This window comes from Moorella humiferrea (genome assembly GCF_039233145.1).
Classification (GTDB): Bacteria; Bacillota; DSM-521; order Neomoorellales; family Neomoorellaceae; genus Neomoorella; species Neomoorella humiferrea.
This window is the reverse complement of sequence record NZ_CP136419.1, coordinates 1869977-1924954: the sequence shown is the minus strand read 5'-3', so window position 1 is coordinate 1924954 and position 54978 is coordinate 1869977. Positions and strand designations below refer to the sequence as shown.

62 protein-coding genes, 8 tRNA genes and 2 riboswitches (2 of these 72 only partly in view) are annotated in these 54978 nt (G+C 53.3%); of the genes, 57 read left to right on the top strand and 13 right to left on the bottom strand.

Features of this window, described 5'->3' with window-relative positions; translation table 11 throughout:
- The 13 genes from malQ to MHFGQ_RS10010 form a co-directional block, all read left to right on the top strand.
- A protein-coding gene (malQ, locus tag MHFGQ_RS10070) for a 4-alpha-glucanotransferase (RefSeq protein ID WP_106006440.1) crosses the window boundary here: on the top strand, window positions 1-1523 show its 3' portion. The gene continues 523 nt to the left of window position 1, outside the view; only the last 1523 of its 2046 coding nucleotides appear in the window; the start codon falls outside the window, past its left edge; the stop codon is at window positions 1521-1523.
- A 149-nt stretch (window positions 1524-1672) separates the two neighbouring features.
- Complete coding sequence (locus MHFGQ_RS10065; RefSeq protein WP_106006441.1) at window positions 1673-2293, top strand: FmdE family protein; 621 nt, start codon at window positions 1673-1675, stop codon at window positions 2291-2293.
- Window positions 2293-3417 carry an iron ABC transporter substrate-binding protein gene (locus MHFGQ_RS10060; RefSeq protein WP_106006442.1) on the top strand — a complete coding sequence of 375 codons (1125 nt, stop codon included), beginning with the start codon at window positions 2293-2295 and terminating at the stop codon, window positions 3415-3417. The genes MHFGQ_RS10065 and MHFGQ_RS10060 overlap by 1 nt, the downstream gene beginning before the upstream one ends.
- 29 nt (window positions 3418-3446) lie before the next feature.
- Window positions 3447-4490, top strand: a complete 1044-nt coding sequence (locus MHFGQ_RS10055) for a FecCD family ABC transporter permease (protein WP_106006443.1) — start codon at window positions 3447-3449, stop codon at window positions 4488-4490.
- The gene (locus MHFGQ_RS10050) at window positions 4487-5245 is read left to right on the top strand and encodes an ABC transporter ATP-binding protein (protein WP_106006444.1); all 759 of its coding nucleotides are present in this window, start codon (window positions 4487-4489) and stop codon (window positions 5243-5245) included. The genes MHFGQ_RS10055 and MHFGQ_RS10050 overlap by 4 nt, the downstream gene beginning before the upstream one ends.
- Before the next feature lie 116 nt (window positions 5246-5361).
- On the top strand, window positions 5362-5760 hold the full coding sequence (locus MHFGQ_RS10045; RefSeq protein WP_106006445.1) for a DUF5320 domain-containing protein: 399 nt from the start codon (window positions 5362-5364) through the stop codon (window positions 5758-5760).
- Between the two features lie 124 nt (window positions 5761-5884).
- On the top strand, window positions 5885-6265 hold the full coding sequence (locus MHFGQ_RS10040) for a NifB/NifX family molybdenum-iron cluster-binding protein (protein ID WP_106006446.1): 381 nt from the start codon (window positions 5885-5887) through the stop codon (window positions 6263-6265).
- The gene (locus MHFGQ_RS10035) at window positions 6266-6628 is read left to right on the top strand and encodes a NifB/NifX family molybdenum-iron cluster-binding protein (RefSeq protein ID WP_211292945.1); all 363 of its coding nucleotides are present in this window, start codon (window positions 6266-6268) and stop codon (window positions 6626-6628) included.
- A gap of 19 nt (window positions 6629-6647) precedes the next feature.
- Entirely contained in the window at window positions 6648-6818 is a 171-nt protein-coding gene (locus MHFGQ_RS10030) for a 4Fe-4S binding protein (protein WP_106006447.1), read from the top strand.
- Window positions 6819-6833: 15 nt separating this feature from the next.
- Window positions 6834-7700 (top strand): ATP-binding protein, encoded by an 867-nt coding sequence (locus MHFGQ_RS10025; protein ID WP_106006448.1) that lies wholly within the window; start codon window positions 6834-6836, stop codon window positions 7698-7700.
- Window positions 7678-8598 (top strand): ATP-binding protein, encoded by a 921-nt coding sequence (locus MHFGQ_RS10020; protein ID WP_106006505.1) that lies wholly within the window; start codon window positions 7678-7680, stop codon window positions 8596-8598. The genes MHFGQ_RS10025 and MHFGQ_RS10020 overlap by 23 nt, the downstream gene beginning before the upstream one ends.
- A 107-nt stretch (window positions 8599-8705) precedes the next feature.
- Window positions 8706-8826, top strand: a riboswitch (cobalamin riboswitch).
- A gap of 429 nt (window positions 8827-9255) precedes the next feature.
- Window positions 9256-9801: a Uma2 family endonuclease gene (locus MHFGQ_RS10015; RefSeq protein WP_106006449.1), complete on the top strand. Its 546-nt coding sequence runs from the start codon at window positions 9256-9258 to the stop codon at window positions 9799-9801.
- A 121-nt stretch (window positions 9802-9922) separates the two neighbouring features.
- Entirely contained in the window at window positions 9923-10363 is a 441-nt protein-coding gene (locus MHFGQ_RS10010; RefSeq protein ID WP_106006450.1) for a DUF134 domain-containing protein, read from the top strand.
- 13 nt (window positions 10364-10376) lie between these two features.
- Here the strand turns inward: MHFGQ_RS10010 and MHFGQ_RS10005 are convergent, their stop codons facing one another.
- From MHFGQ_RS10005 to MHFGQ_RS09995, 3 genes are all read right to left on the bottom strand, one after another.
- Window positions 10377-11348, bottom strand: a complete 972-nt coding sequence (locus MHFGQ_RS10005; protein WP_106006451.1) for a polysaccharide deacetylase family protein — start codon at window positions 11346-11348, stop codon at window positions 10377-10379.
- 31 nt (window positions 11349-11379) lie between these two features.
- Complete coding sequence (locus MHFGQ_RS10000; protein WP_106006452.1) at window positions 11380-12324, bottom strand: DMT family transporter; 945 nt, start codon at window positions 12322-12324, stop codon at window positions 11380-11382.
- A gap of 76 nt (window positions 12325-12400) precedes the next feature.
- Window positions 12401-12487, bottom strand: a tRNA-Leu gene (locus tag MHFGQ_RS09995).
- Between the two features lie 105 nt (window positions 12488-12592).
- Here MHFGQ_RS09995 and MHFGQ_RS09990 point away from each other — a divergent pair.
- The 10 genes from MHFGQ_RS09990 (at window position 12593) to MHFGQ_RS09945 (ending at window position 21883) form a co-directional block, all read left to right on the top strand.
- Entirely contained in the window at window positions 12593-13210 is a 618-nt protein-coding gene (locus tag MHFGQ_RS09990) for an RNA polymerase sigma factor (protein ID WP_106006453.1), read from the top strand.
- Window positions 13207-13914, top strand: a complete 708-nt coding sequence (locus tag MHFGQ_RS09985) for an anti-sigma factor family protein (RefSeq protein ID WP_106006454.1) — start codon at window positions 13207-13209, stop codon at window positions 13912-13914. Before MHFGQ_RS09990 ends, MHFGQ_RS09985 begins: the two co-directional genes overlap by 4 nt.
- Window positions 13915-14001: 87 nt before the next feature.
- Window positions 14002-16677 carry a DNA polymerase I gene (gene polA / locus MHFGQ_RS09980; RefSeq protein ID WP_106006455.1) on the top strand — a complete coding sequence of 892 codons (2676 nt, stop codon included), beginning with the start codon at window positions 14002-14004 and terminating at the stop codon, window positions 16675-16677.
- Window positions 16661-17485 (top strand): DNA-formamidopyrimidine glycosylase, encoded by an 825-nt coding sequence (gene mutM, locus MHFGQ_RS09975; RefSeq protein WP_106006456.1) that lies wholly within the window; start codon window positions 16661-16663, stop codon window positions 17483-17485. Before polA ends, mutM begins: the two co-directional genes overlap by 17 nt.
- Window positions 17486-17564: 79 nt before the next feature.
- Complete coding sequence (ytaF, locus tag MHFGQ_RS09970) at window positions 17565-18179, top strand: sporulation membrane protein YtaF (RefSeq protein ID WP_106006457.1); 615 nt, start codon at window positions 17565-17567, stop codon at window positions 18177-18179.
- Window positions 18180-18190: 11 nt separating this feature from the next.
- Window positions 18191-18802, top strand: coding sequence for a dephospho-CoA kinase (gene coaE / locus MHFGQ_RS09965; protein WP_106006458.1), 612 nt, complete (start codon window positions 18191-18193; stop codon window positions 18800-18802).
- 16 nt (window positions 18803-18818) lie between these two features.
- On the top strand, window positions 18819-19370 hold the full coding sequence (locus MHFGQ_RS09960; RefSeq protein ID WP_245907912.1) for a lytic transglycosylase domain-containing protein: 552 nt from the start codon (window positions 18819-18821) through the stop codon (window positions 19368-19370).
- Between the two features lie 83 nt (window positions 19371-19453).
- Entirely contained in the window at window positions 19454-20488 is a 1035-nt protein-coding gene (locus MHFGQ_RS09955; protein WP_170066409.1) for a nicotinate phosphoribosyltransferase, read from the top strand.
- Between the two features lie 65 nt (window positions 20489-20553).
- Window positions 20554-20638, top strand: a tRNA-Leu gene (locus MHFGQ_RS09950).
- Between the two features lie 120 nt (window positions 20639-20758).
- Window positions 20759-21883 carry an amidase domain-containing protein gene (locus tag MHFGQ_RS09945; RefSeq protein WP_106006460.1) on the top strand — a complete coding sequence of 375 codons (1125 nt, stop codon included), beginning with the start codon at window positions 20759-20761 and terminating at the stop codon, window positions 21881-21883.
- Between the two features lie 10 nt (window positions 21884-21893).
- On the opposite strand, the gene MHFGQ_RS09940 is transcribed toward MHFGQ_RS09945, so the two are convergent.
- Window positions 21894-22466, bottom strand: a complete 573-nt coding sequence (locus tag MHFGQ_RS09940) for a nitroreductase family protein (RefSeq protein WP_106006507.1) — start codon at window positions 22464-22466, stop codon at window positions 21894-21896.
- A gap of 155 nt (window positions 22467-22621) precedes the next feature.
- On the opposite strand from MHFGQ_RS09940, the gene MHFGQ_RS09935 reads away from it, so the two are divergent.
- Complete coding sequence (locus tag MHFGQ_RS09935; protein ID WP_106006461.1) at window positions 22622-22897, top strand: DUF3243 domain-containing protein; 276 nt, start codon at window positions 22622-22624, stop codon at window positions 22895-22897.
- A gap of 50 nt (window positions 22898-22947) precedes the next feature.
- Here the strand turns inward: MHFGQ_RS09935 and MHFGQ_RS09930 are convergent, their stop codons facing one another.
- Window positions 22948-23136 carry a ferredoxin gene (locus MHFGQ_RS09930; protein ID WP_106006462.1) on the bottom strand — a complete coding sequence of 63 codons (189 nt, stop codon included), beginning with the start codon at window positions 23134-23136 and terminating at the stop codon, window positions 22948-22950.
- A 64-nt stretch (window positions 23137-23200) separates the two neighbouring features.
- Window positions 23201-24622 carry a glycosyltransferase family 2 protein gene (locus MHFGQ_RS09925; RefSeq protein ID WP_106006463.1) on the bottom strand — a complete coding sequence of 474 codons (1422 nt, stop codon included), beginning with the start codon at window positions 24620-24622 and terminating at the stop codon, window positions 23201-23203.
- A gap of 237 nt (window positions 24623-24859) precedes the next feature.
- Between MHFGQ_RS09925 and MHFGQ_RS09920 the strand changes: the two genes are divergently transcribed.
- The gene (locus tag MHFGQ_RS09920; RefSeq protein WP_106006464.1) at window positions 24860-25540 is read left to right on the top strand and encodes a cytochrome c biogenesis CcdA family protein; all 681 of its coding nucleotides are present in this window, start codon (window positions 24860-24862) and stop codon (window positions 25538-25540) included.
- A complete protein-coding gene (locus MHFGQ_RS09915; RefSeq protein ID WP_106006465.1) occupies window positions 25533-26039 on the top strand; it encodes a peroxiredoxin family protein in 507 nt (168 codons plus the stop codon). The genes MHFGQ_RS09920 and MHFGQ_RS09915 overlap by 8 nt, the downstream gene beginning before the upstream one ends.
- A 42-nt stretch (window positions 26040-26081) precedes the next feature.
- On the opposite strand, the gene MHFGQ_RS09910 is transcribed toward MHFGQ_RS09915, so the two are convergent.
- Window positions 26082-26477 (bottom strand): YckD family protein, encoded by a 396-nt coding sequence (locus MHFGQ_RS09910; RefSeq protein ID WP_106006466.1) that lies wholly within the window; start codon window positions 26475-26477, stop codon window positions 26082-26084.
- 165 nt (window positions 26478-26642) lie between these two features.
- Here MHFGQ_RS09910 and MHFGQ_RS09905 point away from each other — a divergent pair, with 165 nt between their 5' ends.
- Complete coding sequence (locus MHFGQ_RS09905; RefSeq protein WP_106006467.1) at window positions 26643-27401, top strand: helix-turn-helix domain-containing protein; 759 nt, start codon at window positions 26643-26645, stop codon at window positions 27399-27401.
- On the opposite strand, the gene MHFGQ_RS09900 is transcribed toward MHFGQ_RS09905, so the two are convergent.
- Window positions 27402-28355 carry an L-lactate dehydrogenase gene (locus tag MHFGQ_RS09900; protein ID WP_106006468.1) on the bottom strand — a complete coding sequence of 318 codons (954 nt, stop codon included), beginning with the start codon at window positions 28353-28355 and terminating at the stop codon, window positions 27402-27404. It abuts the gene before it with no gap.
- 67 nt (window positions 28356-28422) lie between these two features.
- Here MHFGQ_RS09900 and MHFGQ_RS09895 point away from each other — a divergent pair, with 67 nt between their 5' ends.
- From MHFGQ_RS09895 to MHFGQ_RS09795, 21 genes are all read left to right on the top strand, one after another.
- On the top strand, window positions 28423-29349 hold the full coding sequence (locus tag MHFGQ_RS09895) for a selenium metabolism-associated LysR family transcriptional regulator (protein WP_106006469.1): 927 nt from the start codon (window positions 28423-28425) through the stop codon (window positions 29347-29349).
- Window positions 29350-29360: 11 nt separating this feature from the next.
- Window positions 29361-29501, top strand: a riboswitch (molybdenum cofactor riboswitch).
- Window positions 29502-29569: 68 nt separating this feature from the next.
- A complete protein-coding gene (gene modA, locus MHFGQ_RS09890; protein WP_211292946.1) occupies window positions 29570-30445 on the top strand; it encodes a molybdate ABC transporter substrate-binding protein in 876 nt (291 codons plus the stop codon).
- A 12-nt stretch (window positions 30446-30457) separates the two neighbouring features.
- Window positions 30458-31261 (top strand): ABC transporter permease, encoded by an 804-nt coding sequence (locus MHFGQ_RS09885; RefSeq protein ID WP_106006470.1) that lies wholly within the window; start codon window positions 30458-30460, stop codon window positions 31259-31261.
- Window positions 31258-32370, top strand: coding sequence for an ABC transporter ATP-binding protein (locus tag MHFGQ_RS09880; protein ID WP_170066405.1), 1113 nt, complete (start codon window positions 31258-31260; stop codon window positions 32368-32370). The genes MHFGQ_RS09885 and MHFGQ_RS09880 overlap by 4 nt, the downstream gene beginning before the upstream one ends.
- 30 nt (window positions 32371-32400) lie before the next feature.
- On the top strand, window positions 32401-33009 hold the full coding sequence (mobA, locus tag MHFGQ_RS09875) for a molybdenum cofactor guanylyltransferase (RefSeq protein WP_245907913.1): 609 nt from the start codon (window positions 32401-32403) through the stop codon (window positions 33007-33009).
- 6 nt (window positions 33010-33015) lie between these two features.
- The gene (locus MHFGQ_RS09870; RefSeq protein WP_106006472.1) at window positions 33016-34239 is read left to right on the top strand and encodes a molybdopterin molybdotransferase MoeA; all 1224 of its coding nucleotides are present in this window, start codon (window positions 33016-33018) and stop codon (window positions 34237-34239) included.
- A 36-nt stretch (window positions 34240-34275) separates the two neighbouring features.
- On the top strand, window positions 34276-34791 hold the full coding sequence (gene mobB, locus MHFGQ_RS09865) for a molybdopterin-guanine dinucleotide biosynthesis protein B (protein ID WP_106006510.1): 516 nt from the start codon (window positions 34276-34278) through the stop codon (window positions 34789-34791).
- Window positions 34788-35492 carry a phosphate signaling complex protein PhoU gene (gene phoU / locus MHFGQ_RS09860; protein WP_106006473.1) on the top strand — a complete coding sequence of 235 codons (705 nt, stop codon included), beginning with the start codon at window positions 34788-34790 and terminating at the stop codon, window positions 35490-35492. The genes mobB and phoU overlap by 4 nt, the downstream gene beginning before the upstream one ends.
- A gap of 23 nt (window positions 35493-35515) precedes the next feature.
- Window positions 35516-37123: a Na/Pi cotransporter family protein gene (locus tag MHFGQ_RS09855; protein ID WP_106006474.1), complete on the top strand. Its 1608-nt coding sequence runs from the start codon at window positions 35516-35518 to the stop codon at window positions 37121-37123.
- Window positions 37124-37196: 73 nt separating this feature from the next.
- Window positions 37197-38054, top strand: a complete 858-nt coding sequence (gene speE, locus MHFGQ_RS09850; protein WP_106006475.1) for a polyamine aminopropyltransferase — start codon at window positions 37197-37199, stop codon at window positions 38052-38054.
- Window positions 38044-38904 (top strand): agmatinase, encoded by an 861-nt coding sequence (speB, locus tag MHFGQ_RS09845; protein WP_277997051.1) that lies wholly within the window; start codon window positions 38044-38046, stop codon window positions 38902-38904. The genes speE and speB overlap by 11 nt, the downstream gene beginning before the upstream one ends.
- Window positions 38905-38935: 31 nt before the next feature.
- On the top strand, window positions 38936-39733 hold the full coding sequence (locus MHFGQ_RS09840) for an SPL family radical SAM protein (protein ID WP_106006477.1): 798 nt from the start codon (window positions 38936-38938) through the stop codon (window positions 39731-39733).
- A gap of 48 nt (window positions 39734-39781) precedes the next feature.
- Window positions 39782-39856, top strand: a tRNA-Val gene (locus MHFGQ_RS09835).
- Between the two features lie 5 nt (window positions 39857-39861).
- A tRNA-Asp gene (locus MHFGQ_RS09830) sits at window positions 39862-39938 on the top strand.
- Window positions 39939-39943: 5 nt separating this feature from the next.
- A tRNA-Phe gene (locus MHFGQ_RS09825) sits at window positions 39944-40019 on the top strand.
- 73 nt (window positions 40020-40092) lie between these two features.
- Window positions 40093-41244 (top strand): M24 family metallopeptidase, encoded by a 1152-nt coding sequence (locus MHFGQ_RS09820; RefSeq protein WP_106006478.1) that lies wholly within the window; start codon window positions 40093-40095, stop codon window positions 41242-41244.
- A 67-nt stretch (window positions 41245-41311) separates the two neighbouring features.
- On the top strand, window positions 41312-42118 hold the full coding sequence (locus tag MHFGQ_RS09815) for a hypothetical protein (RefSeq protein WP_106006479.1): 807 nt from the start codon (window positions 41312-41314) through the stop codon (window positions 42116-42118).
- Window positions 42119-42149: 31 nt separating this feature from the next.
- Window positions 42150-42824 carry a potassium channel family protein gene (locus MHFGQ_RS09810; protein WP_106006480.1) on the top strand — a complete coding sequence of 225 codons (675 nt, stop codon included), beginning with the start codon at window positions 42150-42152 and terminating at the stop codon, window positions 42822-42824.
- A 39-nt stretch (window positions 42825-42863) separates the two neighbouring features.
- Window positions 42864-42938: transfer RNA gene (locus MHFGQ_RS09805), tRNA-Gly, on the top strand.
- Window positions 42939-42949: 11 nt separating this feature from the next.
- Window positions 42950-43025, top strand: a tRNA-Cys gene (locus tag MHFGQ_RS09800).
- Window positions 43026-43041: 16 nt separating this feature from the next.
- Window positions 43042-43130 (top strand) — tRNA-Leu (locus MHFGQ_RS09795).
- 56 nt (window positions 43131-43186) lie between these two features.
- Here MHFGQ_RS09795 and MHFGQ_RS09790 read toward each other — a convergent pair.
- The 3 genes from MHFGQ_RS09790 to MHFGQ_RS09780 all read right to left on the bottom strand — a co-directional run bounded on the left by MHFGQ_RS09790 (window position 43187) and on the right by MHFGQ_RS09780 (window position 46389).
- The gene (locus tag MHFGQ_RS09790; protein WP_211292947.1) at window positions 43187-43894 is read right to left on the bottom strand and encodes a DNA methyltransferase; all 708 of its coding nucleotides are present in this window, start codon (window positions 43892-43894) and stop codon (window positions 43187-43189) included.
- Between the two features lie 430 nt (window positions 43895-44324).
- Window positions 44325-45797, bottom strand: coding sequence for a transposase (locus MHFGQ_RS09785; protein ID WP_245907915.1), 1473 nt, complete (start codon window positions 45795-45797; stop codon window positions 44325-44327).
- Window positions 45769-46389, bottom strand: coding sequence for an IS607 family transposase (locus MHFGQ_RS09780; RefSeq protein WP_211292948.1), 621 nt, complete (start codon window positions 46387-46389; stop codon window positions 45769-45771). The genes MHFGQ_RS09785 and MHFGQ_RS09780 overlap by 29 nt, the downstream gene beginning before the upstream one ends.
- Window positions 46390-46461: 72 nt before the next feature.
- On the opposite strand from MHFGQ_RS09780, the gene MHFGQ_RS09775 reads away from it, so the two are divergent.
- Window positions 46462-47163 carry a Mu transposase domain-containing protein gene (locus tag MHFGQ_RS09775; protein ID WP_170066406.1) on the top strand — a complete coding sequence of 234 codons (702 nt, stop codon included), beginning with the start codon at window positions 46462-46464 and terminating at the stop codon, window positions 47161-47163.
- Between the two features lie 5 nt (window positions 47164-47168).
- Window positions 47169-47945 (top strand): IS21-like element helper ATPase IstB, encoded by a 777-nt coding sequence (gene istB / locus MHFGQ_RS09770; RefSeq protein WP_106006484.1) that lies wholly within the window; start codon window positions 47169-47171, stop codon window positions 47943-47945.
- Window positions 47946-48094: 149 nt separating this feature from the next.
- Here istB and MHFGQ_RS09765 read toward each other — a convergent pair whose 3' ends face one another.
- Window positions 48095-48325: a DUF1657 domain-containing protein gene (locus tag MHFGQ_RS09765; protein ID WP_106006485.1), complete on the bottom strand. Its 231-nt coding sequence runs from the start codon at window positions 48323-48325 to the stop codon at window positions 48095-48097.
- Between the two features lie 231 nt (window positions 48326-48556).
- Between MHFGQ_RS09765 and MHFGQ_RS09760 the strand changes: the two genes are divergently transcribed.
- The 6 genes from MHFGQ_RS09760 to nadE all read left to right on the top strand — a co-directional run bounded on the left by MHFGQ_RS09760 (window position 48557) and on the right by nadE (window position 53376).
- Window positions 48557-49924 (top strand): radical SAM protein, encoded by a 1368-nt coding sequence (locus MHFGQ_RS09760; protein ID WP_106006486.1) that lies wholly within the window; start codon window positions 48557-48559, stop codon window positions 49922-49924.
- Between the two features lie 120 nt (window positions 49925-50044).
- A complete protein-coding gene (locus MHFGQ_RS09755) occupies window positions 50045-51397 on the top strand; it encodes an aminotransferase class III-fold pyridoxal phosphate-dependent enzyme (protein ID WP_170066410.1) in 1353 nt (450 codons plus the stop codon).
- 119 nt (window positions 51398-51516) lie between these two features.
- Window positions 51517-51699, top strand: a complete 183-nt coding sequence (locus tag MHFGQ_RS09750) for a glutaredoxin family protein (RefSeq protein ID WP_106006488.1) — start codon at window positions 51517-51519, stop codon at window positions 51697-51699.
- 112 nt (window positions 51700-51811) lie between these two features.
- Complete coding sequence (locus MHFGQ_RS09745) at window positions 51812-52012, top strand: spore coat protein (RefSeq protein WP_170066407.1); 201 nt, start codon at window positions 51812-51814, stop codon at window positions 52010-52012.
- 13 nt (window positions 52013-52025) lie between these two features.
- A complete protein-coding gene (locus MHFGQ_RS09740; protein ID WP_106006489.1) occupies window positions 52026-52367 on the top strand; it encodes a spore coat protein in 342 nt (113 codons plus the stop codon).
- Window positions 52368-52647: 280 nt separating this feature from the next.
- Complete coding sequence (nadE, locus tag MHFGQ_RS09735; RefSeq protein WP_106006490.1) at window positions 52648-53376, top strand: NAD(+) synthase; 729 nt, start codon at window positions 52648-52650, stop codon at window positions 53374-53376.
- Here the strand turns inward: nadE and MHFGQ_RS09730 are convergent.
- Entirely contained in the window at window positions 53373-54146 is a 774-nt protein-coding gene (locus tag MHFGQ_RS09730; protein ID WP_425463826.1) for an SDH family Clp fold serine proteinase, read from the bottom strand. The genes nadE and MHFGQ_RS09730 overlap by 4 nt on opposite strands.
- A 377-nt stretch (window positions 54147-54523) precedes the next feature.
- Here MHFGQ_RS09730 and MHFGQ_RS09725 point away from each other — a divergent pair, with 377 nt between their 5' ends.
- Window positions 54524-54978, top strand: partial view of an IclR family transcriptional regulator gene (locus MHFGQ_RS09725; protein ID WP_106006492.1) — the 5' portion only. The gene runs 337 nt beyond the window's last position; the window shows 455 of its 792 coding nt (coding positions 1-455); it begins with the start codon at window positions 54524-54526; its stop codon lies beyond the right edge, outside the window.

Sequence of the window (54978 nt, the reverse complement as noted above, 5' to 3'; positions counted from 1 at the left end):
CGAAAGGCCGGGAAAAAATATGGGGCTGCTTTGTGCCCCTATATGCCCTTCATTCGCAGCGCAGCCTGGGATCCGGTGATTTCGGGGACCTGGAGGCCTTTTCTAATTGGGTGGAACGGCTGGGCGGCAGTTTTGTCGCCTCTTTACCCTTCCTGGCTGCTTTTCTGGATGAACCCATGGAGCCCAGTCCCTATCAGCCCGTAAGCCGCCTTTTTTGGAATGAGTTTTATTTGGACGTTTCTCAGCTGGAAGAAGTGCAGAAATCCCGAGAGGCCCGGGATTTCTTAAACTCGAAGGAATTCCAGGACGAAGCGGCTTTTTTACGGAAAACATCTTTTGTCGATTATCGACGGGTAATGGCTCTCAAGAGAAAAGTCTTTGCAATCTGTGCCCGTGAATTTTATAACAGTAACGTAAAAGGACAGGCGGAATTAGCCACCTGGGTGGCCGGCAAAAGGGAAGTTCTAGATTACGCCCGGTTCCGGGCCGCCGTGGAAAAAAGGCGTGCCGGCTGGACGGCGTGGCCGGCACGAATGCGGGACGGTTTTCTAAAAGAGGGCGATTATGATCGGGAAGTCGCGGCGTATCATTTATATGTCCAATGGCAGGCCCATCGCCAGCTCCAATCCCTGGCCAAAGGCAATTTGTATCTCGATTTGCCCCTGGGAGTCCACCGCGAGGGATACGACGTCTGGCGCTACCGCCGGAATTTTTGCCTGGCGGCCAGCAGCGGGGCGCCGCCCGATGCTTTTTTTCGCGAGGGACAAGACTGGGGATTTCCTCCCCTGCACCCGGAAGGAATACGGGAAGACGGCTACCGCTATTATATAGCCTGCCTGCGCCATCACCTGCGCCATGCAGGTATTTTGCGCCTGGATCACGTCATGGGTTTGCACCACCTTTTTTGGATACCGAAAGGGCTTACAGCCGCGGAAGGAGTTTACGTTCGCTATCACGCCGAGGAATTTTACGCAATTTTGGCCTTAGAATCCCGGCGCCATAAAGCATTACTTGTCGGTGAAGACCTGGGTACGGTGCCGGGTTACGTCCGCCGTGCCATGGAGCGGTACAAGGTCAACCGCATGTATATCCTGGCCACCGAATACACCGGAAAGCCGAGCCGGGCCCTGGCACCGGTGCGTGCCGGGTGTTTGGCCGGCCTGAATACCCACGACATGCCGCCCTTTGCTTCTTTTTGGCGGAATAAGCTAAGGCAAGGCGGCCGTCTAAAGGCGGCTCTCCCCCTTTTCCTGTATCATCAAGGTTTTTTGTCAGTAGCCACGACGGAGGCCGGCAGCCTTTTACGTGGTTGCCTAGCCTATCTAGCCGCAAGCCGGGCGAAGCTTCTTCTCGTCAACCTTGAGGATCTATGGTTGGAAAGAGAGCCCCAGAATGTCCCGGGTACGGGAAACCGTTACCCCAACTGGCGGCGGAAAACGCGCTACAGCCTGGAGGAATTCAGCGGGATGTCGCAAATAGTGTCCCTGCTTAAAGAAGTCAACCGCCTGCGGGATGGGGATTAAGCGGCAGGATTTTAGCTTTGCATGGCGAATAAAATATTTAACAACCATGGAGGTTGTAAGATGTAACCACGGAGGGTATGTGCCCCAGAAGGGGCGCCTGAAGTGGTTATTTTTATTTTCTAGATGGGAGAAAAGGAGAGATTTAAATCATGGAACCAATTACCAACGATTGGGAAAGGGCCGTGGCCTTTCACGGTCACAGGTGCCCGGGGCTGGCGATAGGCTACCGGGCGGCCAAAATCGCCCTGCGGGAGCTGGCGGCCGCACGGGCCGGGGATGAGGAACTGGTGGCCATTGTTGAAACCGATGCCTGCGGCGTGGATGCCCTCCAGGTTCTTACCGGCTGTACCCTGGGCAAAGGCAATCTTTTATACCGGGATTACGGCAAGCACGCATTTACTGTGGCCAATAGGCAGAGCGGAGCCGCCGTACGGGTGGCTATGAAAAGTGCGGCTTGGTCGGAGGATGAAAATTACCGCAGCCTGCGGCAAAGGGTTTTGAGCGGCCGGGCAACGCCGGAGGAAGAGGAACTGTATGCCGGTTACCAGGAAAAGCGTTTGCAGCATATCCTGGAGGCGCCGGAAGAGGAAATATTTAAAATAGAGCACATAAACCTGGAACTGCCGGAAAAAGCTCGCCTCTTCAACTCCGTCACCTGTGCCTACTGCGGGGAACAGGTGGCCGAGGTGCGGGCCCGGATAAAAAACGGGAAAATAGCCTGTATTCCCTGCGCCGAAAATTACAGCCGCGGCTGGGGGGAGAGAAAATAATGGGGGAGTTGAAAAAGGAAAAGACTTTGATAACGACGCTATTGGTATTCTTGATGATATTTGGCCTGGCAGGGTGCGGCCGGCGGGCGGCGGAACCGCAACGGGATTTGGCCGCAGCCGCCAAAATAACCGACATGCTGGGGCGGGAAGTGACGGTATCTATTCCGGCCGATAAAATCGTGGCCATCGGTCCCGGCGCTTTAAGGCTCGTCTGTTATGTCGCCGGTACCGACAAGGTAGCGGGCATTGAAAACGTGGAAAAACAGCAGCCCGCCGGGAAACCATACCTGCTAGCCCATCCTGAATTGTTGACAAAACCGGTAATCGGCCCCGGGGGTCCAGATTCAACGCCTGATGCGGAAAAACTGGCCAGCGTTAAGCCGGACGTTGTTTTCGTCACCTCCCTGGTGGACAGGATGCAGGCAGATGAGCTGCAGGCGAAAACCAATATTCCCATAGTAGTATTAAGCTACGGCACAACGGCCGTCTTTGACGAAGACGTTTACCGTTCCCTGGAGTTAATCGGCAAGATTACCGGTAATGATGAGAGGGCAGGGGAAGTAATAGCTTATCTGAAAAATTGTCAGCAGGATTTAAATACGCGGACAAAGGATATACCGGAAACCCAAAAACCCAAGGTTTATGTGGGCGCCCTGGGCATGAAGGGGACCCATGGCATTGAAAGCACCAGGGGTCAATACGCCCCCTTTGTAGCCATTAACGCCCGCAATGTAGTCGATGAAACCGGCAAAACGGGGAGCGTCATGATCGACAGGGAAAAACTTTTAATTTGGGACCCAGATATCATTTTTATCGACGCAGCCGGTTTAAAGCTGGTGCAGGAAGACTATAAGAAAAATCCCCAGTTTTATCACTCCCTCAAGGCGGTGCGGGAGGGGCGCCTTTACGGCCAGATTCCTTTTAACTATTATTCCACCAATATTGATACCGCCATCGCCGACGCCTATTATGCGGGCAAGGTGATTTATCCCGAAAGGTTCAAGGACATCGATCCGGCCCAGAAGGCCGATGAGATTTATCAATTCCTATTAGGAAGGCCGGTATACGAACAAATGGCTAAAGACTTTGGCGGTTTTAAAAAGATAGATCTAGCAAGGCCGTAACAAACGATTTTACCAGGCGAGGTGGAAAGTTGGAATACTTACAATACACCCGGCGTAATATATTAATTATTTTTTTCCTTGTTTTTCTTAGTTGTTTGGTGGGGATTTATGCCATAAACGCCGGGTCGGCGGAACTTACACCGTATCAGGTAATACGGACTTTGCTGGGTTTGGGGGAAAGTCGGGCGGACATAATCATCTGGAACATACGCCTGCCGCGGGTGCTGGCGGCCTTCACTGCTGGCGTGGGTCTTTCCGTGGCGGGATGTGTAATGCAGAACATCCTCCGCAACCCCCTGGCTTCCCCCTTCACCCTGGGCGTTTCCCAGGGTGCGGCATGCGGCGCTGCCCTGGCCATCGTTGCCCTGGGGGCGGGAAGCACCCAGCGCACTGTGGCCGACGCGGTGCTTATTAACAATCCTTATGTGGTGACGTTTTCCGCCTTTTTAGGGGCCATGGCCGCGACCTTAGTGATTATATTCTTGGCCTCGCAAAAAGGCTTTTCTCCCGAAGCCATGGTTTTGAGCGGGGTGGCCCTGGGATCCCTGTTTTCCGCCGCGACTATTATCATCCAATATTTTGCCAGCGATGTGCAGGTAGCGGCCATTGTTTTCTGGACCTTCGGCGACATTGGTCGGGCTTCCTGGCGGGATTTAGAAATTATGGTTTTGGTTATTGCCGTCGCCTTCCTTTATTTCATGGCCAACAGGTGGAACTACAACGCCCTGGACGGCGGCGAGGAAACAGCCAAAGGCCTGGGTGTGAACGTAGAAAAGGTTAGGCTTTTGGGGATGTTTACAGCCTCGTTGATAACGGCCGCCATTGTTTCTTTCCTGGGTATCATTGGGTTTATCGGCCTGGTAGGACCGCACCTGATGCGGCGGTTAATAGGCGGCGATCATCGCTTTTTAATCCCGGCGGCAGGGGTTATGGGAGGGCTTCTGCTTCTGGCCGCTGATACCGTTGGTCGGACCGTTATCGCCCCGGTCGTCCTCCCCGTAGGAGCCATAACCTCCTTTATGGGAGCGCCCATGTTTTTATATCTCCTTGCCAGGGGGGGTAGAAGACGATGATTATTGAGGTAGACGGCGTGGAATTCAGCTATAACGGTCACCCTGTGTTAAGGAATGTTAAGTTTTCCGTGGCCCCGGGAGAGTTTCTGGCCGTTTTGGGTAACAACGGCGCCGGGAAGTCCACCCTCATCAAATGCCTGAATAAAATTTTGCAACCCCGGCGGGGAACGGTTTTAATCGATAAAGAAAACGTTCTGCAACTCCACCGACAGGAAGTGGCGCGGAAAATCGGTTATGTTCCCCAGAGGAGCGAAGGCGGCAGGGTCACCGTTTTTGATGCCGTCCTTTTAGGCCGGAAACCCCACATTAAGTGGGACGTCTCCGTTGATGACTTAAATATCGTGGAACGGGTTTTAGCGCTTCTGAACCTCAAAGGACTTGCCCTGCGTTATATTGACGAGTTGAGCGGCGGCGAGCTGCAAAAGGTGGTCATTGCCCGCGCCCTGGCCCAGGAACCGCGGGTCCTTCTTCTCGATGAGCCTACCAGTAATTTAGATTTAAGAAACCAGCTGGAGGTCCTGCGGATCGTAAAAAGGGTTGTGCACGAGCAAGACTTGGCGGCGGTGGTAGTGATGCACGATCTTAATTTAGCTTTACGCTTTGCCGATAAGTTTCTTTTTTTAAAAGACTATACGGTTTTTGCCTGCGGCGGGATGGAGATAATGACACCGGAAAATATCGCCGGCGTTTATGGCATACCGGTAACGATAGCCAAGGTGCAAAACATACCGGTAGTCGTACCTGGATTAAATTGAAACCTCGGAGGATCACCTCCGGGGTTTTTAACTATTGAGGCAGTATTTTATTATTGACATTTGGCCATAATAGATTTATACTAATAATGAACATAGGTCCGAAAGGAGGTGTTAAAATGCCACGTGGTGACAGGACCGGCCCATGGGGTCTTGGACCGCGCACCGGCCGCGGTGCCGGTTACTGCAGCGGCTTTCCCGTACCCGGTTTTATGAACCCCGCCTTTGGCTTCGGTCGGGGTCTGGGACGGGGCCGGGGTCTGGGCCTTGGATGGGGTCGCCGCCTGGCCTGGGGTTTTTTCCCATCGTTTTATGGCTATTACCCCGGTGCCTTTTGGGGCGCGTCCTTTCCCGGCGCCGTACCTCCCGGGGGCGCGGCGCCTGATGCGGAATTTTTAAAGCAACAGGCGGCCGTGTTGGAAAGCCAGCTCAAAATGGTCAAAGAGCAGCTGAAGGCCTTACAGCGGGAAGACCGGGGTGGTGATGAAGCGGGCGACGCCTCAGAGGAGGACCTGTAGGTAAACCCTAATTGCGGGGCCGGGTCATATTTTTCTCCCCGGCCTTTTTGTTTTTATTGACATAAGACCAAAATAGCTTTATAATAAAATGGACGAATGACCGCAACAGAAAGGGGCGAAATGAATGAAAGTGGCCGTTACGGCCCAGGGTAAAGATGGAGCGGCAGCGGTAGATCCCCGTTTCGGGCGCTGCCAGTATTTCGTGATTGCCGACTTGGATAAAAACACCATAGAGGTCGTGGCCAACGACAATGTCGGCGCCGGCGGGGGTGCGGGAGTGGCAACGGCCCAGACCCTGGTAAACCGGGGTGTGGAAGTTGTCCTAACCGGAAACGTCGGGCCCAATGCCCTCCGGGTTCTCCAGGGGGCGGGGATTAAGGTTTACTCAACAACGGCGCCTACGGTCCAGGCGGCGCTGGAACAGTGGCAGGCCGGAAAGGCCACCCCTGTATCTCAGCCTAACGTAGGTCCTCATTCTGGTATGGGTCGAGGAGGTAATCGTTAAGTGAAGATCGCCGTAGCAACCGAGGGAACAATGGTTGCCGAGCATTTCGGTCATTGCTCCCAGTACAGCCTTTTTACCGTGAAAGACGGGAAAGTCATCGGCAGGGAAGTTATCGCCAATCCCGGACATCAACCGGGGTTTTTACCCAATTACCTGGCCGATCTAGGGGTCAACTGCGTTATCGTGGGCGGTATCGGCGCCCGCGCCGTCGAATTGTTCGGCGAGCGGGGCATAGAAGTAATTAGCGGCGCTTACGGACCGGTAGAGGCGGCGGTGCATGCCTACCTTGCCGGCAGCCTCAAAAGCAGCGGCGGTACCTGCAGCCATGACCACGGCGGTCATGAGGGCTGCGGTGGCCATTAATAAATGGAGGGAGAAAAAGATGGCGGTCAGGGTTGATGAGGAAAAATGCACCGGTTGCGGCAGCTGCGTGGACGTTTGCCCGGTGGAGGCCATTACCGTGGATGGAGTAGCGGTTGTCAATGCCGATGAATGCCTGGAATGCGGCACCTGTGTTGAAGAATGTCCCAACGGAGCTTTAAGCCTTGATTAAAGCGTGGTGAAGGAAATGATTGTTACGGTGGCCAGCGGCAAGGGGGGGACGGGGAAGACTACCATCGTCACCAACCTGGCCCTGGCCCTGGCCAAAAAAATGCCGGTTCAGGTCCTAGACTGCGATGTGGAAGAACCCAATGCCCACCTTTTCTTAAAGCCTGAATTTCAGGAAGAAAGGGAAGTGACTCTGCCGGTCCCAGAAGTGGATGAAACTAAATGTACCGCCTGCGGCCGGTGCAGTGAAGTGTGCGCTTTTCATGCCTTGGCCGTTGCTGGAGGTAGGGTGCTTGTTTTTCCGGAGATGTGTCACGGCTGCGGCGGCTGTTCTCTAGTCTGCCCGGCCGGGGCGATAAGGGAAAAGCCGTACCGTATCGGTGTGGTGGCCAGGGGGCAGGCCGGGAATATCGATTTTGTCCACGGCAGGATCGATATTGGCATGCCCATGGCACCGCCGGTGATAAGGGCCGTAAAAAAACTTTCCCGAAGGGAAGGCCTTACCTTAATCGACGCTCCGCCGGGCACCTCGTGCCCGGTGGTTGCCGCCGTAAAGGGTAGCGACTTCTGCCTGCTGGTCACCGAGCCCACTCCCTTCGGCCTAAACGATCTCCGCCTTGCCGTGGGGATGGTGCGGGAACTGGGAGTGCCCTGCGCCGTGGTCATCAACCGTTCCACCCTGGGGGATCAGCGGGTGGAGCGTTACTGCCTGCGGGAAGGCATCCCCATTCTGCTAAAAATACCCTTTGATAAGGAATATGCCGCCACTTATGCCCGGGGAAGATGCCTGGTGGAAGATTATCCCCACTGGGTACCGTCCTTTATCGGCCTCTGGCAGGAGGTAGAGAGGCTGGTGTCACAGCGTGCAAGAGCTGCTGGTAATTAGCGGTAAGGGGGGCACGGGAAAAACAACTGTTACCGCTGCCCTGGCCGCCCTGGCGGAAGATAAGGTTCTGGCCGACTGCGATGTCGACGCTGCCGACCTGCATTTGCTTCTGCGGCCAGAGGTGGAAAGTGTAAATGAATTTTACGGATCCAAAAAGGCGGTTATCAACCCGAAATTTTGCAACCTTTGCGGCCGCTGCTTGGAAGCATGCCGTTTTGATGCCGTTTTGCAGGTAGTGTCGGAGAAAGCTGACGGGAAGGCCCGTTCGGACAGAGGGTCTTTCTATATCGATTCTCTGGCATGCGAAGGCTGTGGGGTATGTGCCCTTGTGTGCCCGACGGGAGCCGTGACCATGGAACCCAATCTTGCCGGCTACTGGTATATCTCGGAAACGCCTTACGGCTCCCTGGTCCATGCTCAGCTAGGTCTGGCTGAGGAAAATTCCGGCAAGCTGGTAACAAAGGTGCGTCAGGAAGCGCGGCGGCTGGGGGAGGAAAATAACGCCCGGCTGATTATTACCGACGGCCCGCCGGGCATCGGCTGTCCTGTTATTTCTTCGCTGACTGGCGTTACCCTGGCTCTGGTGGTGACGGAGCCAACGGCGGCTGGCCGGCACGACCTGGAACGGGTGGTAAAGCTTGCCGACCATTTCCACGTGCCGGTATCCGTTTGCATCAATAAGTATGATCTCGCACCGGAAAAAAGCAGGGAAATCGAGGCTTATTGTTATGAAACAGGGCTTAGCGTCGCCGGCAAAATACCCTATGATATCGATGTGGTCAGGGCCCTGGTAAACGGCGTTCCCCTTACGTCCTGCTCCCGGGGGGCGGCGGCCAAGGCGGTACAGGCCATGTGGGATAGCCTTCTGGTCCGGTTGGAAAAAATAGGAAATCAATAACCGGACGGGATTTTTAAATAAAACGGACCTATGCAATTTAAAAACATTGGCCGGGAGGATTCCGGCTTTTTTTGTAGAAGGATTAATTTAAATAACAGCAGGCATCAAGGGAAGCCGGTGTAAAACCGGCGCGGTCGCGCCACTGTAAGGGGGAGTGACCCCACATCAGGCCACTGGGTTTTGCCCTGGGAAGGCGTGGGGAAACGGTGAACCCGAGCCAGGAGACCTGGTGCCTGTCTTAGCAGCTGGTGCTCCCTACGCAGGATGGGGAAACAGCATGAACCCTGTTCTAGTTGGAGCAGGGTTTTATTTTTGAACAGGATAGGTGACCGGCCCCGAGGGGCCGGCTTAAATGCTGCCAACCGGCCCGGCAAGTGATTTCCAATAAGGCAAAACGACTGGAAGTTCACGATGCGCTGGGACTGTTATGGACGGCCTATTCTAACCCACCCGGGGAGTATGTAGGAAGGTGTTGGAAAAGGCCGTTTTGTTTTTAGATGTTATTAGGTATTATAAGCACTGGTGATAAAATTATCTGGTGGTATAGAGAGAACCTGAATAGTACCGGGCCCATCTGACAGGGATATCGGCCAGCTTTTAAGCCGGGTAAACAAATGGTACAATACCACTAAAGGAAATGTCCCGGGAGGGATGAACATGGCCGTTAACGAGGTTAAATTTACTTACGAGGACTATTGCCAGCTACCGGAGGACAAAAGGTATGAGCTCATCGGGGGGAAGCTGTATATGGTGCCGGCACCAAGTGTCATCCACCAGATGGTTTCCGGGAACCTGGAGTTTATTTTACGCCAGCATGTGGAAGAGCAAAAGATAGGGATAATTCTCCACTCACCTATTGATGTTTATTTAACACCGGAAGATGTCGTCCAGCCGGATATCATTTTTATCAGCAACGAAAGACGGGCCATCATCACTGAAGCCAATATCAAAGGCGGGCCGGACCTGGTAATTGAAATTCTCTCCCCTTCTACCGCTGAGCGGGATCAAGTAATCAAGAAAAAGTTATATGCCGCCCACCAGGTGCGGGAGATATGGTTTGTCCACCCTGTGGCCCAGACCATAGAAGTTTGTGCTTTTACTCCCGAAGGGGAGAAAAAAGATCTCTACACCCGGCGGGGAAAGGACCCTTTCGTTTCGACAGTTTTACCCAAGTTGGACTTAGATTTAGACCGGGTTTTTTAAAGTTTAAATATTTTAGCCGGACGGGCGGGTGGCGTTGAGTGTTTTTAGGGACTTCTGGTTGACATAAGTCCAGATTAAAGTTATCATATGAAACAGTTAAAGTTGAAAGCGGGGGAATAATATGCCGAGGCCGCCCAAGTGCCGGCGCGTGGAATTTTTACCCGGAGTTACCTATTTTAAACCGGCTGCCGTGCCTTTACGCCAGCTGGAAGAAGTCGTTTTGGCAGTAGAAGAACTGGAGGCAATACGCCTGAAAGATATAGAAGGGCTGGAGCAGGAAGAATGCGCCGCCAGGATGGGGGTTTCACGGCCGACCTTTTTCCGCATCCTCGGCGCGGCCCGCAGCAAGGTGGCCGACGCCTTAATTAACGGCAAGGCCATACGTATTGAAGGGGGAATATATCACCTGGTCGGCGCCAGGGCGCGCTGTGAAGAGTGCGGCCATGAATGGGAACTGGAAAAGGAACATAATGTTGAAACCTGTCCCCGTTGCGGCAGCAAAGAAGTTTTTGCAGGGCCGAAGCCGGGACATGGACGCTGCCGGCGGCACGGTTGGGAATAAGTTACGGGCGGCATTACTGGCCGCCCGTTTTAAGATCTTCCCCGGCAGTTTTGCGGATTATATTATCAAGCTGGCTTGTCGTCAAATTCGGCGTACCGGCATTGATGCGGGGGAGATATAACGGGTTAGTTTTTCTGGTAATGGCACCGGGACGGGTGGTAAAGATAAACTTAAAACCCGTTTCAGCCGCAACTTTGATTGATAAACTACCGGCGGCTCCAAAGGGCAATGCCAACGCCACGGCCGGATAATGTAGGTTGGCCTCAATTAGTTCCCGTGAATGCTGTAAATCCCTGCGGACCATCTCTTGAAATTCATTTGTATTTTGTCCTTTTAAAGGTCCGTTAAGGATGGGGCCGGTATGACCGTTGGCGAGGAGGGCATAGTCATGTAAATTATATGTATGAGATTGGGTTATAAACCCGGCAGAGGCCATTTCCGCGGCCTGTTGCCAGTTATAATGTTGGAGATTGCCCAGCTTTTGCCCCATATAGCCGACGATGGCGAAGGATAATGCAGGCATGTGCCTGGCCTTTAGTTCAGGTAATGCATATCGGTAGACGCTTTCGTAACCGTCATCGAAGGTAATGAGCACGGCGTTGTTGGGAATAGGTTTTCCGTTGAGGAAAGCCTCCATTTCCTGAAGGCCGACGGCTCTGTATCCTGCAGCCCGGAGCATATCCAGATGGTGCCGGAAGCGTTGGGGAGATATAACCAGCCCGGGAATTTCGTGCTCATCAATATGATGATAAATCAGGGCGACAACCTTGTCGGCAAAAATTTTTTTTCTAGGGTTATCGTTTTCTACCTCCTGAACAGGCGTGACGGCGGCTTCTTTAATTGTTGCAGTTTCGTTTTTAGCTTTTGTATCCGTTGTTTGTGCAAGGCTGTGTTGAGGCAACAGCGGCCTGCGATGAATCAAACTAAATAATAATAAAAAAACAAGAAATACAATCAGGGAGGTAGCGACGATATTCTTCTTCACATAAAAACCTCCTACATTCTTTCTTTATCTTTTACAATGAATTTTCTTCCCTCAACCGACGTCTGAGGGATAGAAATACTCCTCCCAGGGCTAAAATCATGCCCAGGGTGTGATACCACAAAAGTTTTTCGTTAAGGAGCAAGGCCGCTAAAATCACGGTAACGAGTGGGGTTAAGTTATTGAACATGGCTACAGTGCCGCTGCCGAGGCGGTTGACGGCTTCAAAGTTCAATAAAAGTGCTACCCCGGCTATAATGCCGCCCATATAAAAAAGTAACAGCCATTCCCACCAGGTAAGATGCCAGCCGTAACGTATTATTTCCCATAATCCTGGGGGCAGGAGAAAAATAGTTCCGAAAAAAAGGCTCCAGGTACAGGTGGTTATTGCTGGATAGCGATGGGTTTCTTTTTGTACGAGAATATTGGCCAGGGAAACGGCGATGACGTTTATCAAGAGAATAAGATCGCTTTTATGGAATTGTAAAGCCATGACGCGTTTAAGGGAACCTTCGCAAGATACAAGGGTTAAGCCGGCAAAGGCGATAACAACGCCTGCTATTTGAAATATGTTTGGTTTTTCATGCCAGCCGAGGGCGAGGAGAAGCAGGGTCACGGCAGGAGAAGTTGAAATGATGACGGCGGCGCTGATTGCCCGATTGTTCTGCATTGACCAAGCAAAAGTAACATAGGCGATGGTGACGCTTAATAAGCCTATGAGCATAAAAACGGGGAAGTCGTTAAGGCGTGGGCGGAGGGTGGCTCGCCGGGCAAAAGGTAGAAGAATTATTAAACCCAGTATACCGCGCAAAGTCGAGAGGGCTGCAGGAGGTACGTTGGGTGCCAGCAAACGGCCGGCTATAACATTGCCGCCGTAAAGAAAGGTGGCAATTGAGACGGCTACATAACCAAGCCTGAGGGAATTTTTGTGTTGTTTACAGTTGGGGATTGCCCTTTCTGTTTCCGGGCACATCGCCATGGTTATGCAGCCTCCCTGGGTTATAAAGGTTATAAAAGTAAAATACCAAGGTACAAAGACCTTGGTACAAAGTAATTGGTGCCGAAGGCGGGGGTCGAACCCGCACGGCCTCGCGGCCACCGGATTTTGAGTCCGGCGCGTCTGCCAGTTCCACCACTTCGGCTCGCGCTTTTTTATTTTAGCACAGACTTTTTATTCCTGCAAGGGCTAAAAAGGATTAAGGCGGTATAGTGGCGAATAGGAAAAGAGCTGGAAGGTGGTGGCAGGCGTGGTCCCGGATGATGAGCTTTTGTCCCGGAGCCAAAGGGGAGATATGGAGGCCTTTGTCCTTCTTATAGAGCGTTACCAGAAAATGCTTTATACCATAGCATTTCGCCTGCTGGGTAATTCCGAAGATGCCGCTGATGCCGCCCAAGAGGCCCTGGTACGGGCCTATAAGAACTTACCCGGCTTTCGCGGGGATTGTTCTTTCAGGACCTGGCTTAAATATATCATTACCAATATCTGTCGTGATGCGCTACGTCGTCGTAAGCGGCGGCCGACCATATCCCTGGAGGGTTTTCAGGAAGCCGAAGGCGTTTTTTTAGAAGTTGCAGATGGAAAAGTTTTATCTTCGCCTGAGGAAGTTTTCCTGGCCAGGGAAGGGGAAGATGTGATACATAAGCTGCTGCAGCTAATGAAACCCGAATACCGCATGACATTAATTATGCGGGATATCCAGGGATTTACTTATGACGAAATAGCAGCCATCTTGGGCTGTTCCGTAGGAACGGTGAAATCCCGCCTCAGCCGGGCACGGCAGTTCTTGCGGCAGTATTTACTTAAAGAGCGGGAACATTTAACTAATCCCGGCGTCTATATAAAAAAAGGCGGTGAGGGGCGGTGAAATGTCGTTACTACCGCGAACTCCTTTCATCTTATCTTGATAACGCCCTTACGGCGACAGAGCGCCGGGAAGTGGAAGAACATATAAATGGATGCAGGGCCTGCCGGGAGGAGTTGGAAGCCCTGCGCCGGACGGTGGAACTCCTGAAGGATTGGTCGGAGGAAGAACTGGACCTGCCACCGGGATTTGAAGAAGATTTACGACGGCGGCTGGAAGCGGCCTGCCGCCCCTGGTACCGGCGCCTGGGGCAAAGGGCATCACTGACGGCAGCGGCAATCATAATGGCGGTGTTTTTTACCGCTTTAACGGGTTACCATACTCGTTTTATCCACCCCTTTAGAAACAATGAGTCAGAGCCCCCATCTTACGAAATAGAGGCCCCGCCGTCCCCGGAACCGGTTAGTTTACCCCCGACGACTGCAAATCAGGAGGAAAAACAGGCGCCGGTTGCTCCTCTACAGGAAATACGCCGGCCAACTCAGGCAAAGAGGCCGCTTCAAGAGAAAGCCCTAGTCCCCCCGGCCGCCGAAGGGGCACCGTCGAAGGCAGCTCCTTCAATGGGTAGCGTCCCTTTAGATGCCCCCTTGCTTTTTACAAAAACAGATAACGATGCTGACTCAAAATTGTCGGTACCTGAAAAAGTATATGAAGAACCGGATACCGTTTCCGAACCAGCAGGAATTTCTGGGTCGCCCTCGCCGTAAGGGTGGCCTTTAAAATAGTAAAAAGAATTGCCTCCGAAGATAGAAATAGATAAAATAAAAGCAGCTTTTAACAAAGAAGGATGACCCATGACCGCAAAAAACGGCAGATTGTTGCTGGTGGATGGCAACAGCGTTATTCACCGCGCCTTCCACGCCCTGCCGCCCCTTCAGACTAAAGAAGGACAACCGACCAACGCCGTTTACGGTTTTGCCACCATGCTGCAAAAGGCCATGCAGCAGGTAAACCCCGACTATGTGATCGTAGCCTTTGACCACAGCAAAGTAACCTTCCGGCATGGGATTTATGGCGATTACAAAGGGACACGTCCGGAAACCGCTCCGGAATTAAGGCCCCAGTTTGCCCTGGTGAGGCGGCTCCTGGCGGCCTGGAGGCTGGCGAGTTGCGAGCTTGAGGGTTATGAGGCCGACGACCTTATAGGCACCTTAAGCCGTAAAGGGAAGGAAGCCGGGATGGAGGTCTTAATCTTGACCGGTGACCGCGACGCATTGCAGCTGGTGGATGAGGGGATCAAAGTTCTCCTCATGCGCCGCGGCCTATCCCAGGTGGATTTCCTTGACAGGGAAGCCATTAAAAAAACGTACGGATTGGAACCCAAACAGCTCATAGACGTTAAAGCCCTCATGGGGGACGCCTCCGACAATATTCCCGGCGTCCCGGGAATAGGAGAAAAAACGGCCGTTCAGCTTGTGCGCCAGTATGGCGATCTGGAAGGAGTCCTGGCCCACGCCCATGAGGTTAAAGGACGGAAAATCGCGGCCAACCTGGCGGCCTACGCCGACCAGGCCCGTCTTTCCAAGGAACTGGCCACCATTCACTGCGACCTGCCGGTAGAATTAGATCCCGGTGCCTGCCGTCGTGGGGAACCCGACTATCAGGCCGTCCTCGCCCTTTACAGGGAGCTAGAGTTTAACAGCCTGGTTAAAGACGTCTTAAAAGGGATGCAGGCGGAAACTTCAGGAGATAATTCCGTTACCGTAAAAACCCTTACACTACCTTCGCCGCGCTTTTTGACGGGCCTTGAGGAACTCTCCGAACTCGCCGGGCATTTGGCCGGCCGGAAAGAAGTCGCGTTGGTACTGACGCTAAACAGCGCCAATTATATGGAAGCCCGGGCTTTGGCCGTAGGTGTAGCCTGGGAAGGAGAAGCGGCGGCGCTAGATGCGGCATCCATACCGGCCGCCGGACTGGCCGCGGCCCTGGAACCTTTAATTGCCGCGGGCGCCATCTTTCATAATGCCAAGGAAGCTTTAGTATGGTTGAAGAAGGCCGGCGCCAGGCTATCCGACCCTGCCGGCGATACCATGATTGCCGGCTATCTCCTCAATCCGACGGCTTCACACCACGATCTGCCGGAACTCTGTCTGGAACACCTCCAACTGGCCTTGGTGGAAAACGGTTCAATAGTGGAAAACACCGCCCGGCGGGCCGCCGCCGTCAGCCTTTTACACGGCGAGCTGTTGGCCAAACTACAGGTGGCGGGTATGGGCGAGCTGTACCGGCGAGTAGAGCTCCCCCTGACCAGGGTTTTAGGGGAAATGGAGATCTTGGGCGTGGCCGTTGATTTAAAAACCCTGGAGCTGATGGGAGACGAACTGGAAGAGAGCATTGTGACTCTAACAGAAGAAATTTACCGTTTGGCCGGAGAAAAATTTAATATCAATTCATCACGACAGCTGGGAAATATCCTTTTTGAGAAATTGGGTCTTCCTCCCGTAAAGCGGACCAAAACCGGTTTTTCTACCGACGCGGCGGTCCTGGAAGAGCTAGCGGATAAGCATCCCATAGCCGCCAAACTTGTGGAGTACCGCCAGCTGACCAAATTAAAATCGACTTATATAGACGGCTTGAAGCCTTTGGTTAATCCTCATACAAAGAGCCTCCATACAACCTTTAACCAGACGGTTACCGCTACCGGCCGCCTGTCTAGCAGCGAACCCAATTTACAGAACATCCCCGTGCGTCTGGAAATAGGGCGACGCCTGCGACGTGCCTTTGTACCCCACTCCCAGGATCGTCTCCTTTTGGCCGCCGACTATTCCCAGATTGAACTGCGGGTACTGGCCCACATTTCCGGGGATCCGGGAATGATTGCCGCCTTTCGCCGCGGGGAAGACATCCACGCCCGGACGGCGGCGGAAGTTTTCGGCGTTCCTTTGAGTGATGTGACCCCCTTAATGCGCCGCAGCGCCAAGGCGGTGAATTTCGGTATCGTATACGGTATCAGCGATTTTGGCCTCAGCCGCGATCTGGGCATCAGCCGCAGTGAAGCCCGCGATTATATTAAACGGTATTTCGAGCGTTATCCGGGTGTTAAGGCCTATATGGAAGAAGTAGTTGCCAGGGCAAAGATGGACGGTTATGTAACTACCCTCTTAGGACGACGACGCTACTTGCCGGAACTCTTTAGCTCCAACCATACTGTGCGGAGCTTTGGTGAGCGGGCGGCAATGAATACTCCGATTCAGGGCAGCGCCGCCGATATTATAAAAATTGCCATGGTTAGGATTTTCCGTCTACTGGAGGAGCATTACCCGGAGGCATGGATGATTCTCCAGGTACACGACGAGCTGATTTTCGACGTATCCCGGGAGGAATTGCCGATCATTGCCGCCCTGGTAAAAGAGAACATGGAAAATACCCTGGAACTACAAGTACCTCTCCAGGTGGACTTGAAATGCGGACCGAACTGGTACGATATGGAACCTTATCATGGAGCGGAGAAAGATGCCGGAACTGCCTGAAGTAGAAACCATAAAACGCACCTTACGCCCCCATGTTCTGGGAAAGACGATTGCCGGGGTAGAGGTATACCACCCCGGCGTTATTGCTGTACCCGATGCAGTTACTTTTAAAGAACAGCTGACTGGTAAGGTAGTAACGGACCTGGAGCGCCGGGGGAAATATCTCCTTTTTTTCCTGGGGGATGAATACTGCCTGATCGGCCACCTGCGGATGACCGGTCGCCTTATGCTTGCGGCAGATTGCGAAAATATCCCTCCCCATACCCACGTTATTTTTTTCTTTGCCGGCGGGGGAGGTCTCCAGTGGGTGGACAGCCGGCGTTTCGGCCGCCTCTATTTTGGGAAAAAAGAAGAGATTGTGGCTTTGGCGGGTTTGGATAAGCTGGGTCCGGAACCCTTGGATCCTACCTTTGACGTTGAAGCCCTGGCGGCGATCTGCGCCGGTAGAAAACGTTCGATAAAACAGGTTCTTTTAGATCAACACCTTCTGGCCGGAATCGGCAATATTTATGCCGATGAGATGCTTTTTTTGGCAGGCATTCATCCTGCCAGACCGGCGGCCGATTTATCCGGGGAAGAACTAACACGACTTTATCATGCCATGCAAGATGTCCTGAAACAGGGTATAACTAATGGCGGTACATCTTTCCGGGACTATGTCGATGGATACGGACGGCAGGGGAAAAACCAGCATCACCTCCAGGTCTACGGCCGCGCCGGCCTTCCGTGTCGCCGCTGCGGACGGATTCTAACGAAGCTAAAGCTCGGCGGCCGCACGGCAGTATTTTGTCCGGCGTGCCAGCCATAAGTTTACAGGCACCCATTCCTCCCTTTGCCCGTATATTGTGTTACTGAAAAGTTGAAGGCAAGGGGTGGGATAAATTGCCATGTTGATGGCAACGCTACTTTTAGCCTTTGCTGCCAGTCTTGACGGTCTGGGCGTCGGTCTGTCTTACGGCCTGCGCAGTATCAAACTGCCGTGGTATTCTCTATTCATAATAGCCTTGGTGTCCCTGACCGTAAGCTTTTCCGCCATGGTCGGCGGACATTTTATAGTTAAGGTGTTTAGTCCGGCCCTTGCCGGGCATGTGGGAGCTGTTATATTATTAACACTGGGATTGGCCATAGTTCTGGAGGCTTATTGTAAAGAAGGTATTCCGGAAAAAGCCGTTGTTAAATTGCGCTTGCCCCGCCTCGGCCTTGTTATTCAAATTCTTAAAGAGCCTGTAAAGGCCGATGCCGACTCCTCGGGGAGCATCGGCGGGCGGGAAGCCTTTACCCTTGGCCTGGCATTGGCCCTGGATTCGATGGGTATAGGTTTCGGTGCCGCTGCCGCCGGTTTTTCCTTTCTTTTGACACCTTTATTATTGGGTGGAAGCCAGGTCCTGCTCATTCTAGTCGGCCTTTGCCTGGGAAGACGCTGGCGGCCGGTGAAAGTGGGATGGCGGGGTGCGGCCTTGCCGGGTTTAATTTTAATTGCCATAGGGATTTGGCGCTGGTAGGAGTAGGGATGATGTTTGTTATCGGCCTAACTGGGGGTATAGCCGGCGGCAAAAGTACCGTCGCCGCAATTTTAAAAGACCTGGGGGCGAAAGTCATCGATACGGATCAGGTTGCCAGGGAGGTGGTACTTCCCGGCGAGCCTGCTTATCGCGATATAGTCGCCGCCTTTGGTAAGGGAATTGTTCTCCCCGACGGGCAACTTAACCGTAAGGCCCTGGGGCGTATTGTTTTCAGGGACGCCGCTGCCCGGGAATTGTTGAACGCCATTACCCATCCCCGTATTCGCGCGAGGGTCGAGGCCCGCCTGGAAGATTTAAAGCGAACTGATCCCGGGGCGGTGGTCGTGATAGAAGCCCCCCTCTTAATTGAAGCGGGTATGGATGACATGGTTGATGCCGTCTGGGTGGTGACCGCACCGGAAGGGGTGCGGTTAAAAAGACTGATGGAACGGGACGGGCTCTCACTGCAGGAAGCGCGGAACAGGCTCCAGGCCCAGATGGAAGAAGGGGAAAGGTTACGTTACGCCACCAAGATAATACCGACAGGCGGCGATTTTGAAGCCACCCGCGCCAGCGTTCTGGCAGCCTGGCAGGAAATCCAGGGGAGCCGGAAGCTATCCTAAAGATAGGAGGTTTTTCATGATAAGAACCTGGCGCCGTTTCCTGTGGCTAACGGCGGTCGCGGCGCTTCTTTTCTATCTTGTACCCCGGGCGGCCCGAGTCCTTTATCCTTTACCCTACATAGATATAATCACCCTTTATGCCCATCGTGAAGGGATAGATCCCCTCCTCGTCGCCGCGGTAACTCGTGTTGAAAGTAAATTTTATCCCCATGCCCAATCCGATCAAGGGGCCCGGGGATTGATGCAATTGATGCCGGAGACGGCCAGGCTTGCGGCCGAGCACCTAAAACTCCCCTATGAACCCGACTTACTTTTTACTCCAGAATATAACCTGCGTCTGGGTTGCTGGTACCTGGCCGAATTGTTGAGGGAGTTCGGCGACCTTCCTACAGCTCTGGCGGCATACAACGGCGGACGGGGCAATGTCCACAGCTGGCTGGAGGAGGGGAACTGGGACGGGAGCCTCCAAAATTTAGATAAGGTACCGTTTGGGGAAACCCGGGAGTTTGTCCGCCGGGTCCTTTTAAACTACCGCATATACCGTTTTTTATATCCCCATATCCATTAGCAGGTATTTGGCCTTAAAAGCCGAATAATATAGAAAACCTTTTAACGAGATGAACAAAGGTCGAGGAGTGAATTTTAATGGCGATGGAGGTTACGGATTCCCTGGCCAAGGTAAAAAAGCTGCAAGTATCCCCGGAGGGGCGCTTTTATTCTGCCCGGCACGAAGAGATAGCCGGGGGCGCAACCACCGATATATATTTTGTCCGGACTTATGAAATCCTTAAGGCCCTAGGCAAAGCCGATACCGTCGTAACCGCCGAAATTTTTCCACGCCGCGCCGGGATTCTTTGCGGCGTCGACGAGGTTCTGGAACTGCTACGGGATAAAAGGGTTGCCATCTGGGGCCTCCCCGAGGGAAGCTCCTTTTCTCCTAAAGAAGTAGTCATGCGTATACAAGGCCCTTATAGTGAATTCGGGCTGTTTGAAACACCCCTGCTTGGAATGCTTGCCAGTTCTAGCGGCTGGGCCACCGCCGCCCGGGAAATTAAAGAGGCGGCCGGGGAGCATCCCTTTTTCTGCTTCGGCGCCCGCCACGTACACCCTGCCGTGGCTCCGGTGATGGAAAGGGCGGCCATTGTCGGCGGAGCCAGCGGGGCCAGCTGCATCCTGGCGGCCAAATTAGCCGGACAGGAACCCCAGGGAACAGTGCCCCATGCCGTTTTCCTTATAATCGGCGACACCGTTGAGGGAGCCCTGGCCTACCATCGCCTGATGCCCCCTGATGCCAAGCGTACTATTTTAGTCGACACTTTTAAGGATGAGGCGGAAGAAGCTCTGCGGGTGGCGGAAGCTTTGGGTCCAGCCCTGGACGGAATACGTTTAGACACCCCCAGTGAGCGGGGAGGCGTTACGCCGGAACTGGTGCGGGAAGTGCGTTACCGTCTGGATATGGCCGGCTTCCCGCATGTGCGTATTTTCGTTTCCGGTGGCCTGACGCCGGAGCGCATTCGCGCCCTCATCGAGGCGGGGGCCGATGCCTTTGGCGTAGGCAGCTATATATCGGGGGCGGCGCCCATTGACATGACTATGGATTTGAAAGAAGTCGAAGGACGGCCGGTGGCCAAACGGGGACGTCTCCCCGGGATTATTCCCAATCCCAGGTTACAGAAATTAAAGTAAAGGGGAAGGGCAACGTATCCTTGACAGGAAGGCCTTTTAAGGTTTATAATTAACTTTGCCGGTACGCGGCGATGGCGGAACTGGCAGACGCGTACGTTTGAGGGGCGTATGGCAACAGCCGTGCGGGTTCAAGTCCCGCTCGCCGCACCACAGAAAACGTGGGTAAACCCCACGTTTTTTTATTGCCCGACGCAGCGTCCTCCGAGGGAGTTTTTTCTTTAGCTCCTGGAATATACATTTAATGTACTTTGCCCTTGGAGGGAAAGGCTTGTGCGGCGGTTGAAAAAAGCGATAATAATTCTATTCTTGGCCCTGGGCGGCACGTCCTTTGCAGTTCTACCCATTCAAAACCTTTTTGTCCCCGTTCTTGCTTCCTCAGGCGAAGGGAAGGAACTCCGCGGTCGTCTGCAGCAGATTTTTACCGCCAGATTCAAAGGTCTTATCAGCGGCAGTTATGAAGGCCTGGAAGCCTATTACGATACCACCGCCACTTCGGGGCTTTTTGCCTTAAACCATGAAATAGGTCGCATCAAATACGTCCATGAATGGCTGAAACAGCGGCAGGTTATCCTTACCGGCGGGAAATTGGATTTGGCTGTAGTTGATACCGGCGAAGAGAACGGCAGGCAATGGGCTTCTGTTTCCCAGCATATTATCCTTAGTTACCGGCATCAAGGGGAAAGGGAAGATACTGTAAACCAGATGGGCGTGAGGACCATTCATTGGGTGGAACTAGTAAAACGCAACGAGCAATGGTTAATCATCAAGGATTGGTACTGGGATCCCTTTGAGGCCGACGATCTTGAACCGGAGGTTGCTCCGGGGACTGCCAGGTGTAACGTGGCAATACCTACAGCTCCTTCCGGTAAATACAACCGGCAGGCGGCTGTCCAGTATGCCGAACGCTACAGCGGCGTCCGCCTCGGCACCGGTGACGGCCGCTATAACCGGGCTTACCGCGATTTCACCGGTCTCGGCGGCGACTGCGCCAATTTTGCCTCCCAAGTCCTAACGGATGAGAAGGCCGGCGGCATACCTCGGGATTGGGCCTGGAATTACTACAATGGTGAAGGCAGCCAGGCGTGGGCCCAGGCTGAAGCCCTGGTGCACTATCTTATAAACAGCGGTCTGGCCGTAAGAATTATGCGCGGCGACTTTGATGAGGTCACTAAAGCCTCACCTGCTTATCCCCAGGGAGCCGTCAATGCCCTCCATGAAGGAGACATTATCGCTTATGAAGAAGGGGGCGCCATCAGCCATGTATCTGTTGTCGTAGGGCGGGATTCCGCCGGCTACATATTGGTCAACAGCCATACGGCCGATCGCGCCCGTGTTCCCTGGGATATGGGATGGGATAAACAGACAATCTATTGGCTGCTGCAGATAGTTTATTAACGGCGCTAAATTAGAAGCCGATCCAGGTGACGACTTCATCCAGGGCTTTGCGCGGAGCCGGTTCCGGGCTTTCGGCGGGATAACCTAATGGCGTGACGGCGACGATTTCTTTATCGGCGGGGATTTCCAGGACCTTGCGCAACTCTGTCTCGTTATTTAAAGGCCCCGTCATCCAGCAGGTGCCCAGGCCTTCATTGGCGGCTGCCAGGAGCAAAATGGTAAAGGCTGCTGCAACGCTTTCGAGATTCATCTTGCGTGTACCCGGCTGGCCGTGGGCGCGGGTCAAAGCGACAACGGCCACCGGAGCCCCGCCTAAAGTCCTGGCCCAACGTAAAAAGTCTTCCTGCTGGGGGGTGCGCTGGCCGGCAGGTGGCATGCCGAATTCCACGATGCGGCCATAGCTCGCTGCCAGGGCGTCTTTTTTGGGGCCGGTTATAACTAAAAACTCCCATTGTTGCCAGTTGAGGCCGGAAGGCGCCCAGGTAGCCATTTCCAGAATACGGGTGATTACTTCCTTTGGGACCATGTCCGGCTTATACCTGCGAATGCTGCGTCGCCCTTTAATGGCTGCATAAAGATCCATTTGCACTTCAACTCCTTTAACCCTTTTTATAATAATTATTATTTTGTTTTTGCCATTAAATGTCAAGGCATGCCTTAAAATGTCTGCCCGCATAAATGAGCGTTATACAGGGATAAAATAACCCCAAAAGCTTAATTTTATCCGGAGGTGACGGCATGCCTGATCAAGAAAAGCAGTGGGAGGATTGGAAGGATTCCCTAGCCAGGATGGTCAATATCGGCAGTAAAATGGGCCTTGGTGAAAAAACAATAAATAATCTTGCCTATCGTTTAGGTAATTGGCTGGCCGAACACATAGACCCCGGGAGCCGGGAGCAAAGGGTAATCAAGGAACTATGGGATGTTGCCGGGGAAGATGAGAGAAGGGTCCTGGCGGCCTTGATCGCCAGAATGGTCAGCGACGGCCGGCGGCAGGAGGATATGGTCCATTAAGATAGGGGGAGCCAAAGGGCTCCCCCTAAAAAATTTAATTAAGTAGTTAATTAAATTTCTTTGATGGCATCGGTAGGACAGGATTCAATGGATTCCCTGGCACAGTCTTCGGCATCTTCGGGCACTTCATCGACGATTACCTGAGACAGCCCCTCGTCGTTCCAATCAAAAACGCTGGGGCATAAATCAATGCAGGTGCCGCAGGCTATACATAGATCTTGATCGACAGTTACCTTCATTTTTGACCCTCCAATCTTTTTCCCAAAGTATTAGGTATTTTGCGCCGCCGTCCCCTATTTCATACTAACGGGTTGCCTCCTTAGTACGTGGGGTTTTCACCCAGGTTTGGGGCTGGCGATTTAAAGCCTTCATAATGGAGGCCGCGGTATATGGCAGCGGCAGGAAAAAACTGGCTAAAGGCAAAACCAGAAGTTGCATGGCGCCGATTAATTGTTGCCACCAGCCGACCGGAGTCATATGGCGGCTAAAATGCACATAGGCCAAAAAGGTAAAGGCATAGTAAACAAAGGTCAGGTAATGGAGGACGCGCCTGAACTCCACGGGCAGGATGGAAGGATCGAGACCGCCGTTTAGTCCCAGCAGGAGAAGGAGCAGTGCAACTATCACGGCACCCTGGTAAAGAAGCCACTCGCCCTGACCCTTCCAGAACAGGTTGTGCAAAATGGGGCCCCGTTTATCCCATGAATATTGATAGGCATAACGGAATTTATCGCATACCTGGAGATGGCCGCTGCCCCACCTCAGCCTCTGGCGAAAGAAGGCATAGAAGGTAGCCGGTGTCTGTTCAGTGCTATAATAAGGGAAGTACTCGGCCCAAACTCCCGTTTTTAAATACGCCCTTACTCCCAGTTCCAGGTCTTCCGTCAGGGCCCGGTGATCGTAGCCGCCGATCTCCTCCAGGAGGCGTCGTCCGACAAAGAGGTTAGTTCCCCCTACGAAAGGCAGCTTTTTCATTAAAACCGGCAGATAGATTTTATGGGAGATGGCCTGATATATGGCGGCGATTTTAGTTATAAAGCCCAGTTGGTAGAAATTGCGCACCTGGAAGACCGGACCCTGCCAAATGCGTTCCCGGGGGTCATGAAGCCAGGACCAGGCTATGTAGAGGAGCACGTCGGCTTCCGGATGGCTTTCGGCGTCATAAAAACCGCAAATGGTAGTCCGTGGATCTACAAATTCCAGGCCATAATTAAGGGCTCGACCTTTGGTTGAAGTGATACTGTGCCCCCTCCGGGAACCGCGAAAACGACCGTCGAAATCATAGGGAACGGTACAATGTTTTAACTGTGGTGCGTCACCACGGGCCGTGAATTCCCGGATTTTAGCCTCAACTACTTCCATGGTGGTAGGCCCTTGCTGTTCGCCGGCAGCCTTGGCCATGGCTTCTTTTTCGTCGGTGATAACCAGGATTTCATAGCGATCGTTGGGATAATTTAAAGAAGCAAGGTGTTCGATGGTGTTGGCTATGACCTCGGCCTCATTTCTTGCCGGCACGAGAATTGTAAAGAATGGGAGCTCCAAATTTTTAGATGCCGCCAACGCCGCCACTTTTTCTATACTGAGTTTAGTACGTTTGCTCCAGTGGGTGCGATATGAATACCACATCCAGTAAAAATACCGCAAGAAAAGGGCGAAAAACAAAAGATAAAACCATACCGAAAAAAGATAAAGCATTTGCGCGGAGCTGATTATTTCCCAATCCATTATAATCTCTCCCCAATCTGGGTATTTACGCCGCTCCTTATTATAGCATTACAACTTTGCGGTACCAATGGGCTCTAATGACTGTACAAAGGCAAATTTAGCCTTCAAAACGTCTGGGGGATTGATTATCCATATTTTAGTCCCTTTTGCGCTACTTTCGACTGTATTCCATATACTGGCATTTAAATATTGACGGCGTAATATAAAAAAAGTATAATTAAAGAGGAGGTGCATAAATTGCTTGATAACATATCGCTAGCGGTGGCCTTTTCTGCCGGAATCCTTTCTTTTTTTTCACCCTGTATTATCCCCCTGCTTCCGGCTTATTTTTCGTATTTGGGAGCGTCGGCCGCAGGAGGCGAGGAAGAAGGAAAAAAGCGCGTTTTTTTGGTCGGGCGGGCGGTGCTCTTTATTTTCGGTTTCTCCCTGATCTTTATCGTTTTGGGGATGCTCAGCGGAAGCCTGGGATTTCTGCTCCTTCAATATCGTAGCCTTTTAAACCGCATTGGCGGACTGCTCATTATTTTTTTCGGCCTGTATGTGGCCGGAATTGTCCGTCCTTCCCTGCTTAATCGTGAAAAAAAGTGGCACTTGCAACCCCGCGCTCCCGGCGCCCTGGCCTCCTTTCTTATGGGAATGGCCTTTGCGGCAGGATGGACACCTTGTATCGGCCCCGTTCTGGCTTCTATTTTAATTTATGCCGGCAGTCAGGCTACATTATTTAAAGGAATGGTTCTCCTGGCCTTTTATTCCCTGGGTCTGGCGGTACCCTTTATCCTCACGGCCCTGGCCATGGGAACCGTTTTACAGCTTTTACGGCGGTCTTCTCGTTATTTACCCATTATATCCTTTATTAGCGGTATTATACTGGTGATAATGGGGCTGCTAGTCTTCAACGGGAGGTTGCTATATGGTTAAAAGCTTAAAGGCTCCAGTTGTCATTGTTGTTATCATGGCCGTCGTTTTAATTGCTTCTTTTATTTTACCGACACTGCGGGGTAGCAAGGTGACGGCTCCCGACTTCTCCCTGCCTGTTCTAGACGGCGGCGAGGTGAACCTGGCAGGTTTAAAGGGCCAGGTAGTTGTTTTGAATTTTTGGGCGACCTGGTGCCCTTACTGTGTTGCCGAAATGGAAGAACTCGACGCCGCGGCTGCCAGGCTGGCTCCCAGGGGAGTTAAGGTCCTGGCCGTAAACATTATGCAGCGGGAAACCGAAGATAGTATCCGCAGATTTCTCGGTGAGAAGCGTCATAATTACATGGTGCTTTTGGATGCGGGCAGCCGGGTGGCAGGAAGCTATGGTGTAGGCGGCATCCCCACCACTTTTATTATCGACCGCCAGGGTCAGATACGGCGGGTAAAACAGGGTCCCCTGGCGCCGGGGGAACTCGACAATCTCGTTAAAGACTTGCTTTAAAATGGGAAAAGCCCCGCTGAGCGGGGCTTTTCCCATTAGAGCTTAGAGGCCGGTATAGCCGCGCATCATGCCGGGGCCGAAGAAGGCGGAATTCTGGTTGCCTTGATTGGGAGCGTTGCCGAAACCGCCGCGGAAACCGCGGCCCCAGCCGCCCATCATACCGTAGCCGTTACCGCAGAAACCGGGGCCGGGAACGAAGCCGTTTTGCGCCCGGTATTCTTCCATCGCCTGAATGCGCTGCTTTATCAGGTCGCCCTGTTCCTTAGTCAGCTGACCGCTTTCTACATATTTGTCGATTATTTGCTGGCGCAGCGCTATAATCTGCTGGTACAGGGATTCAATTTCGGCCTTTTGCTGGTCGCTTACTGCGGCGAAGGCTACCGGCGTCAGCACCCCGAGGGTTAACACTACGGCGAGGATGAGTGCTATTTTTTTCATCCTCTAACCACCTCCTCTCGCTTTTTATTCTATCCGCCGACAGTGATAAAATTATGACCAAAATATGAAGAAAATGTGAAACTTGACACGGGTAGAGGTTTTATTTATACTTAATTCGAAAATACTATAAGTATAACACTAATATTATACCAGGAGAGCGAAAACATGCGCGTTATGGGTACACGCATCAGGGAACTTAGGGAAGAGCGGGGTTATTCCCTCCATGATCTGGCAAAAAAGGCTTCGATTTCAGTTTCATATTTGAGCGAAATCGAGCGGGGCGCGAAGAAGCCTTCCCTAAAAACCCTTGACAAAATAGCCAAAGCCCTGAATTATCCAAGGGAACAGCTTATTGACGCAGGTCAAGAGCGGGGAATGGGGCTGGGAGAAAGGATTCGGCTTTTACGGGAAGAAAAAGGAAAAAGCCTGACCGCCCTGGCCGAAGAAGCGGGGATTTCGCCGTCGTACCTCAGCGAGATTGAACGGGGTAACGTGTACCCTGCGGTGGATACTTTAAAAAAAATTACCGCCGTCCTCCAGGTACCCCTCAGCACCATCCTCGGGACCCCTGGTTCCCTGGGGCAAAAATTACGTCAGGCCCGGGAGGAGCAGGGTTTCACCCAGGCGGAGCTTGCCCGGGCCGCCGGTGTTTCCGCCGGCCTTATCGGCCAAATCGAGCAGGGGAAAGTTCAACCTTCCTTAAAAACCCTGGAAAAAATAGGTGAAGTCTTAAATATTTCCCCCTGCTATTTTATAGCCGACGATGCCGGAGTGGATGAGATATTGAACCAAATGTGCCCTGCCGTACGGCGGTTGCTCACGGAGCCCCAGGTACAGGCGGTGTTACGTCTGGTATGCAACTGTACCGAGGAAGAACTGCGTTTTATCTTAAATTTTATTCAGCTTTATAAACGAAGCCATTAGCTAAAGGTTCAATCCAGCGATAGTCTCCTGAAGGGTGACTGCCGAATGCTGCAGGGCGGCAAGCTCTTCGCTGCCGAGGGGAATGGCCAGGATCTTTTCCCGACCGCTGCTGCCCACGATGCAGGGAAGGCTTAAGGCCACTTCGCCTTCGATACCGTAAAGGTTGCGGATTACGCTGGAAACCGTAAGGACGGCCTTCTCGTCTCTAATAATGCTTTCGGTGATCCGGCTTAAAGCCAGGGCCACGCCGTAGGCGGTAGCACCTTTGCGTTCAATGATGGCGTAGGCGGCTTCGCGCACGCGGCGGCTCATCTCCTCCCGCAGGGCGTTTTCTTCCGTTGTACCGTCCAGGAGGTAGAAATCTGCCAGGTCGATGCCGGCAACATTGGCCAGACTCCAGACGGGGACTTCGGTATCACCGTGTTCACCGATAACATAGGCGTGGATGTTGCGCGGGTCGACGTGAAGGTGCCTGCTTAATAGGTGGCGGAAACGGGCGCTGTCCAGAACGGTACCTGAACCTAAAACCTTATTTTCCGGCAGTCCGGAAAGTTTCCAGGCTACATAGGTTAATACGTCGACGGGATTGGCAACCATGAGGATTAAGGCGTCGGGGCAGTATGGCAAAAGAGGAGGCAGGGCTTCCTTTACAATGGCCGCGTTACGGTGCACCAGCTCAAGGCGTGTTTCTCCCGGACGCTGATTGGCGCCGGCCGTAAAGATAACGATGCGGGCACCGGCACAGTCGGAGGCATGCCCGGCATAAATTTTTACGGGGCGGATCAAAGTGGCTGCATGGGCAAGGTCCATGGCTTCCCCTTCGGCCCGGGCATGGTTAATGTCTACGAGCACTATTTCTTTAACCAGGGGAGTGAAGAGGAGGGCAAATGCCGTACTGGCGCCGACGTATCCGGCACCGACGATGGCGACCTTTGCCGGAAACTCTGGGGGCATTATATCACCTCCATCCCTATAATCTACTTTTAGCAAATTAGTTATACGACGAGCGGGGTTCGTGGGGATGAACCTGAATTTATGGCTAACCTTTATCACTACCGTTGAAAAGGGCACCCTTTCCGCGGCGGCGGAAGAACTTCACCTGACCCAGCCGGCGGTAAGCAAACAGCTGCAGGCCCTTGAAGATTTCTACGGCGTGCGCCTTCTCGAACGCAGGGGGCGTGAGGTGCGTCTTACGGCCGCCGGCAGGATCTGTTTTCGGCATGCCAAGGCCATTTTGCGCCACCTGGAACAGAGCCGGCGGGAGCTGGCGGAACTTACGCGGCTGGTAAAGGGGCGCCTGCTCCTCGGTGCCAGCACCATTCCGGGCCAGTATATCCTCCCTCGGCTTATCGGCAATTTCCGGCAGGAGTATCCCCAGGTGGAGGTGGTTGTGGAGATCGCCGATTCGCAAGAGGTGATACGGCGCCTGCAGAGCGGAGAGATAGACTTGGGGTTAGTTGGGGCCGGTGGACGCGGTCGGAATTTGACATACAGCCGCCTGGTTGAAGATGAGATTGTACTAATCGTTCCTGCAGGCCATCGCCTGAGTGGCCTTAAAAATGTAACGGTAAAGGACTTGGAAGGGGAACCCCTGGTCTGGCGGGAAGCGGGTTCTGGAACCCGGCGGGTTGTTGAAGAACGCCTGCAGAAGGCCGGCTTTAACGTTAACCCCGACCAAATCGTCATGGAGCTGGGCAGTACCGAAGCCATTGTCAGCGCCGTCGAGGCGGGCCTGGGAATTTCCCTAGTTTCTTGCTGGGCGGCGGAAAAGGGACTGAAATTGGGCCGGCTTGTTGCCGTGCCCCTCCAGGGAGTTAACTTAAAGCGCGATTTGTATCTGGTGCGCCGTCGTCAGCCCTTGAATCCTGCAGCAGAAGTTTTTGTCGGTTATGTAGAAAAACATCCGCCACAGCCCCCGGCTGTTGACAGATGCTGTCTGATAGGTTAAGATTAGCTTAAAATAATACCATCTCCGAGCTGGTATACCTAAGGGTGTAGGGCGCCTATGGTATGCCGGCCTGGGTTTTCACCAACCCACGGGGTAGGCCGGGAAACGGGCCTGCCTCCCCAAGCTCGGAAAGGAGATGCATGATATAAGGGCACTAGGCGCCCCGGCATCCTTTGCGAGCCGGGGTTATTTATTTTAAAATTGCGGGAGGTCGATTTTATTGTATCGGCGGCTAATGAAGGCGGCAATCATAACCTTATTAATTACCCTTCCACTAGCCGGATGCAATTCCCGGAAGGCGGCGGTGACGGCGGAGGCACAGGGGGAAAAGAAAGTCCTTGAGGTTTTTGCTGGTGCGGCCAGCAAACCGCCTCTGGAGGAATTGGCAGCCATGTATAAGGAAAAGTACGGCGTGGAAGTAAACCTTACCTTTGGCGGTTCGGGCAGCGTCCTTTCCCAAATGAAACTATCGCGACAGGGCGACGTCTATATTCCTGGTTCCTCCGATTTTATGGAGCTGGCCAAAAAAGAGGGCATCGTCGATCCCCAAACTGAAAAAGTGTTGGTCTATTTGCTACCTGCAATAAATGTGCCAAAAGGTAATCCCCAGGGGATAAAAACGTTAACTGATTTAACTCGTCCCGGAGTGCGGGTGGGGATGGCGCGCCCGGAGACGGTCTGCGTCGGTCTATACGGGGTGGAAATCCTCGAGAATGCCGGTTTGGCCGATCAGGTCAGGAAAAATATTGTAACGTATGCGGAAAGCTGCGAAAAGACGGCGAACCTGGTTGCCTTAAAGCAAGTAGACGCCGTTTTGGGTTGGGATGTTTTTGCCAAGTGGGACCAGGACAAAATCGAAACCGTATATTTGCCGCCGGAACAGATAACCCGTATCGGTTATATCCCGGCAGCGGTAACCACTTATTCCCGGCAAAAGGAACTGGCCGCCTCTTTTGTAAATTTTCTAACTTCAGACGCGGGCAAAGGGGTTTTTCGTAAATACGGCTATATGGTAGATCTTGAAGAAGCACGGCAGTTTGCGCCCGATGCTCCAGTAGGCGGTGAATATGAACTACCTCCAGACTGGCGCAAGTAGGTGAAGGATTTGATGCTAAGGAAAGTCGCTACCGCCAGGGCATTTAGCGTGGCCTGCGGCGGCCTGCTTATCATGGTTTTGATGTATATAATTCTCCTTCTTGTTTCCCAGGCGACTTATTTAAATAAAGGCGTTATTGTCGAAAGCTTAAAAGACCGGGAAATTCAATTTGCCCTGCTTCTATCATTAAAAACGGCTTTGGCAGTGGCCGCCGTAGCCCTTTTAATCGGCGTTCCCGCCGGTTACGCCCTGTCCCGCTTTAACCTCCCGGCCAAAGCGGTTATCGATACCTTCATGGATCTGCCGGCCCTTATTTCCCCTGTTGCCCTGGGAGCCATGCTGCTGATATTTTTTAATACGGCTCCGGGCATGTTTTTTCAGGAGCGTTTCTTTCCGGTAGTTTTTGACGTAAAAGGCATCATTGTCGCCCAGGCCACTATAGTCGTTTTTCTGGCCATTCGCCTGATGAAGTCGATCTTTGACGGCATCGACCCGGCCTATGAAATGGCCGCCCGCGTCCTCGGAGAGAGCCGGGCCGGGGCCTTCTTTAGGGTAACCCTCCCCATGGCCAGGTCCGGCATAACAGCCGCCTTTATCCTTTCCTGGGCGCGGGCGCTGGGGGAGTTCGGCGCTACCGTCACCCTGGCGGGTGCCACCAAGATGAAAACAGAAACCTTGCCCATAGCCATATATTTAAATCTATCGTCAGTAAAAATTGAAAAGGCCGTAGCCTTGATATGCATAACGATATTCATGGCCTTTTTAATCCTGCTCGTCTTAAGGCTCCTGACGGACAAAGGGGCGCTGTACCGATGATCCGGGTAGAAAATTTAACCGTAACGGGCTCGAACTTTCACTTAGACGATATATCTTTTCAGGTGGACAAAGCTGAATACCTGATTGTTCTAGGTCCTTCAGGGGCCGGCAAGACGGTGCTGCTGGACACCCTGGCGGGCCTTAAAAAACCCCGCAAAGGAAGGATTCTCTTTTCCGGCCGGGATGTAACGAGGGCCCTGCCGGAAGAAAGGAAAATCGGGTACATTCAGCAGAATCTGGCTTTGTTTCCCCACCTTTCGGTTTTGGAAAACATCACCTTCGGCGCTCGCCCCAACGGCATTCCTCCGGCCAGGGCGCGCGAAAGGGCAAGGGAATTGGCGGCTTTCCTCGGCATTGAACACCTGTTGAACCGAACCGATCCCCGGACTTTAAGCGGGGGTGAAAAACAGCGGGTGGCCCTGGCCAGGACCCTGCTGGTACAGCCCGATATAATTTTAATGGACGAGCCCTTTTCCGCCCTGGATAGTTTCACCAGGAGGCAGCTCATTTTCCTTTTGCCGGAGATTTTTAGCCGCTTTCAGGTGACGGTCGTCCATGTCACCCATGATCTTCAGGAGGCCTTTCTCCTTGGCGATAAGATTGCCGTTTTAATCTCCGGGCGGCTGCATCAAGTAGGTACCAGGGATGAAATTTACCGTCGGCCGGCGACCATGGCCGTAGCCAGGCTGCTCTTGAACCGGAACACTTTTCGCGGCCGGATAATTTCCGTGGGATGTGAAGACATGTTGGCCGAGAGCGAGGAGGGCATCGAGTTTAGTCTGCCAGCAGTTTCCGGCCTTCGACCCGGCGAAGGCATCAACTTCGGCATCAACCCGCGGGAAGTGGTCATTATACGTCCCGCGCGTCCTTTAACGCCGCGGGTGCAATCCAATATCTTTGCGGCCAAGGTACGGCGGGTTTTCGATCAGTTCGGCAGTTATTTGTTATTTTTAGAACTGGACGGTACGGGTCGGGAGATAGAGCTGGAACTTCCCGGTTATATTTATCACGATATGAACATATCTCCCGGTAAGCAGGTAACGGTGTCCTTAAAAAAAGATTCCTTTTGGGTTTTACCGGTAGACGATGAGGATGATATAATTATTTAATATAGCAGTCGTAAGCGAGGCGTAAGCATCGTGCATGAAGCAGCCGGGATCGTCCTGGCGGGGGGTAAGAGCACCCGGATGGGTACAAATAAAGCCCTTTTACCCCTGGGGCAGGTTTCCATGTTGGCCAGGGTGGTGGCGGCCCTTCGGCCTTTATTTTCCGAGATAATAGTAGTAACAAATACCCCGGAGCTGTATCAAGATCTCGGGACCAGGTTGGTGACGGACGTCATTCCCGGACGGGGTCCTTTAAGCGGTTTCCATGCCGGCCTTATGTATTCACCCTATCGCTACAACTTTATCGTTGCCTGCGATATGCCTTTTATCGACCCTGGTTTTATCAGCCATCTCATTAAACAGGCCGAAGGTTACGATGTGGTGGTACCGCGCCTTGGCGAGTATTTGCAGCCCCTCCATGCCGTTTATTCCCGGGAATGCCTCAAAGCAGTGGAAGAATGCTTGCGAGAGGGGCAGTATAAAGCTTTTGCCTTTTATCCAAAGGTAAAGGTGCGTTATGTCGATATCGACCGCCTGCAAGGGATTGACCCGGAAAGGGTTTTTTTCAATATTAATACCCCTAAAGACCTGGCGCGGGCACGACAGTTGCTGGATAACAGCATGAAGCATGCGAAGGGATGAGGAACTATGGCCCCTTTATCCGTGGAAGAAGCCAGGGCGGCATTGCTGGCCGGCCTTCGACCCCTCGGAAGGATTAAGGTCCGGCTGGAGGAAGCCAACGGCAGGGTTCTTGCCGAGGCCGTCAGGGCTCCCGGCCCCTATCCCCCCTTCTCCCGTTCGCTGGTGGACGGTTACGCCCTGGGTCCCCACGATGCAAATAGCGACGGGTCAAGCTTCATTTACCGATTAGTGGGGACGGTGACTGCGGGCAGTACCACCGCCATAGCCTTAAAGGAGGGCACGGCGGCGGCCGTTTTTACCGGTGCCCGGCTTCCTGAAGGGACGGTGGCCGTAGTTCCCGTGGAAGCGGTAAAAGAACGGCAGGGAGAAATCGTTGTTTTAGATTTTCCTGCTTCCGGGCGTTATTTGGAACAGTCGGGGGAAGAAGTAAAGCCTGGCGAGGAAATATTGGCAGCCGGAACCGTCATTGGCCCCGGAGAAATCAGCCTCCTTGCTGCCCTGGGGTTCCGTGAAATAACGGTTTACCGGCGGCCGCGGGTGGCCTTGGCCACGACGGGCAATGAATTGCGGGAGCCGGGAAACGGGCGGGTGGCAGATTTCTTCGATCGGGCGGCAATATATGGTAGCAATCTTTATGCCCTGGCGGCGGCTGTTGAGGCTTACGGCGGTCAAGTCATATGTTTAGGCATATTAAAAGACGTTTTGGAGGAACAGGTTGCAGCCTGCAGGCGTGGGTTAGAAGAAGGGGATCTGCTTTTGTTCACCGGCGGTGCCGGGGGCAGCGCCTTTGATTTTACCTCCGCAGCCTTCAGCGGCGCCGGAGGGGAGCTCCTCTTTACAGAATTGGCCGTTCGACCCGGAAAGCGGGCGGTGGCGGCGCGGGCGGGAAATAAATTAATGATAGGCCTGCCCGGGACACCGCCTGCCGCCCAGGTGCTCTTTTATCTCCTGGTCGTTCCCGTACTAAAAGCAATGGGCGGTCGGCAAGGAGCTCTGTCGGCTTTTTTGGCGCCTTTAAAAAAAGCCGTTGACCGTCCTCGGGCGGAACGTACCTTTTACTGGGCCCGGGTAGAATGCCGGGGCGGCCGTTTTGAGGTAACGCCTCTACCGCGGTATCCGGGGGGGATTCGCGCCGCCGTAGGAGCAAACGCCCTTATTGATCTCCCCCCGGGTGCGGCGCCGAAGGAGGGCGAGGAAGTAACGGTAATTATGATAAGCGATATTGAATAACATTACATTAAAAGCAAGGAGGGCACTCCCAGAATGATGGCTGAAACTCCAATTATTTCTGTAGTCGGTAAATCCGATGTGGGGAAAACGACGCTTCTTACCAAGCTCCTTCCAGAATTGAAACGGCGCGGCTACCGGGTGGCTACGATAAAACATGATACCCACGGTTTCGATATCGACCGACCCGGGAAGGATACATGGCGCCACGCCGAAGCCGGGGCAGACGTTGTCGTAATATCTTCGCCGACCAAAATAGCCTTCATCGAGAAAGTAGAGACGGAACTCCCACTGGATGCCATCGCCGCTCGCATTCACAACGTAGATCTAATCATTACCGAAGGTTACAAGCGCGGCGACAAACCCAAAATAGAAGTCCATCGGGCGGCGGTAAGTAAAGAGCTCTTGTGTGAAGCTAAGGAGCTTCTTGCCGTAGCTACAGATGAGCCTCTAAGTATAGGCGTTCCCTGCTACGATCTGGATGATGCCGCCGGCCTGGTAGATTTAATAGAAGAAAGGATTCTTGCTCCGGCGGGGAGGAAGCGCTCGATATGAAGCGTCCCCTTAACGCATACGATCGGGCGTTGATAGGCCTGCAGGATAAAATCTTGCAATTGGGAGAATACGTTGCCGATCAGGTTGATAAAGCCCTGGCCGCCCTTAAAGCCCAGGATCCGGACCTTGCTCGCCAGGTGGTGGAGGGTGACAATTTTGCCGACGATCTGGATTATAACATTGAAATGGCGGCCCTGGACCTGATTTCCCTGCAGCAGCCGGGAGGAGAAGATCTTAGGACCTTGGCTACTGTTATGCGGGTCGGCAAGGAACTGGAGCGTGTGGGTGATTATGCCGTAAATATTGCCGAGATTGCCGAGCGCCTCGCCTCCCTGGGACCGTATTTCAAGCCCCTGGTAGATATACCCCGCATGAGCGATCTGGCCAGGGCGATGCTGAGGAAAAGTTTGCAGGCCCTGCTAAATCGAGATATGGAAGCGGCCAGGGAAATAGTCAAAGCCGACGACGCCGTCGATCGCCTCTTTGAAGAGCTCTATAACGAGCTGGTCGGCTTCATGAAGAAAGGGGCGGAATATGTAGATCAGGCCAGTTATTTAGCCCTGGTGGCCCGTTATTTGGAACGCATCGCTGACCATGCCGTCAACATCGCCGAAATGGTTGTTTATCGGGAAACCGGCCAGCGGCGGGCCTTCAAAGACTACCAGGGGCCGCAAAAAATTGTATCTCCGGGATGGAAATAACATAAGGGAATAGAGGCTTAAGCATGTTTTTTACCATGATCACCATGCTGGCCGGCGGTTTGGCCCTCTTCCTTTACGGCATGCATCTTATCAGCAGCGGCCTGCAGAAGGCGGCGGCCCGCCAGGTGCAGCACCTTCTGGGGACGGTTACTAAAAACCGCTTTTTCGGTATGCTGGCCGGACTTGTAGTGACCATTTTCCTCCAGACAAGCGCCGTTACCACCGTCCTTTTAGTAGGTTTTGTCAGCGCCGGCCTCATGAGTCTGGGTCAGGCCCTGGGGGTTATTTTAGGGGCGGCCATCGGCTCAACCCTGACGGCCCAGCTTATCGCCCTGCGCCTCGGCGATTATGCCCTGTGGGCCGTAGTGATCGGCCTTATCCCCTACCTTTTTGCCAGACGTCTACGATGGCGTTACCTGGGACAGGCCATTCTGGGTTTTGGCCTTATTTTTTACGGGGCGGCAATGATGGGCACAGCCGTAACACCTTTAAATACTTTTATCGGTTTTAAAAGGTTGCTGACCGCTCTGGGCGACCATCCGTGGCTGATGATGCTGGGTTCCACCCTTTTCACAGGAATAGTGCAGGGTAGTGCGGCACCGGTAGTTTTGGCCATGACCCTGGCCGCCCAGGGCAGTCTGTCCTTAAATGCGGCCCTGGCCATGGTCCTTGGCGCCAACCTCGGTACTACCGCCACCGCCCTCATCTCCAGTATCGCCCTTTCCCGCGAGGCTAAGAGGGTCGCCCTTGCCCACTTCTTTTTTAAAGGGGTGGGCGTACTCTTATTTTTGCCTTTACTGGGATTATATGGAACATTATGCCGGTTTACTTCACCTGATATAGCCCATCAGGTAGCCAACGGCCACACCCTTTTTAACGTTATTAACATGATAATCTTTCTCCCCTTCACCCCAGCGGTAGGTCGCTTGATGGTAAGGATACTACCTGATGTGCCGGGGGAAGAGAAGGTGGCTAAATACTTGGATGCCGAGGTGCTGGAAATTCCCGAGCTGGCCCTGGCCGGCGCAACCAGGGAGCTTTTACGCATGGCCGCCATCATCAGGGAAGAGATGTTTCCCAGGGTGATGCAACCCCTGGCCGAGCGGGAGGTTGAGCTGTTGGAAAAGCTGCGCGGTCTGGATAACATCCTTGACTACCTGTACCGCGCGGTGGCCAGGTATCTTGCCCAATTAAATCAAGGGAATCTAACTGAAGATCAATTGATCGCCCAGACCAGGCTCCTATATATAGCCAACGACCTGGAACATATAGGGGACGTGGTAGTGGAAATGGCCCACCAGTGGCGCAAGATAGAGGCCGGAGGAATAGAGTTCTCGCCGGCGGGACAGATTGAGCTTCAAGAGATGTTTAACAAGGTTAAGGAGAATTTTGATACGGCCATCAAGGCCTTTGCCGACAACGACGAGGTACTGGCGGCAGGAGTCATTAGGGGCCACCCCGAGATACTGCGCCTGGAGAAGACTTTGCGTTACTCCCATTTTCAACGCCTGCAGCAAGAAAACCGCCTCAGCCTGGAAACCACATCTATGCATATGGACCTCATAAACCAGCTTTTGCGCCTGAACTTCCACAGCGTCAGCATAGCCCAGGCGGTGTTGGGAATTATTTAGTTGACAGGCCTTGAGGTAAAGGGTATTTTTTGTTAAGATAGCTATCTGGAAAAGGGAAGGAGTTGGTGAATTAATGCAAGGCATATGGTTTTCGGAACTGCAGACCCCAGGATTAGGCCTTTCTATTAAATTAAAAAGGACGTTACATCATGAAAAAACGCCCTACCAGGAACTGGCGGTTGTCGACACCGAGGCATACGGACGTATGCTCCTTTTAGACAACATAATCCAGACGACGGTAGGGGATGAATTTTTTTATCATGAGATGATCGCCCACGTACCCCTTAACACCCATCCCCATCCCCGAACGGCTCTGGTAATCGGAGGCGGCGACGGTGGCGTAATCCGGGAGATTATTAAACATCCCAGCATTGAGAAAGCGGTTCTGGTGGAAATTGACGCCCGGGTGGTGGCCAACGCCCGGGAATACCTGCCGGAGATCGCCTGCGGCCTTGACGATGCCCGGGTGGAAATCCGTTTTGAAGACGGCATCGAGCATGTCCGCCAGATGGAAAATACCTATGATGTAATAATCGTCGACTCCACCGATCCTATAGGCCCGGCGGTGGGGCTCTTCAGCACCGAGTTTTACCGCAATGTGTACCGTGCGTTAAAACCCGATGGCCTTTTTGTTGCCCAGACGGAATCCCCCCTCTTCAACGCCAGGCTTATCCGGCGTATCCAGCGGGATCTGGCTGAAATTTTCCCCATTGCGCGCCTGTACCTGACTACGGTTCCTACCTATCCGGGCGGTATCTGGAGCTTCAGCATGGGTAGCAAGGAATATGATCCCCTGGAGGTGGACTGGAGAAAGGTGCCCCAGCTGGCCACCAGGTTTTACACGCCGGCCGTCCATCAGGCGGCCTTTGCCCTGCCGCCCTTCGTCCAGGACATTTTAAACAAAAAGGACGATGACGAATTTGAAGTATAAATTTAACCAAACAGGGAAATTTCTGGGGAGCGGCGGCGAGTATAAAAGTGCCCACACCGTGCTGGCGGGCCTGCCCTTTGATGCCACCACCAGTTTTCGCCCGGGCGCTCGTTGGGGGCCCCAGGCCGTCCGCAACGTGTCCGAGGTCTTAGAAGAATACAGCCCGAGGCTCAATCGCGATCTTAGCGAGGTCTCCTTTTACGATGCCGGCGATCTCGATCTGGTACCCGGTAGGGTAGAGGTCAACCTTGAGCGCATGGAGGCAGCGGCCGCCGCCTTATTCCAGGACGGCAAGCTGCCTCTATTCCTCGGGGGCGAGCACCTAATAAGCTATCCCCTCATCCGGGCGGCTCGCCGGCACTACCCCGACCTGGCCGTCCTTCATTTCGACGCCCATGCCGATCTGAGGGAAGAATACCTCGGTGAGAGGTTATCCCACGCCACCGTCATGCGCCTGGTGGCCGAAGAAATCGGTCCGGGGAACCTGTACCAGTTTGGCATTCGTTCCGGCACCTGGGGGGAATTCGCCTACGGTCAGGAAGAAACAAATTTTTTTATGGATGTTATCACCCAGCCCCTGGCCAGGTTGGTACCGGAATTTGGCAGCCGCCCCCTTTACGTCAGCATAGACATCGATGTGGTTGACCCAGCCTTTGCTCCCGGCACCGGTACTCCGGAACCTGGAGGGTGTACGCCCAGGGAGATTTTAGAGGCGATTTATCTCCTCAGCCGGGCCAGGGTAGTGGCCTTCGATTTGGTGGAGGTCTGTCCGGCCTTCGATCAAGCCAATATCACCGCCGCTCTGGCGGCCAAGATCCTTCGCGAAGCCATCCTCGCCTGGAGCCGTTAGCAATTGCCTGCAGGTGAAGAGGTAGGCTGCCATGTTTAAATTATACGAAACTACCTGCAGCAGCGCCCTCAATCGTTCCCGTATACCGGGTATAGATTACTGCCTGAACCCCTATACGGGGTGCAGCCATGGCTGCGTCTACTGTTATGCCGCCTGTATGGCGCGTTTCCGGGGTCGTGATGAACGGTGGGGCTCATTTGTCGAGGTTAAGACCAACTTCCTCGAAGTGCTCGCCGGCCAGCTGCGGCGTCCTAAAGGGGGCAGGGTAATGCTTTCCAGCGTTACCGATGCCTATCAAGTTATTGAAAGAAAATATAGATTGACCCGCCGGTGCCTGGAATTATTGTCCCGGAGCAATCTGGCGGTATCTATACTTACCAAGTCGGACATTATCGTTGAAGATCTGGACCTACTGCGGGCCATGCCTGCCGTGTCAGTAGGTTTTACCATTACCACGTTAGATGACGGACTGGCACGGCAGCTGGAACCCGGCGCTCCGCCTCCCTCCCGCCGCCTGGCGGCCCTGAAAAAACTGGCTTCCTCCGGTATAAAGACGTGGGTTTTTGTCGCCCCCGTAATACCCGGCTTAAACGACGCGCCCGAAGAACTTGCTACCCTTGCCCGAAAGGCTTTAGGGGCGGGAGCGCGGGAAGTAGAATTCGATCCCATGAATTTTTATCCAGCGGCGGTGGCCGGTGTTAAAAAAACGATAGCCAGATACCGACCCCAGGGGTTGGCGGCTTTTGCCGGAGCCTGCAGCGACCCCGTCGCCTACAGACAGAAACTTTACCGCATCAGGCACTTTATCTGCGGCAAGAAAAATATTTGACTTTCCGGCGGTACCATGCTATAATAACTAACGCAGTCAAGGAATGGCGGGCGGTTAGCTCAGCGGGAGAGCACCTGCCTTACAAGCAGGGGGTCGGCAGTTCGATCCTGCCACTGCCCACCAGGTAAGGAGCCGTAGTGTAGCGGTTTAACATGTCGGCCTGTCACGCCGAAGATCGCGGGTTCAAATCCCGTCGGCTCCGCCAGACATGCCTCGGTAGCTCAGTTGGTAGAGCAGAGGACTGAAAATCCTCGTGTCGGCGGTTCGATTCCGCCCTGAGGCACCAGAACCAGAGGCCTGGAAACCCCAGGCCTTTTCTATTTATTTCTATTTATAACGGGAGCAAAAGGGGGATAGATATGGACAAGAACGAATACAGGCAGCGCATCAGCCATTTTCAGGATGCTTTGCAGGCCCGGGAACTGGATGGCGCCATCATATTTCAGGCCGTGGATTTATATTATCTAAGCGGTACCGCCCAGAGCTGTCACCTCTTCATTCCTTCCCAGGGAGAACCGCTTCTTTTGGCTTTCCGTGACTTCAACAGGGCCCGGACCGAAGCTGCCGTAAATAACGTCCTTCCTTTACGGAGCTTTCGCGAGATACCGTCCCTTTTGGCCGCAGCCGGATTGCAGGAGCCCAAACATTTGGGTCTGGCCATGGATGTAATTTCTTTAAATCTTTTCCGGCGCTATGAAGAAATTTTTCCCGGTTGCCAGTGGGTGGACATAAGCGGGATATTGCGCACCCAGCGCATGATTAAATCTGAGGCGGAGCTGGCGGCCCTGCGCTATGCTGCTGAAAAACACGCCGCAGTCTTCCGTTACATAGGCGATATCATTCAACCGGGGATGACGGAACTGGAAATAGCCGCCGCCTTTGAAGCCTTTGCCCGCCGCCTCGGCCACCAGGGGACAAAACGCTTCCGGGGTCAGGAGCAGGGCATGATACCCGGCATCGTTGCCGCCGGCGTCAATGCCACCCTGACTTCCTGCTATGATCTACCCCTGGCTGGCAACGGCCTTACTCCCCTTTATCCCATGGGCCCCAGCCAGCGCCGCTGGGAAAAAGGCGAACCTTTGCTCATTGACTATGCCGGGGTTTACGGCGATTATACCGTAGATCAAACGCGCGTTTATCTGGATAGCGAAGTAGAACCGCAGATGCATAAGGCCCAGGAAGTGGCAAAGGAGATCGCCGCCAAAGTTGCGGAAAGGGCCAGACCTGGGGTAACTGCCGGGGAGCTTTACGACTTCGCCGTTAAAATGGCAGAGAAGGCCGGGTTGGGTGAATATTTTATGGGCTACGGCCGCCAGGTTTCCTACATCGGTCACGGCACCGGATTGGAATTGAACGAATGGCCGGTCATTGCCAAGGGAAATAAAACCGCTCTGGCGGAGGGTATGGTCTTTGCCCTGGAACCCAAATTCGTCTTTCCCGGCCGGGGCAGCGTAGGGATAGAGGACACTTACGTAGTTACGGAAAAAGGAGCGGTAAGCCTGACCTTCTAGTGTGGGAGGATAAAACATTTGCTTGCCGAATAAATAAAGGTGTAAATAAAGGTGAGGTATAGAGCCGGTGGATGCCAGTTGTCGAAAAATCGTCGATGCCCGTCTTGAATTGGCCCAACTTGAACTGCGGGTGGCTTTGCTGGCCAGGGAAGGGTTAAAACGCTGGGAGATTGCCGCGGCACTGGGTATACAAATAGGAACGGTCAAATCCCAGCTGGAAAGGGTGGCAGACAAGCTTGGACCCGATTGGAAGGAAAAGAAAAACATCGTCTGGCCGGAGCTGGACGAAGAGGTTTTGAGCGCCTTAAAGACCCTCCGGGAAGGGGACAATTTGGTTGCAATAGAAGAAGAGGATTCTGTCCCCGAAGAAGCCGCCATCCTGCATCTCAAGGGCGTAGCCAATAAAACGGGCAGTAATTACCTGCACCAGGCGCGCGCCCTCCAATGGCGTCTCCTCCTCCTGGGTGACGGCCGGGCTCTACATGTCGGCGCTGCCGCCCGTTTTTGGATTAAACCGGCCCTGTCATTTTTAAGCGAAAACAAATATATTCGTTTTTTAAACAGCGATGTGGGTGATGAGCCTTACCGTCCCTGGTGGCTGCCCTATACTACCGGCGGTCGGGCAAGGGGTACGCGTGCCGCTTTTTACAAAATCATAGATGCTTCGGCCGGTGAATACGTCTGCAATTACCTGCAATTCTGGCTTGAAGACGAACTCGAAGATTATGTAACCCGCCTCTACAGCCGTATGAAGCAACGCTGGCAGGCTTTAAGCCGTATCGCCCGCAGCGCCGGTCGAACCGTACCGGTGCCTCCGCCTTCTCTGGCAGAGCTTTTGCAAGAGGCGCGGCAGGTATTTGGTTTGGGTGAATAAAGCACTTTGAGACCTGGAAGGGAGTCGAGTTATGAAGAAAATTATTATCGTCGGTGGCGGTAAGGTGGGTTATCAGGTAGCCAAACAGTGTAAATCTTTTGGTTATGAAGTAATTCTAGTCGAGCAAGAACAGGTGAAGGCAGAGAAGATAAAAGAGGAGCTAGCTCTTCCGGTCATAGTGGGTGACGGTACTAAGCCCCAGGTCCTTAAAAAAGCCGGTGCCGAAAACGCCGATATAGTAATTGCTATTACCGATGACGATCAAGATAATCTAGTAATATGTCAGCTGGCCGAACGCCAATTTAAAGCCAAACGCACCCTGGCTCTGGTAAACAATCCCGGTAATGAAAAACTTTTTCGCTGGCTTGGAGTAAATCAGGTTATTGGTCCGGCCTCCCTTGTTATGGATTTAATTCAGGAAAGGGTGGATATGGACGCCACTACGGCCCTGTGGATGCAGGGAATTAAAGATTTAAAAATGGTACAATTTAGGTTGGAACCTGAGGCGCCGGTGTGCGGGCGGAAAATAAAGGAGATACCTTTTCCCAACGAATGCATCCTGGTGACCATCGTTCGGGGTGAGACGGCAATAGTGCCCTGCGGCAATACTATCCTGGAGGAGGGCGACCTGGTATTTGCCCTTACAAATCCAGAAGTTCAGCGGGAGCTGGAGTTTATCCTGGCGGGAAAAAATGAAAACGCTTGACATGAATTTTGGCACATGCTATAATCACTTATGCAGCGAGCGGAAATAGCTCAGTGGTAGAGCATCGCCTTGCCAAGGCGAGGGTCGCGGGTTCAAATCCCGTTTTCCGCTCCATTTTTTATCACGGCGCGGTGGCGAAGTGGCTAACGCCGCGGTCTGCAAAACCGCTATTCGCCGGTTCAAATCCGGCCCGCGCCTCCAAGTTATTTTTTTATCTGCGAGAGTGGCGGAACCGGCAGACGCCCGAGACTTAAAATCTCGTGGACCTTTTGGTCCGTGCGGGTTCAAGTCCCGCCTCTCGCACCACAAAAATAAGGGTTTATGGGCGGGAAAACCCATAAACTTTTTTATTTGGTTGTTTATCAGTCGGCACCGTACACTAAATCCCCTCCTAAGAACTTCCGTCCCACAAGGTTAGCGGCCTTCCACACAGAATAGCTGCCCGCCGCCGGGTCAACGACCACATCTCCGGGATTGGTTACGGCTTCAATGAGCCTGGCTTGAAGTTTTACCGGTTTAGAATGGGCGTGGTCGTTTGGTGCGGGTTTTTCTTGCCACACGTCCGGGATATTATGTACCGCCCACACTCCTTTGGCCCTGAGGGGCTTTTTTTGAATAACCACCAAATATTCGCTCTGCCGGCGACTGCGGTAACCCATCCCCATTTTTTGTTTATCCCAGACGATCATATCTACTACTTGCAAATTTGCCGGCAACCATCCCGTGATCCCTTCGCACAAATGAAATTTGTCGACCCATAAGAAAAGATGGCCGGAGGGGATCAGCACCCGCCCTATTTCTGCTATAAAATTTTTTATGGTATCCTCGTCCATCTGGGGTAAAAGGGAGCGTTTGACGCCGCGGCTTTCACCTTCATTTCCATAGGCTAGCTTGTCTAAAACGCCCCGATATTGGGGGTCGAAAAAGACGCAGGGCACGGAACCATCTTTTACAGCGGCCAGGAGGTCGCGTCCGTCGCAACGGTTGGGGAAATCATATTTAAAAAGCGGTTCTTTTAGACAGTCCCCGTAGGTCGGCATATGTCTGCCCCTGGTGAAGACCACCGCCATCCTTTCAACCCCCTCTATTTTTCCCGCATCTATTCTAACATTCTTAGAAGAGGTCAATTTTCCCTATACAAAGCTAAACAATCTATAACTTTGTTAGGTACTCATTGTGCAGACCCCGACAAGTACTATATTGTTGGGGCCGACGGCTACCTCCGTCACCGTCTGGCCAGCCCGGCACCCCATAATGGGGAGGCCCACATCTCCCCGGTTCGGGCCTCCGGCTACCAGGCTGCTTTCCGGCGTTTTCCGTCCCTCAGACAGATCCCACGTTTGTGGGCTGCAGAAAAATCCCTGTAGGCGGCATCTGTCTTAAGGCACCTGCCGGATGGGGGAGTTACCCCGCCTACCTGCCGCCCCTCTGCCCCACCGCAGAGTGTTGCCGGACTCCCGGGAAGCCTGGCAGGGAAAAGCGGCAGGCTTAAAGTCGATTTCAAGATGAATTGAACATAAAAGACAGCCAGTCTTCAGGGTTCCACCGCCGGAAGAGGCAGTCTTTCCTTATCGCCCTCTTTCTGGCCGCCTTGAACAGCCCGAAGAGCCTGCCCCACAACTTGAAATGCTGCCATCCTTCCCCTGGTGCCAGCATTTTCAAGATCTCTTTGGGGATCTTCTCGGTAAAGCCTAAAGCCCTCCTGGCGATCACCAGAGCAGCGGCCTGGTGGGTGGAAAGGCCATAAACCCGCGAGTATTTGAAATACCCGATAAGCGAAGTGAACTTAGCGGGTACGGTAAAGACCGCGATACCCCTCTTCCTCAAGGCCACGACAATCCGGTTAAACAGGAGCTTTTTGCAAAAGTTGTGGGTTATGCGGTTGAAATACCGGTTGGTGTCGTGGTCCTGAGCAAAGGACAACTCCTCCAGGGCGACCTGCTTTACGCCTATATCTTTCAGCCAGGCGGCTATTTCTTTAACCAGGTTGCCGGCAAGCCATTCCCGTTTTTCGTGGGAAACGTGGACCAGCTCCGGGCACCAGAAGCAGTGGGAGGCCTTGAAGTTGCCGTCAGGCGAAACTACCGTCACGGCCGCCACTTCGGGGTTCAGGTCTATTCCCGCCATGACAGAATTCTTGTCCACGGACGCGGTGTCCCCCAGGGGGAAGGAAATGAGGCATTCGAACCTGCCGTCTTTCCGCACTACCCGCACCGTGTAGGCTTCTCCCTTGAGGAGACGCAAGATGAGAAGGTCCCGGTAGCGGGCGGGGATTTCCAGCGGCACCGTGATCCATTCTTCTTCCTTTCTCCTGCGGCCCGTCTTGTTTTCCGGCTCCGGCGGTATGTAGACGTTGAGGTGAAAGGCGCCGGTTAAATCGTGATAGACGATTTCCGTGTTGGCGTTGCCGTGCTGCCCTTCCAGCCCTTTCATGTTGGCCTGGCCCACGGAGTAAAAGGAATTGGACCGCAGCTCACGCCATTTTTCTTTAGAAAGCTTGCCTTCCTGTAGGAGAAGCAGGTTTTTCTTGCCCCCGAACACGGCGGGCGGCACCTCGCCCCTTTCCAGGAAGCCCTCCCAATAGGCCAGTTTGGCCCGGAGCTTATTCAGCCGGGTGTGGATACCCTGACGGTGAAGCCGGTCCCTGGCGCGTTCTAGTTTTTCCTCGGATTTCTCTATTTTAGCTTTCAGGTCGGAGACATACATCTTCACCAGCTCTTGCTGGCTCTCTATAGTGCTCTTCGCGTCTTCCACCGCCCACTGGCACCAGCGGGCGTTGGGAAAAAACTTTTCGTAGAGGGCTTTGACAATTTCCCCGGCTTCCTCCCCGCGCCTCAAGGCCTGGTAGGCGGAACGCTTGGCCGCTTGAAAACGGCCCATAAAGGAGACCAGTTCCTCCCGGGCGATGGCGTCGGGGTATATTCTTCCCGGCACGGTTATCATGTCAATCGGCTTGCTCGCCCTTGGACGCATCGAGCATGGCCTCCTTTACTTTTTTGCGGAATTCTCTGCTCCGCGAACCATAAAGCTTGGCGGAAAAAACGGTCAGGATGGAAAGCATGTCCTGTACCAGCTCTTCCTGAAGGGATTTCGACTCTTCCCCGTTCACTATTTCTATTCTCACGCCGAAGGCGTTAAAATAGCGCTCGATATAGGTGAACCCGAACCGGGCCAGCCGATCCTTGAACTCGATTACCACCAGGTCCATCTTGCCTTCCCGGGCCATGCGGAAAAGCCGGGCCAGCCCTTTGCGTTTCTCGTTCAGCCCGGACCCCTGCTCCGCTATGGCGGCCACTACTCGATAGCCCTTATCCCGGCAGTATTCTTCCAGACGTTTTTTCTGCCGCTCCAGGTTACCGGCTCCGGCCTGCTTGGCGCTGGACACGCGGGCATAAATAACTGCTCGCGTGCCTGAAGGGGCTTCTCCGCCGAGAAGGCGCAGAACCTCGCTCCTGGGAAAACGCCTCTGACCTGAAGGCGTGCGAACGCACCGGATCTTGCCTTCCTTTTCCCAGCGGCGTAGGGTGATGGGGTGGACGCCCAGTATTTCAGCGGCTTTGCGCAACGGGTAGTGTTCTTCTAATTCAGGTTTCATAGTTTAAGTATAGCATTGATTAGGAAAGGAGGCAACTGTTGGTTGGACTTTGTTCTCCGGCAAAACTGCCTGCGCTATACAAGGGAACACCGGGTTCCCGGCAGTACCAGAACTATCGCTGAAGTATGGGAAGAGGAAAAGAAGGTCCTGCTCCCCCTGCCACCTAAAGAGTTTGGCTGTTACCGCCAGGTGGAAGTGCGGGCCGACTCCTATAGCCGGGTAAGGTTTGAAACTACCACCTATTCCGTCCCCCAATCCTATGCCCGACAGCAGCTCGTCCTTAAGGCTTACGTCGATAAAATTGAGGTCTGGGCTAGGAAGGAGCTGATTGCCACCCACCCCAGGTCCTATGGCAAAGGGGAAGAGCACCTGGACCCTCGCCATTACCTTAAGGCTTTAGAACGCAAGCCGCGGGCTCTTGGCTATGCCAGGCCCCTTAAAAATGGAACTCTTCCGCCGGTATACTCGCGGGTTCTGGCCGAACTGGCCCCCCGGCGCAAAGAAGGCCTGCAGGAATTCCAGCGTATCCTGGGCCTGGAACCCCTTTTCGGCCTGGACCTCCTGACCAGGGCCCTGGAGGCAACTTACCAGCAGGACCTGCCCCGGACCTGCCTTGTGGTCCGGGAAGTGGCGGCATCTATTGCCCGGACAGGTTCGCCCCCGCTAAATTTGGATATTATCCCTTTGCCGGCCTCCGGGGGCAGTACCTTGCAACAATTTGACGCTCTGGTGGCCGGGAGGTGAGGGACATGACAAACAACCTGCTCCTGGAGAGTTACCTGAAGAAGCTAAGGCTTCCGGCTATCCTCCGCTCTTACCAGCAGGTGGCCCGGGAAGCGGCCGACCGTAACCAGAGTTATACCGAATACCTCTGTGCCCTGATGGAACAGGAAATTATCCAGCGGGAAGAGGCCAACCTGAAAAGGCGTCTTAAACAGGCCCGCTTCCCCTATCTCAAGACCCTGGAAGAGTATGACTTCAGCCTTATCCCCTCCCTTAACAAGAATAAAGTCTTGTTCCTGGATCAGGGTGAGTTTATCGCTAAAAAAGAGTGTATCATTTTTCTCGGTAATCCCGGTACCGGCAAGACCCATTTGAGTATCGCCCTGTGGCTCTGCGCCCTGCGCCAGGGCAAGAAAGTCCGCTTTTACACGGCTAACGCCCTGGCCAACGAACTCCTGGAAGCGCAACAAGAGTACCGGCTGGGACGACTAGAAAAGCAGTGGTTATCCTACGACCTGGTCATTCTGGACGAAGTAGGTTATGTGCCCTTTACTAAAACCGGGGCTGAATTGCTGTATCAGTTCTGCGCCAGCCGTTATGAACGGGGTAGCATGATTATTACTACCAACCTGGAATTCAGCCGATGGGTGGAGGTGTTTGGGGATGAAAAGTTAACGGGTGCTTTGTTGGACCGGCTTACCCACCGCGCTCATATCCTAGTCATGAACGGAGAGAGTTTTCGTTTCCGCGAGAGCCTGCGCCGGCAGGAGGCAGAACGCGAAAAACTGCGCGAGCCCGCTTAGGCGTAGCCTAAGCGGGGGTGGGTCCCTTTCTGGTTACCACAGTGGTCCCCTTTTCGATTGCCACAAACAACAAACGTAGTTATTTTTGCTTAAGTCGGCATATGCTTAAATATAAAGCCCCCGATTTACGGGGGCTATATTAAAGGGAACTACTGCATTTTGCCCTGCGCCTGCTGGAATACCTTGTACTGGGGTTCCTGGCTTTCCAGATAGTTGACGCGGCCTTTCAAGCCCTGGGCAATGCTTTCAATCTGATTGGCGTAGTCGGTGAACTGCTTCTTTGCGTTTTTATCCTCGGTTTCCAGGGCGTAGGTTTTTAGATCCGCAGCGGCGCCTTCCAGGCTGGTGAGGGTCTGATGCATTTTCGTACCGACGGTCATTTTGGAAGCCCTCCTTTTGCAGTATGGTTCCCTGTTCAATTGATAGTCTGGACCCTAAAAATGAATAATATAAGAAGCATTTTTTACCCCGACGGGAACCCTTGACCAAGTATGGCTGAAGGCGTATAATAAAAACAAAAATTGGTCTTTTGGGTGTTTTGGGAGGTGGTAGCCGGCGCGGGTGGTTGGTGGCTACCATTTTGAGTTTTTGAGGGGAAAGGAGGTTAAGGCGTGAAGCTGGCAGAAACTTATGTGGGGGAAAAGCTCATTGAACAAGGCGTAAAATTAATTCTCAATAATCCAGAAAAAAATATCCCCCGTTTGATTGCCTTGGCGGAAAAGCTGGCCCGGGATCCCCATCACCGGGAGATGGTTTTTAACGTTAAAAAGGTTCTTGAAGATAAAAACGGCAACTGGTATCGTTTTGCCCAGAGATTGCTGACCCAGACCCATCCCAACGTCAGACTGCGTTTAGCTATGGATTTTTTTGTTAACTCGACTTTTATTGGCGTACCGCGCCAAAAAGAGTGGGCAGCAAAGCTCGGTGTATCCGTACCGTGGGCCATTCTTATGGATCCAACGGAAAAGTGTAACTTGAACTGTGTGGGCTGCTGGGCCGGTGATTACCAGCGAACTCAGGAACTGGATTTTGCTACCATGGATCGCATCATCAGCGAAGGAGAAAAACTGGGTATTAACTTTATAGTTCTTTCCGGCGGCGAGCCCCTGATGCGCCGCGATGACATTATTCGATTGGCAGAGAAACATCCGGATCAGGTTTTTCATCTATTTTCCAACGGGACCTTAATTGACCAAAGCTTCGTCGACGAGATGGTTCGTCTGGGCAATATTACCGTAGCTTTGAGTTTAGAAGGGTTCGAAGAAAAGACCGACAGCCGTCGTGGCAGGGGTATTTTTGCTAAAGTAATGCGGGCCATGGATCTTATGCGGGCCGCCGGGGTTGTCTACGGCGTCTCGGTGACCTACAGTCGTTATAATACCGAAGAACTTGGTAGTGACGCCTTTATTGATATGCTGATAGATAAAGGAGTTGCCTTCGGCTGGTACTTCACCTATATCCCCATCGGCAAAGATGTGGATCTGGAAATGATGGCCACGCCCGAACAGCGTGCCTGGATGTTTGAGCGCATTCAGTATTTCCGTCAAACCAAACCTATCTTCCTGGTCGACTTTTGGAACGACGGCGAGGCCAGCAACGGCTGCATTGCCGGCGGCCGGCGCTATTTCCACATTAACGCCGCCGGAGAAGTGGAGCCCTGTGCCTTTGTTCACTACAGCACCTGCAATATTAAAAACGTCAGCCTGATAGAAGCCCTTCAGAATCCCCTTTTTAAAGCCTATCAGAAGCGCCAGCCCTTTAACCAAAACCTCCGTCGCCCTTGCCCCCTTATTGATAATCCAGAAATGCTGCGCGATATTGTAACGGAAGCAGGAGCCCATTCGACGCAGCTCCACGAAGATGAAACGGCCGAAGAGTTTGCCGCCAAGCTGGCTCCCTACGCCCGGGCCTGGGGGGAAATTGCCGACCGGATTTGGACGGAAAAAGAAAAAGGGGTTGGGGCGGCAGCGGACCATTAGACAAAAGGCGGCTGAAAATGGTAAAATGACCTTGGGAACGACTTCCCGGGTCATTTATTTTAAGGAAAGGCACGTGAACAACCCTTGGGTGTAGAAAAATTATTTAGCTTGGCAGAAGCAATGGAGTTTTCCCGCCAGGAGGTTCGGGACTTGTACCGCCGCCATGTCAATCCCGGCCTGGCGGGTATGCTGTCCCTGCTGGATTTTGATAAAGCCTTTATTCGGGCAGAAGGCGTTGCCGTATGGGACAGGGAGGGCAATCGCTATCTTGACTTTCTAGGCGGCTACGGAGCTTTAAATCTGGGTCATAACCCGCCCGAAGTGCTGGATGCGGTAAAGAAGGTGATGGAACGGCCGAATATACTGCAGGCCTCTTTAAATCCCCTGGCCGCCGCCCTGGCCCACAACCTGGCCCGGGTTACTCCCGGGGATCTGGAACGGGTATTTTTTTGCAACAGCGGGACTGAAGCGGTGGAGGGCGCCCTCAAACTGGCACGCGCCGCCACCGGTAAAGTTAAAATCCTTTACTGCCAAAATTCTTTCCACGGTAAAAGTTTTGGTTCTCTATCGGTCACGGGAAGGGAGAAATACCAGCGCCCCTTCACCCCCCTGTTACCCGGTTGCGAGGCGGTGCCCTACGACGATCTGGAGGCCCTGGAAGCCAAACTGGCGGGGGGCGATGTGGCCGCCTTTATCGTAGAACCCATCCAGGGCGAAGGCGGTGTGATTGTTCCCCGCGACGGCTATCTCAAAGGTGCGCGGGAACTATGTGATCGTTACGGGGCATTGTTGATTGTCGACGAGATTCAAACGGGTTTCGGGCGTACGGGTCGTCTTTTTGCCTGCGAGTATGAAGACGTAGTGCCGGACATCATGTGTCTGGCCAAATCCCTGGGTGGCGGTGTCATGCCCATCGGCGCTTACATCGCCCGTCCGGTCATCTGGGATAAAGCCTACGGCGGCATGGATAAAGCCCTCCTCCATACTTCCACCTTTGGTGGCAATACCCTGGCGGTGGCGGCCGGGCTGGCGGCCCTGGAAAGCATTCTGGAAAAAGACCTGGCGAAACGGGCGGCCGCCCTGGGTAGCTTCTTTTTAGAAAAGCTGCGGCGGCTTAAAGGAAAATATACTATCATAAAAGACGTGCGCGGCCGGGGCCTCCTCATCGGCCTGGAATTTAACCAACCTGTGGGCGGATGGCTGGACAGGTTAACACGCGGTAAGGTAAATGCGCTGGCGGGAGAATATTTTGGTTCCCTGGTAGCCGGAGAGTTAATGAATAAACACCATATTATCACGGCGTATACTCTAAATAATCCCAATGTCATCCGTTTAGAGCCGCCTTTAATCGTTACCGAAGAAGAGATGCAGCAGGTGCTGACGGCTTTGGAATCCATTCTAAGCGGTTACGGTTTTATAGGCGTTACTTTAAGCAGCGCCAAAACCGTCCTGGGTTCCCTTTTAAAACGCTAGAACGCACATAAAGCTTTCTCCTTCCAGGCAGACTAAGTAAAAAAGTCTGCCGGGAGGTTAATCTGATGCCCGAAAACGTCGTTGTTTACACTACACCGACCTGACCCAGTTGCAAAGCGGTGAAAGAGTATCTTTCACGACATGGTGTAAATTTTGAAGAAAAGGATATCAGTGTAGACGAAAAGGCCATGGAAGAATTGTGCCGGCGTAACGGCGGTCTGGCGGCGGTTCCCACCCTGATCGTCGATGGACAGGTTATAGTCGGCTTTGATGAAAACCGTTTAAAAAAAGTCTTGCACTGACGCCGGGAGTTTCCCGGCATGGTTTTTATTGGCAGAAAATATGGTGAATAGAAGGTGGGCCTCTGGGCAAAATGATCCATGGCAGCTTTAATTTGTGGAAGGAGGAAGCATCGTGGCAGGTCTAACCCAGGCTGAATTGATGCAGCTCCGGGAAAATTTAAGCAATGAGCTCTTGATGATCCGGAAATTCGGGGCCTACGCCGCCCAGTGCAGCGACCCCCAGCTGAAGCAGGTGTTGAGTTCAGTGCAGCAGGCCCACCAGAGGCACTATAATACTTTGCTCCGTCATTTGGGTGGGCAACATATGATGTAGAGGGGGAAGGACCATGCAGTTTTTTGATGATAAAACAATCTGCAGCGATTGCCTGGCCAGCGAAAAGCTTTTAACCAGCTCATATAATATGGCCATTACTGAATGCGCCAACGATCAATTGCGGCGGGATTTTATGACCGTTTACCAGGATGAGCAGAACTGCCTTAAGGCTGTATGGGATGTTATGCATTCCCGGGGATGGTATCAATTAAATATGGCCAGCCAGCAGGAGATAGCCCAGCTGCTACAGCGCCTACAGCAGGAACAAATGCAACTGCAGCAAGGCGGGATGGCAGGCGTCCAGATGGGGACGGCTCTTCAGGGTGGTGGCGGAATACCCCAATACAGGGTATAGAGGGAAGAAACCAAATAACCTCCGGCGGTATGTACTGTCGGAGGTTGTTTTATAACAGGCCGGTGGGGCCTTACGGCAGCAGGAATTGGCGTTACGGTGTCGAACATGGTGATTTAAAGTCGCCCGGTGCGGTCACCCGGTGTTTCCGGCAGCACAGGGGAGTGCTGTCCAAAACGGCGAAGGTGCGTGGCAGCGGGGAGAGAGCCTGAGCCGGCGGCTAAAAATCTGCTGTTACCGGCCCCGGGTTGGAGCCGGTCAAGCAATCGGGAGGTAATCATTTATGGATGCAGCTAAAATGGTCGCAGACCTGGTTGCATGGTTGCAGGAAGAGGCCGCCAAAGCCGGAGCCAAGGGAGCGGTCCTGGGTTTAAGCGGCGGCATCGACTCCGCCGTGGTGGCGAATTTATGCCGGCTGGCTTTTCCCGACAATTGCCTGGGGCTAATCATGCCCTGCCACAGCGACCCGGCCGATGCCGAGGATGCCCATCTTGTAGCCCGACACCTGGAGTTACCGGTAGTGGAAGTGGTACTGGATGATATCTACGACCGGTTGGTGCTGCTGTTGACGGGACAACCCTTTTCACCAGGTAAAAGAAACCTGGCCCTGGCCAATTTAAAGCCGCGCCTCAGGATGTTAACCCTGTACTTCCATGCCAATGAGCGCAATTACTTGGTTGTCGGCACGGGTAATAGAAGCGAATTGACGGTCGGTTATTTTACCAAGTACGGCGACGGTGGGGTGGACCTGTTGCCCCTGGCCAATTTGGTAAAATCCCAGGTACGGGAACTGGCCCGTTATTTAAAACTGCCGGAAAGGATTATTGGCAAACCCCCGACGGCGGGGCTGTGGGCCGGCCAGACGGATGAAGGCGAGATGGGTATAACCTATGAAGACCTCGATCGTTATATCCTGACGGGACAGGCGCCGCCGGCGGTTAAAGAAAAAATAGAGGCCATGGCCGCCGCCAGCGCCCACAAGCGACGGCTGCCTTTGACCCCGCCCTTTTAACGGCGGCGTTCTTCGCGGGTGTAGGGCAGGGGAACATACTGGACGGAAGGCCGGCGGCCGGCCGGCTGGGGATAGAGTTCCATAAGCTGATATATTTCCCGGGGCAAACCGGTTTTCACCGGCAGCCCCATTTTTATTAGCTGCGCTACGCCAATGGGATAGTCATGGGTCCATCGACCTTCACTTAAAATGGTAGCCAGTTCTTCGGCCTTTTGCCGTTCCATTTTTTCCGCCAGGAGCTCCGCAAGGCTATCCCGGACCTGCCGCATTGCTTTACGAGCAATGTCCGCCAGGACCAGGGTGCGGTCGTCAATCTCGTTTTTATCCTTTTCCTCAAGGACTTTGAGAATTGAAGCCGCGGGGTACTCGCCCAGCTGGGGGTCTACGGGCCCAAGAACGGCGTTTTCATCCATGACTATTTCATCGGCCGCCAGGGCGATAAGGGTACCGCCGGACATGGCATAGTGGGGAACGTAAACGGTAACTTTTGCCGGGTGCTTTAAAATCGCATGGGCTATTTGCTCTGCCGCCAGGACGAGGCCGCCGGGGGTATGAAGTACCAGGTCGATGGGCATATCGTCAGGTGTAAGGCGGATGGCCCGGAGAAGCTGTTCCGAATCCTCGATGTTGATATATCTGGTAAGGGGGATACCCAAAAAGCTCAAGGCCTCCTGGCGGTGAATGAGGGTAATGAGACGGGAATTACTTTTACGCTCGAAACTCCGAATGAGGTGTAGTCGCGCAGCCTCTATACGACGCTGATGCAGCATGGGCAAAAAGGCGGAAATTAGAAAGATGACCCATATCACGCTGAAAAAAATATCCACGGGGGATTACCTCCTTCGGCCCTGCTCCAATATTATCCCTTTATTACCACCAGGATATGCCGGTTGAAGCAGAGGAGTTCATGATTTATATTCGATATTACAAATAAACTTGCGATAATATCGAACAAAATGGGCTTTGGTACGGCAGGAATACCAAAATAAGCGGCGAACTTAAATATTAACGTTAGCACGATATTATAGCATTGAGTTCGATAATAACGAATATCGCCGGCCTCTCAGGGGGATATAAAGTTGAAAACTATTACATACATACTTAATAATAGAAAACGATTTGATTATATAGAACAGAGGCTGGCGGTATGGTAACGACGCGTATTCGATCGGTGGCCAAGGCATTGACAATCCTGGATTTGCTGGCCGCTCATCAAGGTGATATGTCCCTGGGAGAAATAGCCCGCGCCCTGGATTTGCCCAAAAGCACCCTCCATGGTTTGCTGGCAACCCTGCGTGATTTCGGTTATTTGGAGCAATCGCCCTTTGACGGCCGCTACCGACTGGGGGTGCGCCTTTTTGAAATCGGAAACATCGTAGCTAACAATTGGGACGTTCGTAAGGTGGCGGCCCCTCATATTCAAAAGTTAGTAGATGAACTAGAAGAAACGGTGCACCTGGTAGTCCTCGATAAAGGCGAAGTGCTTTACATTGATAAGCGGGAAAGCCGTCAGTCTTTGCGCATTGTTTCCCAGGTGGGGATGCGTCTGCCGGCCCACTGTACCGGGGTAGGCAAGGTCCTGTTGGCCTACCTGCACCCCAG

Excerpts from the sequence above, each read along its gene's own strand:
- MHFGQ_RS09810 (WP_106006480.1), top strand. The coding sequence starts at position 42,150 with ATGAAGAAAATTATTATCGTCGGTGGCGGTAAGGTGGGTTATCAGGTA.
- MHFGQ_RS09905 (WP_106006467.1), top strand. The coding sequence starts at position 26,643 with ATGCGCGTTATGGGTACACGCATCAGGGAACTTAGGGAAGAGCGGGGT.
- MHFGQ_RS10045 (WP_106006445.1), top strand. The coding sequence starts at position 5,362 with ATGCCACGTGGTGACAGGACCGGCCCATGGGGTCTTGGACCGCGCACC.
- phoU (WP_106006473.1), top strand. The coding sequence starts at position 34,788 with ATGAAGCGTCCCCTTAACGCATACGATCGGGCGTTGATAGGCCTGCAG.
- istB (WP_106006484.1), top strand. The coding sequence starts at position 47,169 with ATGACAAACAACCTGCTCCTGGAGAGTTACCTGAAGAAGCTAAGGCTT.
- MHFGQ_RS09930 (WP_106006462.1), bottom strand. The coding sequence starts at position 23,136 with ATGAAGGTAACTGTCGATCAAGATCTATGTATAGCCTGCGGCACCTGC.
- MHFGQ_RS09935 (WP_106006461.1), top strand. The coding sequence starts at position 22,622 with ATGCCTGATCAAGAAAAGCAGTGGGAGGATTGGAAGGATTCCCTAGCC.
- nadE (WP_106006490.1), top strand. The coding sequence starts at position 52,648 with ATGGATGCAGCTAAAATGGTCGCAGACCTGGTTGCATGGTTGCAGGAA.
- MHFGQ_RS10060 (WP_106006442.1), top strand. The coding sequence starts at position 2,293 with ATGGGGGAGTTGAAAAAGGAAAAGACTTTGATAACGACGCTATTGGTA.
- MHFGQ_RS09840 (WP_106006477.1), top strand. The coding sequence starts at position 38,936 with ATGTTTAAATTATACGAAACTACCTGCAGCAGCGCCCTCAATCGTTCC.
- MHFGQ_RS09785 (WP_245907915.1), bottom strand. The coding sequence starts at position 45,797 with ATGCGTCCAAGGGCGAGCAAGCCGATTGACATGATAACCGTGCCGGGA.
- MHFGQ_RS10010 (WP_106006450.1), top strand. The coding sequence starts at position 9,923 with ATGCCGAGGCCGCCCAAGTGCCGGCGCGTGGAATTTTTACCCGGAGTT.
- MHFGQ_RS09910 (WP_106006466.1), bottom strand. The coding sequence starts at position 26,477 with ATGAAAAAAATAGCACTCATCCTCGCCGTAGTGTTAACCCTCGGGGTG.
- MHFGQ_RS09870 (WP_106006472.1), top strand. The coding sequence starts at position 33,016 with ATGGCCCCTTTATCCGTGGAAGAAGCCAGGGCGGCATTGCTGGCCGGC.
- mutM (WP_106006456.1), top strand. The coding sequence starts at position 16,661 with ATGCCGGAACTGCCTGAAGTAGAAACCATAAAACGCACCTTACGCCCC.
- MHFGQ_RS09940 (WP_106006507.1), bottom strand. The coding sequence starts at position 22,466 with ATGGATCTTTATGCAGCCATTAAAGGGCGACGCAGCATTCGCAGGTAT.
- MHFGQ_RS09900 (WP_106006468.1), bottom strand. The coding sequence starts at position 28,355 with ATGCCCCCAGAGTTTCCGGCAAAGGTCGCCATCGTCGGTGCCGGATAC.
- MHFGQ_RS10040 (WP_106006446.1), top strand. The coding sequence starts at position 5,885 with ATGAAAGTGGCCGTTACGGCCCAGGGTAAAGATGGAGCGGCAGCGGTA.
- MHFGQ_RS09925 (WP_106006463.1), bottom strand. The coding sequence starts at position 24,622 with ATGGATTGGGAAATAATCAGCTCCGCGCAAATGCTTTATCTTTTTTCG.
- MHFGQ_RS09790 (WP_211292947.1), bottom strand. The coding sequence starts at position 43,894 with ATGGCGGTGGTCTTCACCAGGGGCAGACATATGCCGACCTACGGGGAC.
- MHFGQ_RS09755 (WP_170066410.1), top strand. The coding sequence starts at position 50,045 with ATGGAGTTTTCCCGCCAGGAGGTTCGGGACTTGTACCGCCGCCATGTC.
- MHFGQ_RS09765 (WP_106006485.1), bottom strand. The coding sequence starts at position 48,325 with ATGACCGTCGGTACGAAAATGCATCAGACCCTCACCAGCCTGGAAGGC.
- coaE (WP_106006458.1), top strand. The coding sequence starts at position 18,191 with ATGTTTGTTATCGGCCTAACTGGGGGTATAGCCGGCGGCAAAAGTACC.
- MHFGQ_RS10065 (WP_106006441.1), top strand. The coding sequence starts at position 1,673 with ATGGAACCAATTACCAACGATTGGGAAAGGGCCGTGGCCTTTCACGGT.
- MHFGQ_RS10050 (WP_106006444.1), top strand. The coding sequence starts at position 4,487 with ATGATTATTGAGGTAGACGGCGTGGAATTCAGCTATAACGGTCACCCT.
- MHFGQ_RS09855 (WP_106006474.1), top strand. The coding sequence starts at position 35,516 with ATGTTTTTTACCATGATCACCATGCTGGCCGGCGGTTTGGCCCTCTTC.
- MHFGQ_RS09880 (WP_170066405.1), top strand. The coding sequence starts at position 31,258 with ATGATCCGGGTAGAAAATTTAACCGTAACGGGCTCGAACTTTCACTTA.
- MHFGQ_RS10000 (WP_106006452.1), bottom strand. The coding sequence starts at position 12,324 with ATGGCGATGTGCCCGGAAACAGAAAGGGCAATCCCCAACTGTAAACAA.
- MHFGQ_RS09820 (WP_106006478.1), top strand. The coding sequence starts at position 40,093 with ATGGACAAGAACGAATACAGGCAGCGCATCAGCCATTTTCAGGATGCT.
- MHFGQ_RS09895 (WP_106006469.1), top strand. The coding sequence starts at position 28,423 with ATGAACCTGAATTTATGGCTAACCTTTATCACTACCGTTGAAAAGGGC.
- speE (WP_106006475.1), top strand. The coding sequence starts at position 37,197 with ATGCAAGGCATATGGTTTTCGGAACTGCAGACCCCAGGATTAGGCCTT.
- MHFGQ_RS09960 (WP_245907912.1), top strand. The coding sequence starts at position 18,819 with ATGATAAGAACCTGGCGCCGTTTCCTGTGGCTAACGGCGGTCGCGGCG.
- MHFGQ_RS10025 (WP_106006448.1), top strand. The coding sequence starts at position 6,834 with ATGATTGTTACGGTGGCCAGCGGCAAGGGGGGGACGGGGAAGACTACC.
- ytaF (WP_106006457.1), top strand. The coding sequence starts at position 17,565 with ATGTTGATGGCAACGCTACTTTTAGCCTTTGCTGCCAGTCTTGACGGT.
- MHFGQ_RS09885 (WP_106006470.1), top strand. The coding sequence starts at position 30,458 with ATGCTAAGGAAAGTCGCTACCGCCAGGGCATTTAGCGTGGCCTGCGGC.
- MHFGQ_RS09955 (WP_170066409.1), top strand. The coding sequence starts at position 19,454 with ATGGAGGTTACGGATTCCCTGGCCAAGGTAAAAAAGCTGCAAGTATCC.
- MHFGQ_RS09730 (WP_425463826.1), bottom strand. The coding sequence starts at position 54,146 with ATGCTGCATCAGCGTCGTATAGAGGCTGCGCGACTACACCTCATTCGG.
- MHFGQ_RS10015 (WP_106006449.1), top strand. The coding sequence starts at position 9,256 with ATGGCCGTTAACGAGGTTAAATTTACTTACGAGGACTATTGCCAGCTA.
- MHFGQ_RS10030 (WP_106006447.1), top strand. The coding sequence starts at position 6,648 with ATGGCGGTCAGGGTTGATGAGGAAAAATGCACCGGTTGCGGCAGCTGC.
- polA (WP_106006455.1), top strand. The coding sequence starts at position 14,002 with ATGACCGCAAAAAACGGCAGATTGTTGCTGGTGGATGGCAACAGCGTT.
- mobB (WP_106006510.1), top strand. The coding sequence starts at position 34,276 with ATGGCTGAAACTCCAATTATTTCTGTAGTCGGTAAATCCGATGTGGGG.
- MHFGQ_RS09915 (WP_106006465.1), top strand. The coding sequence starts at position 25,533 with ATGGTTAAAAGCTTAAAGGCTCCAGTTGTCATTGTTGTTATCATGGCC.
- MHFGQ_RS09740 (WP_106006489.1), top strand. The coding sequence starts at position 52,026 with ATGCAGTTTTTTGATGATAAAACAATCTGCAGCGATTGCCTGGCCAGC.